Genomic DNA, 54,634 nt, shown 5'->3' with positions numbered 1-54,634 from the left:
TGGACCTGTTCAACGTGTTCCAGAGCCTGCTGGCCCTGCTCGGCATTGCCGGCGGCGAACGCGACTGAGCGAACGAGCCGCAAGAAGGCGCCGCGTGCGCCATATAAAAAAAGGGCCCGGCGGGCCCTTTTTTCATGCCAGGTCGAAGACCGCGATCGACTCGACGTGCGCCGTGTGCGGGAACATGTTGATGACCCCCGCGAAGGTGCAGCGGTAGCCTGCCTGGTGCACCAGCAGCCCCGCGTCCCTTGCCAGGGTGGACGGATTGCAGCTCACATAGACGATGCGCTTCGGCGGCGTCCAGCCATCGGTTCGCAGTTCGGGCTGCAGGTGCAGGTCGGCCATGGCCTTGGCCAGCGCAAAGGCGCCCTCGCGCGGCGGGTCCACCAGCCATTTCTCGGCGCTGCCATCGGCCACGAGCATCGCAGGCGTCATCTCGAAGAGGTTGCGGGCTACGAAGCGCGCCGGTGAAAGCGCCCGCCGTGCGGAGGTGGCGGGCTGGTTCTTCCTGAAGTTGTCGCCCGCACGCGCGACCAGGGTCTCGCTGCCTTCGATGCCCAGCACTTCGCGCGCCCGGCTCGCCAGCGGCAAGGTGAAGTTGCCGAGCCCGCAGAACCAGTCGATCACGCGCTCTTGCGGTTTCACGTCGAGCAGGCGCAGGGCCTTGCCCACCAGCGCACGGTTGATGTGCGGGTTGACCTGCGTGAAGTCGGTCGGCTTGAACGGCATGGTCACGCCGAACTCGGGGAGTTCGTAGGAGAGCGGCGCACCGCCCTCTTCCAGCAGTTTCACGGTTTCGGGGCCCTTGCGCCTGCAGCCACCACTGGACGCCTGCGTTCTGCGCCGCAAAGTCCTTCAGGCGGCCGATGTCCGCGCTGGAGAGGGGCTCCAGGTGCCGCAGCACCAGCGCAATGGTGCCGAGCACGGTGGTGCCGGGCGCATCGCCGCAGGCGAGTTCGATCTGCGGGCAGGTCTCGCGCGCATCCATCGAGCCAATCAGCGCGCGCAGCGGCATCAGCATGTCGCTGACCTGCTTCGGCAGCACCGGGCAGACCTCCATGTCGGCGAGATAGCGGCTCTTGCGCTCGTGAAAACCGATCAGCACCGTGCCCTTCTTGACCACATGGCGCACCGAGAGCCGCGCGCGATAGCGGTAATGCCATGCGGGTCCTTCCAACGGCCGCAACACGTTGTCGGGCCGCACCTTGCCGAGGTGCCACAGGTTGTCTTCCAAGGCGCGCTGCTTCACCGCCACCTGCGCCGCCGCGTCCAGGTGTTGCATCTTGCAGCCGCCGCACGCGCCGGTGTGCAGGCCGAAGTGCGGACAGCCCGGGCGCACCCGTTGCGACGATTCGCGACGGATGGCGGTGACCGTGCCCTGCTCCCAGTTGTTCTTGCGGCGATGAACGTTGAACTGCACCTCTTCGAAGGGCAGAGCACCCTCGATGAACACGACCATGCCTTCGGCGTTGTGGGCAACGCCTTGCGCGTCGAGATCGAGCGACTCGACCGCGAGCCACTCGTCAGGCGCCGTGGCCGGTGTTTTGGTGGGGACTTTCTTTTCTGCGATGGATTCCGTCATCCCCCGATTGTCTCAGCGCCGGGCCGGCCTTCCGTGGCCGCGGCGCCCAAGCTACAGCAGGGCGTCGCGTTCCACGCCCGAACGCACCATTTGCCGCCGCATCTTGGCCAGGGCTTCGTTCTGGATCTGCCGCACACGCTCGCGCGTCAGTCCGAGGCGAACACTCAGCACCTCGAGCGTTTCGGGCTCGCGGTCATGCAGGCCATAGCGGCCTTCGAGCACCTCGCGCTCGCGCGCATCGAGCGCGTGAACCCATTGATCCAGCAGGCGCGCGACCTCGTGGGTCTGCGTGACATCGGTCGGATCGCCCTGCTCGTCGTCGGACGCCACGGTGTCGGCCAGGGTGAAGCCTTCCTCGCCGCGCGCATCGCCGGCATCCAGCGAGCGCGGTGCCTCCGAAAGTGCCAGCAGCTCCGAAACGGCTTGTACTTCATGGCCCAGCAGCGCCGCGATGTCTTCCACGCGCACACCGTCGGGACGGCGCGCCAGGAACTCCGCGTCGCCTTCGAGCGTCCGGCGGGCCCGCAGCACCTGCTGCAGTTCGCGCACCACATGCACGGGCAGGCGGATGGCGCGCGACTGGGTCATGACTGCGCGCTCCACCGCCTGGCGGATCCACCAGGTCGCGTAGGTGGAAAAGCGAAAACCGCGTTCGGGCTCGAACTTGGTGATGGCATGCATCAGGCCGAGGTTGCCTTCCTCGATCAGGTCGGAGAGCGGAACGCCGCGGCCCAGATACGCCTTGGCGATGTTCACGACCAGCCGCAGGTTGTGCTCGATCATCGATTGCCGCGCCTCGAAACTGCCGGCGCGTGCGGCGGATGCGGCCCGGTATTCCTCTTCGGGCGTGAAGAGTTCGGTGCGCCGCACCTGGCGCAGGTAGATCGTCAGGGCATCGGCGCCCTCGCCGCCGATGGTCGGCTCTGCCACCGCATCGGGATCCGGTGCGAAAGCTGGCCTTGCCGGCGCAGCTTCTTCCGGACCGCTCTCTACAGCGCCACCCCGGCCCGCCGGCCGACGCACAGCAAGCGTGCGACGCAGGCGAGAGGCGGCCATGGCATCACCGGCTCGGCAGGTAGCGCGCGGGATCGACCGGCTTGCCCTGGCGGCGGATCTCGAAATGCAGCTTGACGCGGTCGGCGTCGCTGTTGCCCATTTCGGCGATCTTCTGGCCCTTTTGCACTGACTGGTCTTCCTTCACGAGCAGCGTCTGGTTGTGCGCGTACGCCGTGAGGTAGGTGTTGTTGTGCTTGAGGATGATCAGGTTGCCATAGCCACGCAGGCCGGCTCCCGCATACACCACGCGGCCGTCGGCTGCAGCCAGGACGGCGTCGCCGGCCTTGCCGCCGATGTCGAAGCCCTTGTTCTTGGCGTCGTCGAAGCCCGCGATGAGCGTGCCATGCGCCGGCCAGATCCAGCCGAGGTCTTCGTCGCCCGAGTTTGCAGCCGGAGCCGATGGCGACGCAGTGACCGGCGGCTTGCCGGCCGCCGCGCTAGCGGGCGCCGAGGGCACGACCACCGACGGCGGAACCACGGGCTTGGTGACCACCCCTTCCGCGGTAGCGGGCGCGGTTGCCAGCGAAGTGGCGCCGCTCGCCGGCCCCACCGGCGGAACCACGCGCAGCACCTGCCCGACTTCGATCAGGTCGGGATTCTCGAGATTGTTCCAGCGAACGATGTTCTGCCAGCTTTGGCCCGTTTCGATGCCGATGCGGCGAATCGTGTCGCCGGGCCGCACGGCGTAGTAGCCCGGCTTGCCATAGTTCTCGATGCCCGGAAGCGGCTTGCCCGAGGCATCCGTGGTGATGAGCGGGCCCCCGGGTGCCGAATTCGGCGCACGCGTCATGGTGCCGCGGTCTTCGACCGGTGCCGGCCCTCGCGGTGCGGCGCAGCCTGCGATCACGAGCACAACGGCCAACGTGATACCAGCGCACCAACTCCGATTGCCAAAACCCTGCATTTGTTGTTCCTTCAAGCGATGCCCGATTTTAGGGGGACAAAGTGAACCGCCTCAAGAATGCGGCGCTCGAGTCCACGGGCGGTTTTATCGATGACGACGAGGGCCTGTCCGCCCCCCGCCGATTGCGTGGGCGCCACGATGCGTCCGCCCACTGCGAGTTGTTCTGTCCAGGCCTCCGGCACCGCCTCGCCGCCCGCCGCGGCGATGATGCCCGCGTAGGGAGCACCCTTGGCATACCCCACCATGCCATCGCCCAGCATCAGGTGCACCGTCGCCAACCGGAAGTGCCGCAGGTTGGTACGTGCACGCTCGTGCAGGCCGCGCAGCCGCTCGATGCTGTAGACCTCCGTGGCCACGTGGTTCAGCACCGCCGCCTGGTACCCGCATCCGGTGCCGATCTCGAGCACGCGCCCGAGGCGCTCCTGCGGCTTGCCGGCCAGCGCGGGTGCGCCCAGCAGGAGTTCGATCATCCGGGCCACCACGCTGGGCTTGGAGATGGTCTGGCCCAGCCCGATGGGCAGGCTCGTGTCCTCGTAGGCCTGGTTGACCAGTGCGCTGTCGACGAAGCGATGCCGCTCCACCGCGCCCAGCGCGCGCAGCACGCGCGGATCGGTGATGCCCTGGGCAGCAAGCTTCTGCACCATGCGTGCGCGCACGGCATCCGACGCCATGGAAGGCGTGGTCGACACCATCGGCTTGGCGGGCACGGCAGGCAGCCGCCCGCGTGTGGCGGCAGAAGCGGTGGGTGTCAGGCGAACCGGGAATCCAGGCCGTTGCGTGGCCATGTCAATTGCCGAGACGGGCAACCGTCTCGCGCCATTGCCCCAGGTTGGCATGATCTGTGAGGTCGATCTGCAGCGGTGTCAGTGCGATGTGGCCGCCAGCAGTGGCATGGAAGTCGGTGCCTTCGCCGCTGTCCTTGGCGCTGCCGGCGCCGGCGATCCAGTACATGGTCTCGCCGCGCGGGCTTTCCTGCGTGATGACCTTCTCGGCGGCATGGCGGCGGCCGAGCCGGCACACCTTCATGGGCTTGAGCTGGTCGAACGGGCGGTTCGGCACATTGACGTTGAGCAGGAAGGCGCCGCCCTGGAGCATGCGCTCGCGCTCGATCTGCTGCACCAGCCGCCGTGCGACCTGCGCGGCCGCATCGACATGCGCCCAGCCTTTTTCGATCTGCGAGAACGCGATCGCCGGAATGCCGAACAGATAGGCCTCCATGGCGGCGCCGACGGTGCCCGAGTAGATGGTGTCGTCGCCCATGTTGGCGCCGTTGTTGATGCCGGACACCACCAGGTCGGGCCGGTAGTCGAGCAGGCCCTTGAGGGCGATGTGCACGCAGTCGGCCGGCGTGCCGGTCACATAGCGGAAACCGTTATGCGCCTTGTGCACGTAGAGCGGCGCCGCCAGCGTGAGTGCGTTCGACTTGGCGCTGTTGTTGTGCTCGGGCGCAACCACCTCGACATCGGCGATGTCTTTCAGAGCGTCGTGCAATGCGACGATGCCCGGAGCCTGAAAGCCATCGTCATTTGAAATAAGTATCTTCATGGTGCTTTTCGGTGCCCGGATTGTAGGCGGCGGGGGCGTCGCAGCAGGGACAAGGACGCCCTGCCGCGCCCCCTATCATCGCCCTCGCATTCATTGCCCACACACGACTGACTCAAAGGAGACCCGAGCATGCACGCATGGCTTTGCGAAAACCCCACCGGCGTCGACGCGCTGACCTGGAAAGAACTGCCCACACCCGTACCGGGTCCTGGCCAGGTGCTGATCGAGATCAAGGCCGCAAGCCTCAACTTCCCCGACCTGCTGATCGTCCAGAACAAATACCAGATGAAGCCGCCGCTGCCCTTCGTGCCAGGCTCCGAATACGCGGGTGTGGTGCAGGCGGTGGGCGAAGGTGTCACGCACCTGAAAGTCGGGCAGAACGTGGCATGCCTCTCGGGTACCGGCGGATTCGCGACCCATACCCTGGCGCCTGCCGAAATGTGCATGCCGCTGCCGGAAGGCTTCGGCCACGTGGACGCCGCCGCCTTCATCATGATTTATGCGACGTCATGGCACGCATTGATGGACCGCGCGCAATTGAAGGCCGGAGAAACGGTGCTCGTGCTGGGCGCCGCAGGCGGCGTGGGCACCGCAGCCATCCAGATCGCAAAGGCGGCAGGCGCCAAGGTCATTGCAGCAGCTTCGACCGACGAGAAATGCGAGCTCTGCCGCTCCATTGGCGCGGACGCCACCATCAACTACACCACGCACGCGCTTCCAGGCGGCTTTCGCGACGCCATCAAGGCCGCGACCGACGGCAAGGGCCCCGATGTGATTTACGACCCCGTCGGCGGTGATTTTGCGGAGCCGGCTTTTCGTTCGATTGGCTGGCGCGGGCGCTATTTGGTCGTTGGCTTTGCATCGGGGCCGATTCCATCGCTGCCATTGAATCTCACGCTGCTGAAAGGCGCTTCGCTGGTCGGCGTGTTCTGGGGCGATTTCGCCAAGCGCGAACCCAAGGCCAATGCACAAATGATGGCCGAATTGGCCCAGTGGTACGGCCAGGGAAAGATCAAGCCCGTGATCGACAGCACGATGCCGATGGCTCAATTGAAGGCCGCCTATGCCCACATGGGCTCACGCGGCGTCAAAGGAAAACTCGTGATGGTGAACTGAGCCTGCGCACGACCTGGCGACTCACCAATAAAAAAGCCCGCACATGCGGGCTTTTTTATCGGGCCGAGGGCCTGACCGGACGCTTACTTGATCTCGAATTCGGTGAGGGACTTGCCGGCGGCCAATGCTTCGGTCACCCAGCGCGGCTTGCGGCCTCGGCCGCCAGACCAGGTTTCGCCCGTCGGGCCGCGGTATTTGGCGGCTGCCTTTGGGGCGGGGGCGCCAGCGCTGCGCTTGACGGAGACACCGCGAGCGCTCAGTTTCAGGTCGGATGCCGTCAGGCCGTATTCGGCGATCTTTCTCCGCACGTCTTCAATGACGCCCGCACGCTCCTGGTTGCGAAGGTCTTCGGCCTGCTTGCGCAATTGCGCAATCTGCTCGTCGTACTTCTTGATCTGAGAATTGATATCGGCAAGGGTCGAAGCCATTTTTGGACTCCTGAAAATTGGAAACGGGCGGATTTTAATTCAGTTCCAATTTAAAACAAGCAGGCCATGAGGAGAAAAACACCACAGTGAGCAGATTGACGCAGCGCACAACGCAAAGCCCGCCGACGCCGAACGTTTTTAGAGAACAAAAGCAAGGGGGAGACTCCGGACACGGCACAAGCGGTTACCGGAAATGACAACGCCAGGACGGGCCCGGCGTAGTGGTTTTCCATGGACGCTATTGCGCAATAGCAGTCGGGAAGGTATTTTGGGGTGGCTGATGGGACTCGAACCCACGACGACCAGAATCACAATCTGGGACTCTACCAGCTGAGCTACAGCCACCGCAGAGCCAGCAATTGTAGCGGCAAAAACCCGTGTTTTCTCTACCCCGGCCAGCGCATGTGGCTGAAAATCTACTCAGCCTGCCGCAAGCGGCCCGGCAGGTGCGGTCTCCGGGATCTTGATCGACCCGTCCGGCCTTTCGCAGGTCCCGATCAGCAGGCCACTGGCAATCGCATGTTCGCGCAAGGCATTGAAGACTTCGTCGCGCCCTGGCGTGGCGGAAAACAGGGGCGCGCCGCCGAGTGCAAATATCTGGAAGGCATAGCGATGCGGCCCGTGCCCCGGCGGAGGGTCCGGGGGCAGCCAGGCGGCCTGCAATCCGGAGTTTCGTCCGGCATGCAGGCCCGGTGCGCCATCGTTGTCGCGGCTCGGAATGGCTGCCTCGTCGAGCTTGCCGTCGCTCGGCCGCAGCCCCACCACGATCGCGTGCACCAGCGGATTGGGCGTTGGCGAATCCGCGTCCTCCACCACCACGACCACCGAGCTCGCTTCCACCGGCACATCGGCCCACTGCAGCGGCGGCGACAGGCCCTCGCCATCCGCCGTATAGCGCGCCGGCAAGGGGCCGTGGTCGACGAAAGCCACGCTGGTGAGTGCGATCGACGACATCCCCTGGCGCATGCCGAGCGTGTTGAAGACGATCTTGTCCAGTCCCGCGCGCACCCCTTGCAGCGCGTGTCCGATGGCCTCAGGCAGTTTCTCGAGCATGGTTCGGGGTATAGCGCCGCGCGGGGCTTGGCCCTGTAGGACGCTGCAGCATGCGCGGCATGGAATCGGCGCCAAGCGCCCCGAACGAGGGGTTGACGCCGCTCACCGGGCCTCGCGCCGGCGCTGCTCCGCTATCATGAACGCGCCCGCACCGGTGGGCAGGCTTTCCACGCGCTTCCAATTCACCGCCAAAGGATTTTTCATGAGCATCGTCTGGACTATTCTGATCGGGTTCATCGTGGGTCTCGTGGCACGCGCCGTCAAGCCGGGCGACGACTCCGCGGGTTTCATCGTGACGACACTGATCGGTATTGCAGGGTCGTTGATCGTGACCTATGTGGGCCAGGCCCTGGGCTGGTACACGGCGGGACAGGGCGCAGGCTTCATCGCATCCGTGCTCGGCGCGATCGTGCTGCTGCTCCTCTACGGCCTGATCAAGCGCAAGAGCTAGCGTCACGGGCACACCTGCGGGCCGATGCCGCGCAAGCCCAGAGCCAGGCACCATGTCTACGTGGTCGAGCTCGACGACCGCGTATGGAACCACGGGCGCTTCAGGCGCGCCAATCCCGAGTACCAGCTCGGCAAGCCTTTTGTCTACGTTGGAATGACCGGGCTGGACCCGGACATCCGCTTCGACAAGCACAAGGCCGGCATCCAGGCCAACAGCTTCGTGCAGGCGTTCGGCCTGCGGCTGCTGCCCTCCCTCTATGAGCGCTATAACCCGATGAGCTACGAGGATGCGCGATCGATGGAGGTCGAGCTCGGCATCGCGCTGCGCAAGAGCGGCTACGGCGTCTGGCAGGCCTGAGGCCGCGCTCGGTCAGGCGTAGGTCACCCAGTCCGCGCACGCCGGGGCGTCCAGGTGCGGCAGGGTGTTGTAGGTCACCAGCATGTGGCGCTTGGGCGTGAAGGCGAACTCCGTCACTGCCGTGTTGCGGATGCGCAGGTTGAGCTCGATGGTGGTTTCGGCGCTGGTGCCGAGCACATGGCCGACGGCCGTGCTGATCGGGCCGCCGCTCGACACCACCAGCACCTTGGCGCCATGGTGCCGGTCGCGCACATGGTCGAGCGCCGTTGTCACGCCGGCCAGAAAATCCACGTAGCTCGGCATGCCGGCGGGCTGGGTCCTGCCCTGCATCCAGGCGCCCAGTCCGTCGCGCAAGAGGCGGAAGTGGTGCCGGTACATCTCGGGAGAATCGGGCTTCTCGAGCTTGCCTTCGTGAATCGTGGCAATCACTGCTTCGCTGTCGTACTCGTTGAGTCCGGGCCAGGGAAGCACGTCTTCGCGGTCGAGGCCGAGTCCTTGGGCAATGCCCTCCCAAGTCTGGCGATGGCGCTTCAAGGTGCCGGTGATCACGGCATCGAAATGCATGCCGCGCTCGCGCCAATATTCGCCGAGGCGGACCGACTGCTTGTGCCCCAGCTCGCTCAGGTTGTCGTAGTCGGCGGCACCGAAGCTGGCCTGGCCATGGCGCACGAGATAGAGGGTTCCCATGCAGGCGATTCTGGCGACAAGCTCAGGGCGCGCTTGTCCCACGTGCGACGGCGCGCCGGATCAGCGACCCGGACGCGACACCGCGTGCGGCATCAACGGCCTGCGGCGGGCAGCGTGTCGGCCGGCTTCGGCACCAGGATCTCGGCCTTGAAACGCTCCTTGAGCAGGTTGTAATACGCGAGTTCTTCTGCCGCGGTGATCGATTGGCCGATCTGCGCGTTCTCTTGCTGCGCCTGCTCGGGCGCCGAGGGTGTGCGCGCAACGACCTTGGTCACGCGCACCACGGCATAGCCCTGGGTCCCCAAGTCCACACCCACCAGCGCAGGCAGCTTGGCTGCATCGGCACGCAAAGCGGCGTCGATGATCGAAAGCGGCTGGTTCTGCGATTCGCGGCGCGACACGGTGAGCGGCGCGCCGAAGGTCGCGCCATCGGCCTTTGCGGTCCAGGCGGCGAGCTTGGCTTCGCCATCGGCCTTGGCCATGACGGCGGCACGCTCGGTCACCAGCTGCGCCCGGATCTTGTCCTTGACCTCGGCCAGCGGCACCGGATGCGCAGCCGTGTACTGCGTCACGCGGCCGGCCGCGAGCTGGTTGGTACCGATCTCGATCGCCTCGGTGTTCTGCTTGCGCTGCAGCGAGTCGGCCGCGAACAGTGCATTGAGGAAGTTGCGATTGGCCAGCACGCCGGTGACACCCGGTGCCGGTGTGCGCGCAACGTTGTTCGCCGTCTGGATCGTGAGCTTCAGCTTGTCGGCCGCGGGCTTGAGACTGTCCGGCTGCTGGTAGACGGCATCGGTGAAGCTTTCCGCCGCCTTGGCGAATTCCTGCGTCGCCTGCTGCGCGCGAAGCTCGTTCTCGATGGTGGCGCGCACCTGTTCGAACGGAGGCACCACGGCCGGCTTGATGTCGGCCAGGCGGATGATGTGGTAGCCGAACTCGGTTTCGATCACGTCGCTGATGTCGCCCTTCTTGAGCGCGAACATCGCGTCTTCGAACGGCTTGACCATGGCGCCGCGCGTCACGAAGTCGAGATCGCCGCCCTTCTCCGCCGACCCCGGGTCTTGCGAATTCTTGCGCGCGACATCGGCAAAGGTGCCAGGCGCCTTCCTCACTTCGGCCAGCAACTGCTCGGCCTTGGCTTTTGCCTTGGCGCGATCGGCCGCCGGCGCGCTGGCGGGCGCGGTGATCAGGATGTGGCTGGCGCGGCGCTCTTCCTTTGTGCCGAAGCGGGCGGCGTTCTGTTCGTAGTAGGTCTTGAGATCGGCCTCGTTGACCGAAACGTTCTTCTTGGCCGCCTCGAGGTCGAGCACGAGGTATTCGACATTGGCCTGCTCGGGGGCCTGGAACTGCGCGGTGTGGGCCTTGTAGTACGCCTCGATGTCGGCGTCGCTGACCGTGACCTTCGATGCGAAGCTCTCGGGGGTGAAGCGTGCGACCTGGATCTCGCGGCGATCGTAGAAGGCGTTGATCGTTGCCGCGGCCAATGCGGGCGGCGTGAACGCCGTGCCCGAGATTCCGAGCAGCACCTGCTGCGTGGCCAGGTCGGAACGCATCGCGGCCTCGTACTGCTCCGGGGTGCGCCCCGTCACGCGCTGGAACGCCTCGCGGTCGAACTTGCCGTCCGGCGTGCGGAATGCCGCAAGCCCCGCGTCCTGCGCGAAGATTCGCGACAGGCGCTCTTCGGACACCGTGACGTTCGACTTGGCCGCCGCCGCGGCCAGCACGCGATCGCGCACCATGCGCTCCAGCGTGCCGTAGCGAATCACGTCGGATTCGAGCAGCGCCGCATCGACATTCGGCGACTGCTGCCGGATGCGGTCGGTCTCGATGCGATGCTGCGCATCCCACTCGGGCCGGGTGATGTTGTGGCCGTCGACGCGTGCAACCTTCTCGTCGCCGGAGCCCTGGTAGCGCTCCACGCCAAAAAGGACGAACGAGGGAATGATCAGCAAGAACAAGAAAATCAGGACGATCTTGTTGTACTTGCGGAAAAAATCAAACATGCTTGAACACTCTTTTTCGACGGATGTCGGACGGCAATAAAAAAGGCGAACCAGTGTTCGCCTTTGCATCGGGTGGGTGGTGGGTGCTGAGGGGCTCGAACCCCCGACCTACGCCTTGTAAGGGCGCCGCTCTACCAACTGAGCTAAGCACCCCACCGGGAATACTCTCCGAGTCTACGTCTTAGTTCAGCGCGTCTTTCAGCGCCTTGCCCGGACGGAACTTCGGAATCTTGGCTGCCTTGATTTTAATCGCGTCGCCGGTGCGCGGATTGCGGCCCGTGCGGGCAGCGCGTTTGCCGACTGCGAAAGTGCCGAAACCGACAAGCGACACCGAGCCGCCTTTTTTGAGCGTGGTGCGAATGGCGCCGATGGTGGATTCCAGCGCGCGGGTAGCGGCTGCCTTGGAAATATCGGCGTTTTTTGCGATGTGCTCAATCAGTTCGGTCTTGTTCACAAGGGCCCCTTGTCGAAGAAATAAAGTTTGTCGGCTTCGTCAGCTGCGAGCCGGCCGCGAAACGACGCGACGCAAGAAGCCTGGCAGGACTGACGCCTCGGCAGCGCGCTGCCAGCGAGGATTACAACCACTGGTCTGCAGGGTGTCAATACGACACGAGGCCATGCAGAACAGCGGAGCGCGCGATTTTAGGGGCGTTTCTCGCGGCTCAATTTCAAAGGGCTTCGGCGATGGCCTTGCCCAGGTCGCTGGTGCTCGCGCGGCCTCCGATGTCGGGTGTGCGAGGTGCGCCGCTCTGGGGCGCCAGTACCTTTTCGATGGTGGCCAGGATCGCGTCGTGCGCGTTCTTGTGGCCCAGGAACTCGAGCATCATCGCGCCGCACCAGATCTGTCCGATGGGGTTGGCAATGCCCTTGCCCGCGATGTCCGGCGCGGAGCCGTGCACTGGCTCGAACAGCGATGGCGTGGTGCGCTCCGGGTTGAGGTTGGCGCTGGGCGCGATGCCGATGGTGCCCGTGCACGCCGGCCCGAGGTCGGAGAGGATGTCGCCGAACAGGTTGCTCGCCACCACCACGTCGAAGAAGTCGGGCCGCTGCACAAAGTGCGCGGTGAGAATGTCGATGTGGAACTTGTCCTGCGCCACGCCCGGATAGTTCTTCGCCATCTCGGCCACGCGCTCGTCCCAGTACGGCATGGTGATCGAGATGCCGTTCGACTTGGTGGCGCTGGTCAGGTGCTTCTTGGGCCGCGACTGCGCCAGCTCGAATGCGAACTTGAGCACGCGGTCGACGCCTACGCGCGACATCACTGTTTCCTGCACCACGATCTCGCGCGGTGTGCCTTCGTACATGCGCCCGCCGATGCTCGAGTATTCGCCCTCGGTGTTTTCGCGCACGATGTACATGTCGATCTCGCCGGGCGCGCGCGGCGTGCCGTCGCGTCGCACCACCGGAGCCGTGATGCCCGGCATCAGCCGTGCGGGACGCAGGTTGATGTACTGGTCGAACTCGCGGCGGAACAGGAGCAGCGAGCCCCAGAGCGACACGTGGTCGGCGATTTTCTCGGGCCAGCCGACTGCGCCGAAGTAGATCGCGTCGTGCCCGCCGATCTGGTCCTTCCAGTTGTCGGGCAGCATTTTGCCGTGCCTCTCGCAGTAGTCCCAGCTGGAGAAATCGAAGTGGTCGAACTTCAGGTCGATGCCGAACTTGCGCGCCGCGGCATCCATCACGCGCAGGCCTTCGGGCATGGTTTCCTTGCCGATGCCGTCGCCGGCGATGACTGCGATTCTGTGGGTGGTCATGATCGGGTTCCTTCTTGCTGGAGCGGAGTGAAAAACTGGAGTGCCTCGGCGAGCAGCTCGGCCGGGGCTTCCTCGGGAACGTAGTGGCCGCACGGCAGCGCGCGGCCCGAGACCTGAAGCGCGCGCTCGCGCCAGAGCGCCAGCACGTCGAAGCATTTGCCCACCGCGCCGTGCTCGCCCCAGAGCACGCGAAGCGGCTGCGCGAGGCGCTGGCCCGCGGCAATGTCGGCGCGATCGTGCGCGAGGTCGATGGTGGCCGAGGCGCGGTAGTCGGCGCAGATGGATTCGGCCGTGCCCTCGATGGCTGCGCAGCGCTCGTACTCGGCCAGCACTTCGGGCGAGAAAGGCGCAAGGCCTGCATGGCGGCCTCCCATCACGCTGCGCACGAAACGCGCGGGATCGGAAGCAATCAGCGCCTCCGGCAGCGGCGGCGGCTGGACCAGGAAGAACCAGTGCCAATAGGCGCGGGCAAATGCCTCGGTGGTGTTCTCGTACATCGCCAGCGTGGGTGCGATGTCCAGCAGCAACATGCGATCGACGGCCGCCGCGTGGTCCACGGCCAGCCGGTGCGCCACCCGCGCGCCGCGGTCATGGGCCAGCACGCCGAAGCGCTCGAAGCCATGGTGGCGCATGGCGGCGAGCGCATCGAGCGCCATTTCGCGCTTGCTGTAGGCGTTGTGGGCGGCATCGTCCGCGGGACGGCCCGAGTCGCCGTAGCCGCGCAGGTCGAGCGCGACCACCGTGAACCGCTCGGCCAGCGCAGGTGCCACGCGATGCCAGATGAGGTGTGTCTGCGGATGGCCATGGAGGAGAAGCAACGGCGCGCCTCGCCCGCCGATGCGGCCGTGCACGCGCACGCCGTCGCGCTCGATGTCGAATGGGGGAAAGTCGAAGAATGAAGCAGTCACGCGGCGATTGTGCGTTGCGCACATGCGGCCATCAAGCAACAATCAGCCAATTCATACTTTCCGAATTGGCATGAATCAGTTGGCGATGGACCGTGGCGACCTGGAACTTGTGCTGGCCATACGCGAGCAGGGAAGCCTCGCGGGCGCGTCGGCCACGCTCGATGTCGTGCCCTCGGTGGTCACCAAGCGGCTGGGCTCGCTCGAAGCCAGGCTGGGGCAGCGCTTGTTCGAACGCACCACGCGCCGGCTCAGCGTCACGGCCGAGGGTGAGGCTGTCTGCCTTCACGCCAGGACATTGCTCGAAGGCTTTGCGGCGCTGGAAAGCGAACTGGGCGAACGACAGAACGAACTCGTCGGCAACATCCGGCTGGCGGCCACGTTCGGTTTTGGCCGGCGTTGGCTCGGCCCCGCGCTGGCCACGTTCCAGGCGCGCCATCCCGCGCTGCAGATCGAACTGCTGCTGACCGAGCGGCTGCCCGATCTCGGCGCCGAAGGCTACGACGGTGCGCTCTGGCTCTGGGCCGTGCAGCAGCGCCGCGAGGCCGACTGGGTGACCCGCCGCATCGCGCGCAACCAGCGGGTGCTGGCCGCCTCGCCTGCATATATAGAGCGGCGCGGCATGCCGGCCTCGGTGGAGGCGCTCGGCATGCACGACTGTCTGGTGGCGCGCGAGAACGGCGAAGTCAACCAGCGGCAGTTTGCGCTCTGGACCTTGCGCCACGCGCGCGACGGCAGCACCGCGCGCGTGCGCGCGCAGGGGCCGCTGACCAGCAATTCGGGCGAGATGGTGCGCGACTGGTGCCTGGCGGGCCACGGCATCATGCTGCGCAGCCTGTGGGACATTGCGCCGCAACTGGCTTCCGGCGAACTGGTGCGCGTGCTGCCCCACTACGCCATGCCCGATGCGGACATCCACTGGATCGCGCCCTGGCGGCCCAAGACGCCGCGCCGCGTCCGGCTGCTGCTCGACCACCTGGCGGATCAGTTTCGCGGCGAGCCCTGGAAGCCCGGCAAGGCCGCTTCGCCGCGCTGAGCAATAGGTAGGCGCCGGGTCAGCGCTCGCTGCGGACCACCAGGCTGACGCCCGCGGCGGTGAGCCCGATGCCGAGCAGCGTCACCAGGGTGATCGGCTCCGCGAACAGCAGCCAGGCCATGACCGCCGTGCAGGGAGGCACCAGGTAGAGCAGGCTCGTGACCGCGGTGGCCGTGCCGCGCTGGATCAGCATGTAGAGCAGCGAACTGCCGCCGAGCGAGAGCGCCAGCACCGACCACGCCATGGCGCCCATCGAGTAGGCGTTCCATTCGATGGCCTGGGTCTCCATCAGCGCGAAAGGCAAGGACACGGCCAGCGCCGCCGCCATCTGCACGGCGCTTGCGCTGCGAACGTCGCAGGGCGCGACGAAGCGCTTCTGGTACAGCGTGCCCGCGGTGATCGAAAGCAGCGCCATCACGGCGAGCCCCATGGTCAATGCGCTGACCTCGGAACCCTGCCCGAACTTGCGGGATACCACGAGCACCAGGCCCGCAAACCCGAGGACCAGCCCGGCCCATTGGCGCCTGGAGATGCGCCCGCCGTTGAACGAGAGCCAGATGGCGGTCAGCACCGGCTGGATGCCGACCAGCAGCGCCACCAGGCCGGCGCCCATGCCGGCGTGCACCGCAGCCCATACGCCGCCCAGGTAACCCGCCTGCATCAGCACGCCGGTGGCCGCCAGGTGCCCCCACTGCGCGCGCTCCTTGGGCCAGGCGACCCGCGCGAGCGCGACCCAGATGCCGAAGCACACGAGGGAAAGCGCATAGCGCACGGCCAGGAACTTGAGCGGCGGCGCAAAGGGCATGCCATAGCGCGCCACGATGAAACCCGTGCTCCAGATCAGCACGAAGACCGCCGGCATGGCCCGCAGCCAGCCCGAGCCGCCCGGACCGGGTACGGCAACCGCCGCCGTCATTTGCTGTGGGCCCTGATCTCGGGGATGGCCTTTTGCAGGTAATAGACCATCGACCACACGGTAAGCACCGCCGAGATCCAGATCAGCCATTGGCCCCAGAGGCCCGTGTCGATGACCTTGAACAGATGCCCGTCATAGAGCAGGAACGGAATCGCGACCATCTGCACGGTCGTCTTGACCTTGCCGATCATGTGGACCGCCACGCTCTTGCCGGCGCCGATTCGTGCCATCCATTCGCGCAGCGCAGAGATGGCGATCTCGCGCCCGATGATGATCAGCGCCACGAACACATCGGCGCGCTGCAGGTGCACCAGCACCAGCAGCGCGGCGCACACCAGGAACTTGTCGGCCACCGGATCGAGGAAGGCGCCGAAGGACGAGGTCTGGTTCAGCTTGCGCGCGAGGTAGCCGTCGAGCCAGTCGGTGGCGGCAAAGACGATGAACATCACCGTGGCAATCAGGTTGCGCATCGGCTCGGCCATCGGCAGGTAGAACACACCAACGATCAATGGAATCGCGACGATGCGCGTCCAGGTCATGATGGTCGGGAGGGTCCAGAACATGCGGGCGATTGTGTCATGCACACGCGGCGCGCCGAAAGCCCGGGGGCAATCGGGCTAGTGCAGTGCGCGGTAGATTTCCTCGGCCAGGTCGGTGGCAATGCCTTCGACCGAGGCGATGTCCTCGACGCTTGCGGCCGCCACGCCGCGGATTCCGCCAAAACGCTGCAGCAATCGCGCGCGGCGCTTCGGCCCGATGCCAGGAATGTCTTCGAGCTGGCTGCCGCCCACGCGCACCTTCGCGCGCTTGGCGCGCATGCCGGTGATGGCGAAGCGGTGCGCCTCGTCGCGGATCTGGGCAACCAGCATGAGCGCTGCGGAATCCTTGCCCAGGTAGACCTTCTCGCGGCCGTCCGCAAACACCAGTTCCTCGAGCCCGACCTTGCGGCCTTCGCCCTTCTCGACACCCACGATGAGCGACAGCGCCAGCCCCAGTTCGCTGAACACCTCGCGCGCCATCGAGACCTGGCCCTTGCCGCCGTCCACCAGCACCAGGTCGGGCATGCGCGCGGCCTTGGTCCTTGGAGGCGCGTCGCTGCCGACGCCGGCAGCATCGCCCATGGGCGGCGCATCGCTTTCGGCCGCCATGGCCTCGGCCAGCTTGCCGTAGCGGCGGTGCAGCACCTGGCGCATGGCGGCGTAGTCGTCGCCCGGCGTGATGCCCTCGATGTTGTAGCGCCGGTATTCGCGGTTCTGCATCGTGTGGTGCTCGAACACCACGCAGGAGGCCTGGGTGGCCTCGCCCGCGGTGTGCGAGATGTCGAAGCATTCAATGCGGAAGTTGTCGAGGTCGTCGGGCGCGAGCTCCAGCGCATCGGCCAGCGCGCGGGTTCGCGCCTGCTGCGAGCCCTCTTCGGCCAGCAGACGCGCAAGTTGCAGGCCGGCGTTGGTCTCCGCCATTTCGAGCCAGTGCCGCCGCTGCTCGCGCGGCTGGAACACGGCCGTCACCCGCCCGCCGGCCTGCTGCGAGATCGCCTCGATCAGCTCGCGGCCGACGAGATGGCTCAGCACCAGCGTGGCGGGCACCGGCACGTCGATGTAGTGCTGGGCGATGAAGGCTTCGAGCACCTGCACCTCGATCGGGTCCGCCGGCACGGGCAGTGCGCCCTCCTCCGCATCGAGTTCGCCGTGGTGGATCTGCGCGGCGTCTTCCACATGCACGGGAAAGTACGCCCGGTCGCCCAGGTGGCGGCCGCCGCGCACCATCGCCAGGTTGACGCAGGCCTTGCCGCCCTGCACCTTGACGGCGAGGATGTCCACATCCTTGTCCGAAGCGATCTCGATCGACTGCTGGTGCAGCACGCGCGAGATTGCCGACATCTGGTTGCGCAGCTCGGCGGCCTGCTCGAACTCGAGCTTTTCGGCGTGCTCGGTCATGCGCGCCTCGAGCTTGGACAGCACCAGCTGCGTGTCGCCCATCAGGAAGGCCTCGGCGCTCGCCACGTCCTGCGCATAGGCTTCGGGCGTGATGTAGCCGACGCACGGCCCGGTGCAGCGCTTGATCTGGTACAGCAGGCAGGGCCGCGTGCGGTTGGCGTACACCGTGTCTTCGCAGGTGCGCAGCTTGAATACCTTCTGCAGCAGCTGGATCGATTCCTTCACCGCCCAGGCGCTCGGATACGGCCCGAAGTAGCGGTGCTTCTTGTCGACCGCGCCGCGGTAGTACGCCAGGCGCGGAAACGCGTGCGAGGCGATCTTCAGGTACGGGTAGCTCTTGTCGTCGCGAAACAGGATGTTGTAGCGCGGCTTGAGCGTCTTGATGAGATTGTTCTCGAGCAGCAGCGCCTCGGCCTCGGAGCGCACCACCGTGGTCTCCATGCGCGCGATCTTCGAGATCATGTGGCCGATGCGCGTGCCGCCATGGCTCTTCTGGAAGTAGTTGGCAACCCGCTTCTTGAGGTTGCGCGCCTTGCCCACGTAGAGCACCGCGCCGGCGGCATCGAAATAGCGGTAGACGCCCGGCAGCTGCGGCAAGGCAGCGACTTCGCTGAGCAATTGATCGGAATGCACATCTGACATGGCGGCTATTGTGGCGTGTCGCGACCCCGAAGAAAGGCACACTCCCACCCATGCAATGGGACATCTTCTGCAGGGTGATCGACAACCACGGCGACCTGGGCGTGTGCTGGCGGCTGGCCAGCCAGTTGGCGGCCCTCGGCGAGCGCGTGCGCCTGTGGATCGACGATGCCACGGCACTGCGCTGGATGGCGCCCACGGGCTGCGACGGCGTGCGCGTGGTCGATTGGCTCGACCCCGCCGCCGTCGCCCGGGCCGCGGCGGCCCCGCCGCCCGACGTGCTGATCGAAGCCTTCGGCTGCGACCCGGCGCCCGAACTGGTCGCGCGATTCGCCGAGGCTCCGGCCGAAGGCGCGCCGGCCCGGTGCTGGATCAATCTCGAATACCTCTCGGCCGAGCCCTATGTGGAGCGGCTGCACGGCTTGCCCTCCCCCGTCTTCAAGGGGCCGGGCGCGGGGCTGACCAAGCGCTTTTTCTACCCGGGCTTCACGCCCGCCACCGGAGGGCTGCTGCGGGAGCCCGGCCTGCTGGAGCGCCGGGCGCGCTTCGATCGCGCGCAATGGCTCGCTGCGCATGACATCCCCTGGCGGGAGGGCGAGTGCCTCGTCTCCCTCTTCTGCTACGAGCCGCCCGCGCTGGCCCAGCTGCTCGAGCAGCTGGCTGCCGGTACCGAGCCAACGCGGCTCCTGGTGACGTCCGGCCGCGCGGCGCACGCACTGGGCGCCTTCTTCGCGAGCCCGGAATTGCCCGCCGGCCGGTCGCCGCAAGGCTTCGGCGCGCTGTCGATTTCGTACCTGCCCTACCTCACGCAGTTCGATTTCGACCATCTCCTGTGGGCCTGCGACCTGAACTTCGTGCGCGGCGAGGATTCGCTCGTGCGCGCGCTCTGGGCCGGCGCTCCTTTGGTCTGGCAGATCTATCCGCAGGACGACGACGCGCACCACGTGAAGCTGGGGGCGTGGCTGGACTGGATTGGCGCGCCTCCCACGCTGCGCCAGTTCCACCACGCCTGGAATGGCTTCGGGGACGCTCCCCTGCCCCCTGCGGAAACCGAAGGCCCTTGGCGCGAAACCGCGCAGGCGGCGCGCGAAAAGCTGTGCTCCCAGCAAGACCTGGTCACGCAATTGCGGCATCTGGTCGCCGGAAAAAGCTAAAATAGCGGGCTTTGCGGATTTCGGCCCGGATTTACACAGATCCGAGATGCTGTCCGCCAAACCTGCCGCGGGACATGTACCGCGGGGCCAATCACGCTCGGCAAGGGCTTTTGCAACACTGCAAGCGTCGCCGATGGCCCCGTGCACCGAGCGGCCAACATCCAGAGAACCTGACATGAAAATCGCTCAAGAAATCCGCGCCGGCAACGTCATCATGCACGGCAAGGACCCGATGGTCGTCCTGAAGACCGAATACAGCCGCGGCGGCCGCAATTCCGCCACCGTGCGCATGAAGCTCAAGAGCCTGATCGCCAACTTCAACACCGAAGTGGTCTTCAAGGCCGACGACAAGATCGACCAGATCGTGCTCGACAAGAAGGAGTGCACCTACTCCTACTTCGCCGACCCGATGTACGTCTGCATGGACACCGAGTACAACCAGTACGAAGTCGAAGCCGAGAACATGGGCGACGCCCTCAACTACCTCGAAGACGGCATGGCGGTCGAAGTGGTGTTCTACGACGGCAAGGCCATTTCGGTCGAACTGCCCACCAGCGTCGAGCGCGAAATCACCTGGACCGAGCCGGCCGTCAAGGGCGACACCTCGGGCAAGGTCATGAAGCCCGCCAAGATCGCCACCGGCTTCGAAGTGCCGGTGCCGCTCTTCGTTGCGCAAGGCGACAAGATCGAGATCGACACCCGCACCGGCGAATACCGCAAGCGCGTCTGAGCGCTTCCGGCCGGCTGGCCGGCGCATCACGAAAAGGCTCCGCAAGGAGCCTTTTTCCGTTGGCGGGCTTACCCTTCGGCCATGAACACCTCCGCCAGCGTCCGAACCGAGACCGATGGGCCGGTCAGCACCATCGTCATGAGCCGCCAGAGGCAGCGCAACGCCGTCGACCGTCCCATGGCCGATGCGCTGCGCGCCGCCTTCGAACGCTTCGAGGCCGACGACAGTCAGCGTGTCGCCGTGCTGTGGGGCGAACACGGCACTTTCTGCGCGGGCGCCGACCTGGGCGCGGTCGGCGATCCGGCCCGGCGCAATGAACTCGATCCCGAAGGCGGCGGCTCCGCTCCGATGGGCCCCACCCGCATGGCGCTTTCAAAACCGCTGATCGCCGCCATCAGCGGCCATGCGGTGGCCGGCGGGCTGGAACTCGCGCTCTTGGCCGACCTGCGCGTGGCCGAGGAAGACGCCGTGCTCGGGGTGTTCTGCCGGCGCTGGGGCGTGCCGCTGATCGATGGCGGAACGGTTCGGCTGCCGCGCCTCGTCGGCATGGGCCGCGCACTCGACCTCATCCTGACCGGCAGGGCCGTGGACGCCAGGGAGGCGGGCGCGATGGGCCTCGTCGACCGCGTGGTGCCCCGCGGCCAGTCGCGCCAGGCGGCGGAAGCGCTGGCGCACGAGATCGCGTCCTTTCCCCAGCAATGCATGCTGGCGGACCGCCATTCCGCCTATGCACAATGGGACTTGCCGCTGGCCGAGGCACTGCGGCAGGAAGGCCGCCTGGGCGTGCCGATCGTCGCGGCCGAGGGCGCGGCCGGCGCCCGGCGCTTCGTTCAGGGCGCGGGCCGGCACGGCACTTTCTGAACCGGCGGGCATGCCGGTTGCAAGGCTGCACAATCCATGAGTCTTCCTGTCTGATTCCTCCATGAACAACACGCACGATCTCCACGACAAACGCCTCGCGGACGCCTGGGCCACCCTCAAGTCGCACTCCGAAAAAGGCCTTCCGCTCGATCCCGATCCTTCGCGCCTCGCCTTCGCCGATCCGGAATTCCTGCTGCGCCGCGAAACCCGCGGCATCCGCATGCAGCTGGAGCTGATGAAGCCCGACCTGGAGCAGCGCGCCCACGGCATCGAGAACACCGTGGTGGTCTTCGGCAGCGCACGCTTCCGCAGCGAGGAAGAGGCAGCCGCGCTCGTCGCGCAGGCCGACGCCGCGGGCGACGCGGTGGCGGCCGAGCGCTGGCGGCGGCTGGCGCGCAGCTCGCACTACTACGAGAAGGCGCGCGCCTTCGGCAAGCTGGTGGCGCAGTACAGCAGCGACAAGGACCCCGAGGACAAGCTGTTCGTCTGCACCGGCGGCGGCCCCGGCATCATGCAGGCGGCCAACCGCGGCGCGCACGAGGGCGGCGGCATCTCGGTCGGCCTGGCCATCGCGTTGCCCATGGAGGAGGAAGCCAACCCCTACGTCACGCCGGCGCTGAGCTTCAAGTTCCACTACTTCGCCATCCGCAAGATGCATTTCATGATGCGTGCGAAGGCGCTGGTGGCGTTTCCCCGGGCGGCTTCGGCACGCTTGACGAGCTGTTCGAGGTGATCACGCTCGTGCAGACCCGGAAGTCCAAGCCGGTGCCGATCGTGCTGTTCGGCTCGGCCTACTGGAAGAAGCTGATCGACTTCGACTTCCTCATCGAGGAAGGCGTGATCTCGCCGACCGACGTGAAGCTGTTCGAATACGTCGATGCGGCCGACGACGCCTGGGACGCGATCAAGCGCTTCTACAAGCTATAAGGGCGCCTTCAGGCCCCAGGTGGCCCGCGCGCCCAACGCAACGACGCCGCCCACCACCCAGAAGACGCCCGCGATCCCGATCAGCGCGCCGAGCGATCCGAACAGCATCGGCATCGCCACGCTCGACGCGTTGATGGTCATGAGCCTGAGGCCCAGCGCCTCGCCGTGGCGCGTGTGCGGCGTGATCTGGTGCAGCATGCTCATCACCATCGGCTGCACCGCCCCCAGGGCAAAACCCAGGATCACCGAGCACAGGGCCATGGTCCAGGCCGAGTCGAGCAGCGGATACACCGCGAACACCCCGGCCGTGACGAGGGTGGATACCAGGATCACGCTGCGCTCCGAGGCGCGGGACGCGACCAGGGGCAGCACCACCCGGATGACGGCCGCGGCAATGGCGAAGGCGCCGAGGATGGAGCCGATCACCGAGGCGCTGATGCCGCGGTCGTGCCCCAGCACCGGCAGCACGAAGGCATGCACGTCCCAGCTCGACGACTGCAGCCAATTCACGAACAGCAGGCGGCGGAACATCGGCTCGCGCAGCAGGTCCCAGGCCCGCGTGCCTGCCGCGCCAGCTGCGGTTTCCGTGGGCGGCGGCTCGTGCGCGCTGCGGGCAAACAGCCAGCACAGGATGGGAAAGGCCGCCATCACTGCGAAGCAGACCCGGAAGGCCAGCATGTCCGCGGGCACGCGCCCCGCGTGATCGATGAGCATGCCGGCCACAAACGGGCCGACGAAATTGGCGACCGCGGGCGCAATTGCCAGCCAGCTGAACACGCGCTTGAGCTGCGTGGCGTTGGTGGCGGAACGGCCGACGTGGCGCTGCAGCGCAATGACGGTTGCGCCGGTGGCACCGCCGGTCAGCAGCGCCGCAACGCACATGGCCGGAAAAACCGGAAAGACCACCACGAGGCCCGCACCGGCCGAAGCCGCAATGACCGAAAGCCAGAGCGGCCGCTTGAACCCGTGCCGGTCGGCAAAGCGGCCCGCGGGCAGCGCGAGGAACACCTGCGTGAGCGCGAACAGCGAGATCAGCACGCCGACCGCCGCAGCACTGTATCCCTGCTGCAGTGCCAGGAGCGGCGTTGCGAGCCGCATGCCGGCCATGGTGGCGTGCAGGCAGACCTGGGCGCCGATCACGCGCAGCAGTTCGGAGCCTTTCACGGAATGTCGCCGCCTTCGCCACCTTCGCTGTCGGCGGTGGACGGCAGCAGCAGCTGCGACTGCGACTCGGGCAGCGCCTCCACCTTGCGCAGCGCCAGGCGCATCTGCTTGGCGCGCGTGTCGGCCTTGTCGAGCGTGTCGGAAGCCTTGGCCACCTGCTCCTTGATGCGCGAAACCCATTCGCCATAGCGCTCGAACTCGGTCTTGACGGCGCCCAGCACCTTCCAGACCTCGGACGCCTGGTGCTCCAGCGCCAGCGTGCGAAAGCCCATGTGCAGGCTGTTGAGCATGGCCAGCAAGGTGGTCGGCCCGGCCAGCGTCACGCGGTGCTGGCGCTGGATGGCGTCCATCAGGCCGGGCCGTCGCAGCACTTCGGCATAGAGGCTTTCGACAGGCAGGAAGAGGATGGCGAAATCCGTGGTGTGCGGCGCCGCCAGGTAGTTTTCGGCGATCGACCTGGCCTCGCTGCGCACGCGCGCCTCGAGCGCCTTGGCTGCAAGTTCGGCACCGGCCGCGTCGGCACGCTCGTGCGCATCGATCAGGCGCTCGTAGTCGTCGCGCGGAAACTTGGCGTCGATGGGCAGCCATACCGGCGCGCCATCGTCGCCGCGGCCGGGGAAACGGATCGCAAAGTCGACGCGCTGGCCGCTGCGCGGCTTGGTCTCGACCTGCTTGGCGTACTGGTCGGGCGTGAGCACCTGCTCGAGCAGCGCCTCGAGCTGCACTTCGCCGAACACGCCGCGCGTCTTCACGTTGGTCAGCACCCGCTGCAGGTTGCCGACGCCGACCGCCAGGGTCTGCATTTCACCCAGGCCCTTGTGCACCTGCTCGAGCCGGTCGGCCACCTGCTTGAAGCTCTCGCCCAGGCGCGCCTCGAGCGTGCTCTGCAGTTTCTCGTCGACGGTCTTGCGCATTTCGTCGAGCTTGGCGGCGTTGGTCTGCTGCAGCTGCGCGAGCTGCGTTTCCATGGTCGTTCGCACTTCGGCCAGGCGCCGCGCGTTCGATTCGGCGAGGCCCTGCAGCTGGGTGTTGAGCGTGTCGGCCAGCGTCTTCTGCAAGGAGGCGAGCTGCAGCGAAAAGGCGTCGAGCTGGGCATTCTGCGTGCGGGTGGCCTCGGCGCCCTGCTGCACCAGCGCCTGCTGGAACGTGGCAAAGGCCTGCGCCGTTTCCTGCCGAGCGCCGCGCGAGCTCTCGCCGATCTCATGGCGCAGCTCGCGCTCGGTGCGTTCGTTGGCCGCGCCCATGGCGGCCAGCACCGACAGCATTTGGCCGTGGTCGGGCCTGGGCTGCCGCCGCGCGAGCAGCCACACCAGGAGCGCGAGCTGCACGGCCGCGAGCGCAGCCAGCAGGAGAAGGATCAAGTCGGGAAGTGCCAAGGTCGGAGTGCCGCGTCGCTGCTCGCCGTTGATTACCTGGCGGCCGGCGGAACGGGCGTGACGGGCGTGAGCGGGCCCTTGCCGCCGAACCAGGCAATGAGGTTGTCGGCCGCAAGATCGGCCATGGCGCGGCGCGTGGGCACGGTGGCGCTTGCGATGTGCGGCGTGAGCACCACGTTGGGCACGGTCAGCAGGTCGGGGTGGACCTTGGGTTCGCCCTCGAACACATCGAGCCCCGCGGCCGCAATGCGCTTCTCGCGCAGTGCCACGGCCAGCGCCGCGTCATCGACGATGCCGCCACGCGCGATGTTCACCAGCGTGGCGGTCGGCTTCATGAGCGCGAGCTCGGCCGCGCCGATGGTGTGGTGCGACGCCGGCGAATACGGCACGACCAGGACCACGTGGTCGGCGGTCCTGAGCAGCTCTTCCTTGCTTGCATAGCTGGCCTTGCATTCGGCTTCGAGCGCGGCGTCCAGGCGGGAGCGGTTGTGATAGACCACCTTCATGCCGAAGCCGTGCGCGCCGCGCCGGGCAATGCCCTGCCCGATGCGGCCCATGCCGATGATGCCGAGCGTCGAGCCGTGGATGTCGGAGCCGGCGAACATGTCGTAGCTCCACTTCTGCCACTTGCCCGCGCGCAGGAAGTGTTCGCTCTCGGTGATGCGGCGGGCCGTCGCCATCAGCAGCGCAAACCCGAAGTCGGCCGTGGTTTCGGTGAGCACGTCGGGCGCGTTGGTGCCGAGCACGCCGTGCGCGGCCATCGCGTCGACGTCGAAGTTGTTGTAGCCCACGGCCATGTTGGCGCAGATCTTGAGGTCGGGACAGGCGTCGAGCACCGCGGCGTCGATGCGCTCGCTGCCGGTGGTGAAGGCGCCCTGCTTGCCCTGGAGCCTGGCGATCAGCTGCTCCTTGCTCCAGCTCTCGTCAGACTGGTTGGACTCGACCTCGAAGTGCTGAGAGAGGCGCTCGATGGTTTCGGGAAAGACCGCGCGGGCAACAAGGATCTTGGGCTTGCTCATGGTGTTGGCTCTCAACGGAAGAAGATGAAGGTGGAAAGAACGAACAGCGGAATCAGGATGGCGACGGACCAGCCCATGTAGCCGAAGAAGCTCGGCATGCGCACGCCGCGGCTCTCGGCAATGGCCTTGACCATGAGGTTGGGCGCGTTGCCGATGTAGCTGTTGGCACCCATGAACACGGAACCGGCCGAGATGGCGGCCAGCGTGGTGGCGTAGGTGGTCATGAGCGCCACGGGATCACCTCCCGCGGTGTTGAAGAACACCAGGTAGGTCGGCGCGTTGTCCAGGAACGAGCTGAGGATGCCGGAGGCCCAGAAATACATGGCCGGATCGGGCTGGCCGTCGGGCTTGGTCACGGCCGCGATCACGGCGGCGAACGGCCCGTGCGCACCGGCCTTCAGCATGGCGATCACCGGGATGATGGTCAGGAAGATGCCCGCGAACAGCTTGGCCACTTCGGCCATCGGTCCCCATTCGAACTGGTTGTCGGCATGCACCTTGGGCGCCGTGGTCTTGAACGAGACCAGCGTGATGGCGACGAGGCCCACATCGCGCACCAGTCCCGGCAGCCCGACGCGCGTGCCGAACACCTCGAAGCCCACGGGCGATTTCCAGAGGCCCGACAGCAGCACCAGGAAGACCACGCCGCCCAGCAGCCAGAAATTGGCGGCACCGTCGAAGCCGACCCGGCGTGTGTCGGGCGTCGGGTCGAACGGCAACACCCCCTCCTTGCGGTAGTGGTAGCGGTCGATGACATAGAACAGCGCCAGCAGCATGCCGACCAGGAACAGCGTCTCGGGCAGGATGTTGCGCGCCGTCCAGAAAAAGTCGACGCCCTTCAGGAAGCCGAGGAACAGCGGCGGATCCCCCAGCGGTGTGAGCGAGCCGCCGGCGTTCGACACGATGAAGATGAAGAACACCACCACGTGCGCCTTGCTCACGCGGTTGTCGTTGGCGCGCACCAGTGGCCGGATCAGCAGCATCGAGGCGCCGGTCGTGCCCATGAGGCTCGCGAGCACCGCGCCGATCGCAAGAATGGCCGTATTGAGCCCGGGCGCGCCATGCAGGTTGCCGCGGATGTGGATGCCCCCTGCCACCGTGAACAGCGCCGTGAGCAGGATGATGAAGGGGATGTATTCCTCGACCAACGCATGCACCAGCTGGGAGCCGGCCAGCGGCACCCCGTGGATCACGGCAAAGGGAAGCAGGAAAGCCAGCGCCCAGGCCGCCGAGATCTTGCCGTAGTGGTGATGCCAGACCGAAGGGGCGAGCAGCGGCATCAGCGCGATCGACAGCAAAAGGCCTGCGAAGGGGATTCCCCAGGGCGCCGACAGCCTGCTGCCGTCGAGGCTGGCAGCCATGGCAAGCGCGGGAAACATCATCGGCAGCACTGCGGCCGCCGCCAAGCGAACTATTTTTTTCATCGGGCCGTACCGTACCAGACGGACGTCAGGCCGGCGGCTGCTCGATCTCGAAAACCTGACGCAGATACGCGAGGTATTTCTCGTCCTCGCACATGTTCTTGGACGGGGTGTCCGACAGCTTGGCCACCGGCTGCCCGTTGCAGGTGATCATCTTGATGACGATCTGCAGCGGCTCGTAGCCCAGGTCGTTGGTCAGATTGGTGCCGATGCCGAACGCCAGCTGGCAGCGGCCGCGGAACTGCTGGTAGAGCTCGATGGTGCGCGGCACCGTGAGGCTGTCGCTGAAGATCAGCGTCTTGGTGCGCGGATCGACCCGGTTGGCGATGTAGTGGGCCAGCATGCGCTCGCCCCACTGGAAGGGATCGCCGCTGTCGTGGCGCGCGCCGTCGAACAGCTTGCAGAAGTAGAGGTCGAAGTCCCGCAGGAAGGCGCTCATGCCGTAGACGTCGGACAGCGCAATGCCCAGGTCGCCGCGGTATTCGCGGGCCCAACTCTCGAAGCCGAAGATCTGGCTGTCGCGCAGCCGCGGCCCGAGCCCCTGGCAGGCCTGCAGGTATTCGTGCGCCATGGTGCCGAGCGGAATGAGGCCGAGCTTCATGGCATAGAGCACGTTGCTGGTGCCCGCGAGCTGGGGCAGCCGCGCGCCGGGCCGGGATTGCACCGGCGGCGAGGTGACGGCGCCCAGCCTGGCATTGAGGGTGCGAAGAACTTCTTCGTGCCAGTCCTTGGAGAAGCGGCGGCGCGTGCCGTAGTCGGCAATCTTGAGGTCGGCGAGGCCGGCATCCTGCAGCTGGCCGATCTTCGTTTCCAGGCGCCGCCGGCCTTCTTCGAGATCGGGCTTCTTCTGCGTGTTGCGAAAGTAGACCTCGTTCACGATCGCGAGCACCGGGATCTCGAACAGGATGGTGTGCAGCCACGGGCCCTTGATGCGGATCTCGAGCTCGCCCGAGGGCTGGGGCGTGATGCTGATGTATTTCTCGTTGAGCCGGAACAGCCCCAGGAAATCGACGAAGTCGCTCTTGATGAAGCGCATCGAGCGCAGGTAGGTCAATTCGGCGTCGCGAAACTGCACGGAGCAGAGGCTGCGCACCTCTTCGCGGATCTGCCCCGCGAATTGCGCCAGGTCGATGCCCGGGTTGCGGCACTTGAAGCGGTACTCGACCTGGGCTCCCGGGAAGTGATGCAGCACGACCTGCATCATGGTGAACTTGTAGAGGTCAGTGTCGAGCAGGCTGTGAATGATCATGGTGCTTTGGCGGCGCGCGTTGTCCCGGTCTTTTTCGGCGTGCGTCCGATTATCACGGGCAGCGTCGGCTTGTGCCTACGGCCCCAGCACAGGGCGTCCTACCGTCAGGGTGAATGGCTGACGCGACAGTGTCTTCACGGCAGACCGATGAGTCGGCCGAGTCAACACTGAAGGAGATTCGCATGAACAAGGACACCATCGAAGGCAACTGGAAACAGCTCAAGGGCAAGGTGAAGGAGCAATGGGGCAAGCTGACCGACGATGACTTCGACGTGATTGCGGGCAAGCGCGACCAGCTGCTCGGCCGTATCCAGGAACGCCATGGCATCAGCCGCGACGAGGCCGAAAAACAGGTCAAGGAATGGGAAACCCGCGACGGCCGCTCGCCGGACGCTCTCTGGTACGAAAAGTACTGAGCAAGCGGGGCGCCCAGGGGCGTCCCTCGGTTCCCAACCTCCAGATTCATCTCAACCCGAAGGAAAAACCAATGAAAAAACATCTGCTCATGCTCGCGCTCGCCTCCACCTGCTTCATGGCCACGCAGGCCGGCGCGATGACCAAGGACGAGTACAAGGCCGGCAAGGACAAGATCGAAGCCGACTACAAGGCGGCCAAGGCCCAGTGCGACGCGCTGAAGGACAATGCCAAGGACGTCTGCCAGAAGGAAGCCAAGGGCAAGGAAAACGTTGCCAAGGCCGAACTGGAACAGCAGTACAAGCCCAGCGACTCGCATGCCCGCAAGGTGGCTGAAGAGAAGGTCAAGGCCAACTACGAAGTCGCCAAGGAAAAGTGCGATGACCAGGCCGGCGATGCCAAGGCTGCCTGCGTGAAGCAGGCCAAGGCCGACGAATCGCAAGGAAAGGCCGACATCAAGGCCATGAAGAAGTCCATGTAAGAACGAAGCGCCCAGCGGCCTGAAAACGGCCGCGTGGCAAGGACACATCGGCGCCCGCGGGCGCCGATTGCTTTTGGGTCAGGCTTTCAGCGAATCGACCACGCGTTGCAGCGCCTCGGGCAGTGGCACCGGACGCTGCGTGGGCCCGGTCCACGTACACGTGCACGAAATGGCCCTGGGCGGCAGCCGTATCGACGCCTTCGGCAAACAGCGCGATCTCGTAGCGCACGCTGGAACGCCCCGCCTGGGCCACCCGGATGCCGGCTTCCACCGTCTGGGGAAAGACGATGGGGGCGAAATAGTTGCACTGCGTCTCGACCACGAAGCCGATGGTCTGCCCCTGGTGGATGTCGAGTGCGCCGCGCTCGATCAGGAGCGCATTCACCGCCGTGTCGAACCAGCTGTAGTAGACGACGTTGTTGACATGGCCGTACATGTCGTTGTCGGCCCAGCGCGTCGGGATGCTGCGGAACGCGCGGTAGCTGCTTCGGGAATGCGGCGTGGGTTTGTTGGCGGAGCTCATCGCGCGGCATTTTGCCAGCGGCGCCAGTAGTCGAGCGCCACCCTGAAGGTGCCCAGCTGCACCTGCACCGTCTCGGCGATGTCGGTCGCGTAGCCGCCCGCCATGGCAAACGCCAGCGGAATGCGGCGCTGCCAAGCCCAGTCGAACACCCGCCGGTCGCGCGCCTCCAGCCCGTCGAAGCTCAGCTTGAGCCGCCCGAGCCGGTCGCGCTCGAAGGGGTCGGCGCCCGCCAGGTAGATCACCAGGCCGGGCGCGAAGCGCCGGTCGAGCTCGTCGAGCGCATGTTCGAGCGCGGCGAGGTAGTCGGCATCGCCGCAGCCGTCGGCCAGTTCGACGTCCAGGTCGCTCGTCTCCTTTCGGAATGGGAAGTTCTTCTGCCCGTGCATGGAGAGCGTGAAGACGCTCGGGTCGCTCCTGAAGATGCTGGCCGTGCCATTGCCCTGGTGCACGTCCAGGTCGATCACCGCGATGCGCAGCTGCCGGCCGCTGCGGCCGTGCTCCGCCTGCATGAGGCGGGCAGCCACGGCGGCGTCGTTGAAGACGCAGAATCCCCCACCCTTGTCGGCATAGGCATGGTGCGTGCCGCCCGCCATGTTGGCCGCGACCCCGCCGGCAAAGGCCGCACGGCAGGCCGCGATGGTCGCGCCGGTGGAGCGGCGCGAGCGCTCGACCATGGTCTCGCTCCAGGGAAAGCCGATCTCCCGCATGGCCTGCGGGCTCACGCTGCCGTCGCTGATGGCGGCAATCCACTGCGGCGTGTGGGCCAGCGCCAGCTCGCCATCGGTGGCGCGGGGCGCCGGGTCCATGTCGATGGCCGGCAGGTGCTCCAGCAGGCGGTCGCGCAGCATGGCGTAGCGCGACATGGGAAAGCGGTGGCCCGGAGGCAGCGGCAAGACGAACTGGCCGGAATAGAAGGCGCGCATGGCCTGCATTCTGGAGCGCCGGCCGAATTTAGAAAGTGTGTTCTAAATTGCTGCAAAGCAGCAAAACCCCCTTGATCAGAAATCTGTGCTGCCTATACTTGAGGCCATGCTGCACCGCAACATAAGTGACGAGGGGCAGCGCACCGTGACCCGACCACCATCCCTTTTCTGGAGTTTCCACATGGCCCTGACCGCTGACCAAATCCTCGCCGCCCAAAAAGCAAACCTCGAAACCCTGTTCGGCCTGACCACCAAGGCATTCGAAGGCGTGGAGAAGCTCGTCGAGCTGAACGTGACCGCTTCCAAGGCTGCCCTGGCCGAAGCCGCCGGCACCGCCCAAGCCGCCCTGAACGTCAAGGACGCGCAAGAACTGCTGACGCTGCAAGCCAGCCTGTTCCAGCCCCTGGCCGAAAAGACCGCCGCCTACAGCCGTCACCTGTATGACATCGCCCAAGGCACCGGCGCCGAATTCACCAAGGCTTTCGAAGTCAAGGCCGCTGAAGCCCAGCAAACCTTCGTCGGCCTCGTCGACAGCGCTTCCAAGAACGCACCTGCCGGTTCGGAAACCGCCGTTGCCGTGCTGAAGAGCGCCGTGGCTGCCGCCAACAACGCTTTCGAATCGGTCCAGAAGGCTGTCAAGCAGGCTTCCGACGTCGCCGAAGCCAACTTCAACGCCGTGTCGTCGCAAGCCGTCGCCGCTGCCAAGACCGCCACCAGCACGCGCAAGCGCTAAGCTGCCGGCTTTACCAGTTGTCTCCTTGGGTCCTCACGGATCCAATTCAGGCCTCATCTTCGGATGAGGCCTTTTTTTTGGCCGGCGCGCGTCTTCGATAATGCAAGTCTCATTTCAGGAGACTCTCCATGCAGATCGACGGCAAGGTTTTTATCGTGACCGGTGGCGCTTCGGGCCTCGGCGAAGGCACGGCGCGCATGCTGGCGGCAAACGGCGGCAAGGTGGTCGTTGCCGACATGCAGGCTGAAAAAGGCGAGGCCGTCGCGAAAGACATCGGCGGCGTCTTCGTCAAGTGCGACGTGAGCCAGGAGGCCGACGGCCAGGCCGCGGTTGCAGCCGCGCTGAAGCTCGGCAAGCTGGTGGGCCTGGTCAACTGCGCGGGCATTGCGCCGGCCGAGAAAACGGTGGGCAAGAACGGCGCCCACGCGCTGGCGGTGTTCAGCAAGACTGTCACGGTCAACCTGATCGGCAGCTTCAACATGATCCGCCTCGCGGCCGAGGCCATGAGCAAGAACGAGCCCGAAGCCACGGGCGAACGCGGCGTGCTGATCTCGACCGCCTCGGTTGCAGCCTACGACGGCCAGATCGGCCAGGCGGCGTACAGCGCCTCCAAGGGCGGCGTGGTCGGCATGACGCTGCCCATTGCACGCGACCTGGCGCGCAACGGCATCCGCAACATGACCATCGCCCCCGGCATCTTCGGCACGCCCATGCTCTTCGGCATGCCGCAGGAAGTGCAGGACGCACTGGCCGCCAGCGTGCCCTTTCCCTCCCGCCTGGGCACGCCCGAGGACTACGCCAGGCTCGCGAAACACATCATCGAGAACGACATGCTCAACGGGGAGGTGATTCGTCTCGACGGAGCGATTCGACTTCCTCCCCGGTAAAACGCGCATAAACAGGGAGCTTCGCTCCCTTTTTTAGCGTACTGATTTATGGCAGCTAGCGGGTTGGGGCACTGCTGCCGCATCGCCTGGCAGCAGGGCCCGAGGCCGCCGTGATGATGTGTTCGCCGCGTGCCTGCGTAACTATCAAGTCGTCACTTGATCGAGACGTGATTTAGTCGGCACGCCGGAACGAAAACTGGGATCACGTCGGATGCGGGCGCGATAAAGTCCGCCCGTGCGAAGCATCTCTTTACCTTCGTTCGCTGGGAGATTGTGGTTTCTGTCGTGGGCATTGCTGGCGCTGTTGCCACCACAAGCTCACGCGCAGCGCATTACACATGCCTATGACTCACAGTACAAGATTATCCGGGCGATCCTTGAGCAGCCTGAGTCTCAAATGGACTTGGGCGTCATCAAGCTGACCATAGACCAGATGATCGACCCGGCAACCGACAAGGCCGCTTTGCTCAGGCAACTCGATGTGATGGCCTTGGAGATCAAGGCTCTCTTTCCGCTCGGCGCAAGCAACTTGGACAAGTTCAAGACCTTGCGCGACTACCTTTACCGACCGTCTTCGATCAGTGGTCGGCAACCGTTCCTGTACAACCTCGCAGACGATCTCAATCCGAGCGCGAGGCTGCTTTCCGTCTACCTGAATACTCGGAAGGGCAACTGTGTCTCCATGCCCTTGCTGTTCGTCATTCTCGGACAGAAGCTCGGAATTCCAGTCACGATCACCACGGCGCCCCAGCATCTCTATGTGAAGTTTCGCGGCGACAACGGCCTTTGGTTTGGCGTGGAAGCAACCAACGGCGGCAGCTGGGCCGAGGATCCGTGGCAAGAGAAACAGTTTCCAACGCTCACGCCGCGGGCCATCGCAAGCGGCATCTACATGCAGCCACTCACCAGGAAGGAAACCGCAACCGTCATCATCGACTCGCTGCTGGGTGACTACGAGGCCCACAAGAGCAATGAAGCTGACGAAGCGCGCATCAGGCTGGCCCTGCTCGCGCTTGAATACTACCCAAAAGATATCGATGCAATGATCCATGCCTACCTCGGCTACAGAGGTTTAAGGGCAACGACTATTCATCGACAAGTACCCGCAAACATCCGACATACCCATGAGCCTGCGGCCGCGGTTCGAGCAGTTGGACAACGGGTGGCAGTACTGGGGGAACAAGGCCAAAGCGCTGGGCTTCCAAGCACCAACTCCCGCCACGAAGGCCGCGTACCGCGAGAGAATCCAACGTGCCAGGGCTGGCGGCATAACCCAATAAAGCCAAGATCAATTCAGGGGGATAGAACCATGAGCAATTGGGCAAGAAAACTGACCATCGCTGGGTCGATATTTATCGGTCTGCTGAGCGGCGCTCATGCCGTCTATGTCGATGGCAATCCGGCGAACTACGTCGACCCGACGGGTCTTGATCTAGTCGTGGTCACAGGCGGCCGTCGCGAGGCCACCAACCCTTTTGGCCACACCGCGCTGGGTGTCACTGGGGCGGGCATCTATAGCTACGGCAATAACACTCCACTAGGCAGTTCTCCATTGAGCTACCTTGATTCACAAAGTCAGTTCCGCGATCAACAGGTGACGATCATCCCTCGCACGCCTGAGCAAGATAGGGCGGCCCTCGACAACTTGTCGCGCAACAGTTGTAGGAACTGCGTGGGGTTACTCGATAACTGCGCAGTCAGAACGGACACTGCATTGCGAGCCAGTGGCGTGAACACGAACATGTCTCCTTTCCCTGGGGGTGTAGCGCGCGATGCAATGCGCGCACCCGGAGCCACTGACTACTACATTCCCAAAGGCGGCCCGATTCCTCCCGGGGTCGTCGACGCGCTAAGGCCCTTCAATCCGCCAAACGTGCCATGAAAAACAAGCCGCAAAACATTTACAGATGGACGGCCATCGTCTGGCTGGTAGGCGTGGTAGCGCATTTGATCTGGTCGGTGTTACAGCAACGCGAGCAGCCGCCCACGGATGAGGTTTATACGCAGGCACTGCCCTTCCAGATCGCCAGCTTCGCTTTTAGCAGCCTGCCCTATTGGCTTGGCGCCTTGCTTATCATTCTGATCATTGAGTTCGCGACCTTTGGGCGCAAAGCACCTTGATCGGGAGATGGAGTTCAGTCCACTTCGGGATCAGTTTTTGTCCCGATGAGATCCCCGCCCGGGATTCCGGACTTTTTACCGTCATCGAGAACGACATGCTCAACGGGGAGGTGATTCGTCTCGACGGAGCGATTCGACTTCCGCCCCGGTGATCGGCGGCACCGCCGTGCTGCCGGTGCGGTCCAGGCGCTCGTACTGGGCGATGACCTGGGCGCCCAGCAGCACGAGCGTGGCGGCAATCTCCAGGCTCAGCAGCACCACGATGGCGGTGGTGAGCGAGCCGTACACCACGTTGACCTGCGAGAGCGTCGTGAAATACCAGATCAGCACATGCCGCGTGCCCTCCCACAGCAGCGCGGCCGTCACGCCGCCGAGCAGCGCATGGCGCAGCGACATTCGGCCCGCCGGCATCACGAGGTAGAGCGAGGTCAGCATGAAGATCTCGCCGCCCAGCCCGAGCAGGTAGAGCAGCAGCCCCGAGACACCCGACAGCGACCAGTCGCGCCCGAACAGGTCGACGCTTTCCTGCCCGACCAATTGCAGGGCGCCGGACACCAGGGTGACCAGCAGCAGCCCTGCGCACAGGCACAGGATGTAGAGGTACGGCATGACGGCGGAGACCAGGAAATGGCGCTTGTGGTCGGCCTTGCGGTGGTGAAAGATCACCGCCATGGCGCTTTCGAGCACGCTGAAGGCCAGCGAGCTGAAGAAGATCATCGTCACCACGAGCACCGGCCCCATCACATCGCGATGGTCGAGAAAGTTCGACAGTTCCGTCACGATCGCCTTGGACTGCCCCGGCAGCAGCCATTCGAGGTAGCGGCCGATGGTGCGCAGCAGCTCGGCCTGCTCGATCACGTGCGACATCGCGATCACGCTCACGATCAGGAGCGGCACGATGGACAGCAGGGCGTAATAGGCCACCGCGCCCGCGAGCAGCAGGCCCTGGTTGGCACGGAAGGCCTTGAGCGCATCCCAGACAAAATTCAGGGGATGGCGCAGGAGCAGCGGCGGGGCGTGGTGCAATGGTTTGGGCGTCGTCATCCGTGGACTCCGGATCCTGCCGAGTATGGCGTCGGCGCGCAGGCGTCCGGCCGCTTGCGTATGATTTGCCGCTCTTCGCCTACATGACCATCCCCGCCTCTTTCATCCAGGAACTCATCGCGCGCGCCGATGTGGTCGAAATCGTCGGGCGCTATGTGCAGCTCAAGAAGGCCGGCGCCAATTTCATGGGGCTGTGTCCGTTCCATGGCGAGAAATCGCCCTCCTTCTCGGTCAGCCCCACCAAGCAGTTCTATCACTGCTTCGGCTGCGGCGTGCATGGCAATGCCATCGGCTTTCTCATGGAGCACGCGGGCATGGGCTTCGTCGAGGCGGTGCATGACCTGGCCGGCCAGTACGGCCTGCAGGTGCCCGAGGACGACGCCTCCCCGGCCGAGCGGGCCCGCGCCGCCAACCAGCGCCAGAAGCAGGCCACGCTGACCGACGTGCTCGAAAAGGCCGGCGAGGCCTACCGCAAGGCGCTGCGGCAGGCGCCGGGCGCCATCGAATACCTCAAGGGCCGCGGCGTCTCGGGCGAAGTAGCCAAGCAGTTCGGCATCGGCTATGCGCCCGCGGGCTGGCGCACCCTGGCCAGCGTGTTTCCCGACTACGACGACCCGCTGCTCGCCGAAAGCGGGCTGGTGATCGTCAACACCGAAGACGGCGCCGAGGACGCCAAGCGCTACGACCGCTTCCGCGACCGCGTGATGTTCCCGATCCGCAACGTCAAGGGCGAATGCATCGGCTTCGGCGGCCGGGTGCTGGGGGACGAAAAGCCGAAGTACCTCAACTCGCCCGAAACGCCCGTGTTCAGCAAGGGCCGGGAGCTCTACGGCCTGTACGAGGCGCGCGCCGCCTTCCGCGAGCGCGGCTATGCGCTGGTGACCGAGGGCTACATGGACGTGGTCGCGCTCGCGCAGCTCGGGTTCCCGAACGCGGTGGCCACCCTGGGCACAGCCTGCACCACGGAGCATGTGCAGAAGCTCTTCCGCTTCACCGAGTCGGTGGTGTTCAGCTTCGACGGCGATGCGGCCGGGCGCCGGGCCGCGCGCAAGGCGCTCGACGGCGCCCTGCCCTATGCCACCGACGTGCGCAGCATCAAGTTCCTGTTCCTGCCGGCCGAGCACGATCCCGACAGCTTCATCCGCGAATTCGGCGCCGATGCCTTCGCCCGCTTCGTGGCCGAGGCCACGCCGCTCTCGCGCTTCATGATCGAGGCCGCGCGCGACGGCTGCGACCTGACCACCGCCGAAGGCCGCGCCCACATGAGCAGCAATGTCCGGCCGCTCTGGAGCGCCATGCCCGACGGGGCGCTCAAGCGGCAGCTGCTGAGCGAGATCGCGACGCTGGTGCAGCTGGACGCGGCCGCCTTGTCGGAACTCTGGGCCGCTACGCCCGGGCCCCGGAAGGCGGCCCCGGCGCCGGCCGCGCGGCATGGCGGCGAGCCTGGCGACCCCTTCGACTACGCCGACATGCCGCCGCCGTCGGAGTATGAGCCCCCGCGCTACGAAAACGATAGCAAGCCGCGCGGCAAGTTCATCAAGGGCAAACGCTGGGGCGGCAAGTTCGAGGCGCCCATCGAGCCGCTGCGCGGACGAGGCAAGCCGCCGAGCCGTCCCGACGTGGCGGTGCGGCTGCTGCTGTCGAACATGGCGCAGTGGGATGCCCTGTCGCACGAACTGCACGTCATGCTCTGCGACCTGCCCGGCCCGCACGGCGCGCTCTTCACCTGGCTCGACAGCCAGTTGCACGAGCACGGCGTACAGCCCTGGGCGGCACTGCGCGAAGGCATGCGCGGGCTCGATTTCGAGGCGCTGGCGGAGCGGCTCATGAGCGTTGCGGAGAGCGCGCCGCCGGCCGAGGGCGAAGAAGACCAGCACCTGGCCGATGCCGCCAGGGAGCTGTCGAGCGTGCTGGATTTCATGCTCGACGACCTCCTCAAGGCCCAGCAGAGCGAGGCCATTGCCGCCGTGGGCTCGGACCCCAAGGCACTGGAACGCTACAAGGCGCTCGAGGCGCGAAGGCTGGAGCTGCGCGCCCGCCTCAAGCCGTCAGGGTCATAAAACTGCTTGAAATTTGCGCAATAGGCTATAATGTAAGGCTTCGCAACTGGCGAAATTAGGTAAGAGCGACAGCAGCACCTCCGGGCCGACCCCTAGCGCAACGCACTCCAACGGAAAGAATCCGTCGGAAAGGGTCAATAACCGCAAGGACTGCACACCAAATGTTCGCCCGACATCTTGCCTGACGAGGAATTTTCTTCCTCTTTCCCAATTGTCTTGTCCGTGCCTGCGCGCGGGCTTTGAGTATGGCCCGTGCCTGTGCGCGGGCCGTGGTGGCGCTGCCCGCGTGCGGTGCGCCTGTGATTTCGCTTGGTCCATCTTGCTGTAACGAGGTCGTATGCCCAGTTCAAAGAAGCCTGCTCCTTCACTCGCCAAAGGCGCCGCCGCAAAGCCTGTCGCAGAAAAACCGTTGAAAGCTGGCGCTATGCCAGCAACTAAGACGGGTGCCGCCGCGTCCAAATCGGCAGCCGCAACGAAAGTGAAAACCGTGTCCACGAAATCGACCCCCATCGACGATCCGAAAAAAGCTGCCGCCAAGACGGTCGCCACCGCCCCTGCCGCCAAGAAAGTAGGCCGTCCGCCCAAGGCGGCCGGCGCCGCCGCGCCCGCCACCGGTGCCAAGCGCGGCCGCAAGCCCAAGGCCGGCAACGACGCGCCCGAGAGCGACATCGACCTGTCGGACATCGAGGAAGACCTGGCCGGCGACGAACCGGCGGTCGCCTCGACCACCGAGGAAAAGGTCAAGCCGCTGCGCATGAAGATCAGCAAGGCGAAGGAACGCGCCTTGATGAAGGAGTTCGGCCTGGACGAGACCGTGCTCTCCGAGGAAGACCTGGCCAAGCGCCGCTCGCGCCTGAAGACCCTGATCACGCTCGGCAAGACCCGCGGCTACCTCACGCACGGCGAAATCTCCGACCACCTGCCCGACAAGCTGGTCGACGCCGAGACCATGGAAGTCGTGGTCACCATGCTCAACGACATGGGCGTGGCGGTGTACGAGCAGACGCCCGACGCCGAAACCCTGCTGCTGAACAATACCGCGCCCACCGCCACCACGGTCGAAGAGGCCGAGGAAGAAGCCGAAGCCGCGCTCTCCACCGTGGACAGCGAGTTCGGCCGCACCACCGACCCGGTGCGCATGTACATGCGTGAAATGGGCACGGTCGAGCTCCTGACGCGCGAAGGCGAAATCGAAATCGCCAAGCGCATCGAAGGCGGCCTGATGGCCATGATGGAAGCCATCTCGGCCTCCCCCGCCACCATCGCCGAAATCCTGCGCCTGGCCGCCGACATCCGTGAAGGCAAGGTCGTCATCTCCACCGTGGTGGACGGCTTCTCGAACCCCAACGAGGCCGACGACTACGTGGCCGAGGAAGACTTCGACGAGTTCGACGAGGAAGACGACGACGACGGCAAGGGCGGCTCCAAGGCGCTCACCAAGAAGCTCGAGGAACTCAAGCGCGACGCGCTCGAGCGCTTCGACCGCATCGCGTCGATGTTCGAGAAGGTCCACAAGATCTACGACAAGGAAGGCTACGGCACGCCGGCCTACCAGAAGGCCCAGCAGGCCCTGTCGGAAGAGCTCATGACCATCCGCTTCACGGCCAAGACCATCGAGAAGCTGTGCGACCTGGTTCGCACGCAGGTGGACGACGTGCGCAAGAAGGAGCGCGAGCTGCGCCGCATCATCGTGGACAAGTGCGGCTTCCCGCAGGACGAGTTCATCCGCGACTTCTCGGGCTACGACAAGAACGGCAACCGCATCCCGTCGAACCTGCTGAACCTCAAGTGGGTCGAGAAGCAGGCCGCCGCCGGCAAGCCCTGGAGCGCCGTGCTCGCGCGCAACATTCCGCCGGTGCAGGAGCTCCAGCAGAAGCTCACCGACATCCAGTCGCGCGTGGTGGTGCCGCTCACGCAGCTGAAGGAAATCAACAAGCGCATGAACGAGGGCGAATCGTCCTCGCGCGATGCCAAGAAGGAAATGATCGAGGCCAACCTGCGCCTCGTGATCTCCATCGCCAAGAAGTACACCAACCGCGGCCTGCAATTCCTGGACCTGATCCAGGAAGGCAACATCGGCCTCATGAAGGCGGTCGACAAGTTCGAATACCGCCGCGGCTACAAGTTCTCGACCTACGCCACGTGGTGGATCCGCCAGGCGATTACGCGGTCCATCGCGGATCAAGCTCGAACCATCCGCATTCCGGTGCACATGATCGAGACCATCAACAAGATGAACCGCATCTCGCGCCAGCATCTGCAGGAGTTCGGCTTCGAGCCCGACGCCGGCATCCTGGCCGCCAAGATGGAGATCCCGGAAGACAAGATCCGCAAGATCATGAAGATTGCGAAGGAGCCGATCTCGATGGAAACCCCCATCGGCGACGACGACGATTCGCACCTGGGCGACTTCATCGAGGACAGCAGCAACACGGCGCCCATCGAGGCAGCGATGCAGGCGGGCCTGCGCGACGTGGTGAAGGACATCCTCGACAGCCTGACCCCGCGCGAAGCCAAGGTGCTGCGCATGCGCTTCGGCATCGAGATGAGCACGGACCACACGCTGGAAGAAGTCGGCAAGCAGTTCGACGTGACCCGCGAGCGCATCCGCCAGATCGAGGCAAAGGCACTGCGCAAGCTCAAGCACCCGAGCCGCTCCGACAAACTGCGCAGCTTTATTGATACGCTCTGATCCGGTCTCCGGTATTTCTCTCTGACGAGGAGGCGCCCGCAAGGGCGCTTTCTTTTTGGCCCCTACCGATAAGAAAAATGGAGCAATCCTCATGAATCCCGATGCCGCCAAGCTCTGGCAGGCTCCGCGCTGGGCGCTCGCCGTGCTGCTCGCCGTCCTGGGCATGCTCGGTCCCTTTTCCATCGACACCTACATCCCGGCCTTCTCGGGCATTGCGCGCTCCATCGGCGCCACGCCGGCCGAGATGCAGCAGACACTTTCGGCCTACCTGTTCGGCTTTGCCTTCATGAACCTGTTCCACGGCGCGCTGTCGGACAGCTTCGGCCGCCGGCCGGTGGTGCTCTGGGGACTCGCGGTGTTCACCCTCGCCTCGCTGGGCTGCGCGCTGTCGCAGAACATTGCGCAGCTGGTGCTGTTCCGCGGGCTGCAGGGCCTCTCGACCGGTGCCGGCATCGTGGTGTCGCGCGCCGTGATCCGCGACATGTTCCCGCCCGCCGACGCGCAGCGCGTGATGAGCCAGGTGACCATCTACTTCGGCGTGGCGCCGGCCATCGCGCCCATCGTCGGCGGCTTTCTCTTCGTGCATGCCGGGTGGCACGCCATCTTCTGGTTCCTGGTCGCGGTCGGCGTGATCCTGTTCGTGGCCAACTACAAGCTGCTGCCCGAAACGCTGCACCAGAGCCAGCGCCAGCCATTCCAGGTGCGGCACCTGATGCGTGGCTACTGGGATCTTTGCTCGGACCCGCGCTTTCTGCTGCTCGCCTTCGCGAGCGGCGTTCCGTTCAACGGCATGTTCCTCTACGTGCTGGCCGCGCCCGCCTTCCTCGGCGACCACCTGGCGCTCGCACCCACGCAGTTCTTCTGGTTCTTCCTGCTGACCATCGGCGGCATCATGTCGGGCGCATGGGCCAGCGGCCGCATGGCGGGCAAGGTGGCCCCCAAGCGGCAGATCCGCGACGGCTTCCTGATCATGCTGGTGACCTCGCTGGTGAACGTGGTGGCCAACTGGCTCTTCACCGCGCATGCCGTGTGGGCGCTGTGGCCCCTCGCGGTGTTCGCTTTCGGCTGGGCGCTGATGGTGCCCGTCGTGACGCTGCTGGTGCTCGACCTGCACCCCGAGCGGCGCGGCATGGCCTCGTCGCTGCAGGCCGTCATCGGCTCCACCGCCAACGGCGTCGTGGCCGGCGTGGTGGCGCCGCTGGTCATGCACTCCACGCTGGCGCTGGCGCTGACCTCCACGCTGATGCTGGGCATCGGCCTTGTCGCCTGGGTGTGGCTGCACGGGCAGTGGCCCGAGATCGGCCGCCGGGTCGCCGCGGAGGCCTGACGCCATGCCGCAGCTTTCCGCCTTGTTGACGCATGCGCGCGCCTGGCTGCCGGGCCGCAACACCGTCGATGCGCGCGAGCGCATGCGTGCCGTGGCCGGGGCCGCCATCGGCTTGCTCATCACCGCCTTGCTGTGCCGCTGGATGGCCCAGGCGGTGGATGTCAGCATCTGGCTGATCGCGCCGATGGGCGCGAGCGCGGTGCTGGTGTTCGCCGTGCCCGCCAGTCCCCTGGCGCAACCCTGGTCGGTGGTTGTCGGCAATACGCTGTCCACCCTGGTGGGCATCGCCTGCATCCGGTGGATCCCCGACCCGGCCTGGGCGGCGGCCATTGCCGTCGGCGGGGCCATCGGGCTGATGTTCGCCACGCGCAGTCTGCATCCCCCGGGCGGCGCCGCGGCATTGCTCGCGGTGCTGACCCACACCGATCACTTCTCGGCGGCCCTGTTTCCCACGTTCACGAATTCCCTTTTGCTGGTGCTCGCGGGCGTGGCCTACAACTCCTTCACGGGCAGGCGCTATCCGCACGTGGTGCGCCCGCCTCCAGCCGATGCCCGCTTCAGCCAGGCCGACATCGACGCGGTGCTGGCGCGCTACAACCAGGTGCTGGACATCAGCCGCGACGACCTCGAGTCGCTGATCCAGCAGACCGAACTCGAGTCGTACAAGCGGCGGCTCGGCACGCTGCACTGCAGCGACATCATGTCGCGCGAACCCGTGTCAGTGGAATTCGGCACGCCGCTGCAGGAGGCCTGGATGCTGATGAACCAGCGCCGGATCAAGGCGCTGCCGGTGATCGACCGCACCCGGCGCGTGGTCGGCATCGTGACGCAGGCCGACTTCTTCCGCCTGCTCGACCTCGAACACCACGAGGGCATTGCCGGGCGCCTGCGCGACCTGATCCGCGCCACGCGCACCGTGGTGTCGAACAAGCCCGAGGTGGTGGGCCAGATCATGACCCGGCAGGTGCGCGTGGCCAGCGCCGACCGTCCGGTGGTCGACCTGGTGCCGCTGTTCTCCGAGGGCGGCCACCACCATATCCCCATCATCGACCATGAAAAACGCCTCACGGGCATGATCACGCAGTCGGACTTCGTGCGTGCCCTCTACAGTGCCGTGCGGCCGTAGAACCGGACTTCAAGGAGCGCGCATGGCGTGGATCGTTCTGCTGGTGGCGGGCCTGCTCGAAATGGGCTGGGCCATCGGCCTCAAGTACACCGAAGGGTTCACCAGGCTGTGGCCGTCGATCGGCACGGCCGCCTCGATGGTGCTCAGCGTGGTGCTGCTGGGCTGGGCCATGCGCTCGCTGCCCGTGGGCACGGCCTACGCAGTGTGGACCGGCATCGGTGCCGTGGGCACGGTGATCCTGGGCATCGTGCTGTTCCACGAGCCGGCCAATGCGGCCCGGCTGGTCTGCGTGGGCCTGATCATCGCGGGCATCCTCGGGCTCAAGTTCACGAGCGCGGCATGAACGCGGCGTGCAGCCTTGGCACCCCCTACTCGATCACCACGTTGGCCTTCTTCACCAGCGCCGCATAGCGCGCCGCTTCCGCACGGAAGTAGCTCGCGGCCTGCTCGGGCGAGGTGGGCTTGATGACGTTGCCCTGCTTGTCCATGGCTTCGCGCACCTCGGCGCTCGCGAAGGCCGCCGCCACGGCGTCGTGCACGCGCCGGATGTCGGCGGCCTGCATCTTCGGCGGGCCGATCACCGCGAACCAGCCCTCGACCGCGTAGTTGGGCAGGCCCTGCTCCGCGAGGGTCGGCATGTCGGGTGCGGCCGGCGAGCGCACCGGTCCGCACAGCCCGATCGCGCGCAGCGCGCCGCTCTTGAGGTGCGCCTGCACCGCGGGCAATGCCACCACGCCCATCTCGACCTGGCCCGCGATCATGTCCGTGACCATCGGGCCCGTGCCCTTGTAGGGAATGTGCCGCGCCTTCACACCGGCTTCGTCCATGAACATCTCGCCGGCCAGGTGGATGATGGTGCCGTTGCCGGACGACGCGTAGTTGTAGCTCTCGGGCTTGGCGCGCAGCAGCGCGACCAGTTCCTTCACGTTCCTGGCGGGCAGCTTGGGGTTGACCACCAGCACCAGCGGCGTCGCGCCCACCACGCTGATCGGCGTCACGTCGGCAATGGGGTCGAAGGGCATCTTCTTGTACACGGCCGGATTGATCACGTGGTTGTTCGACACCATGCCGAGCGTGAGCCCGTCGGGCGCGGCCTTGACGAGCGCCGAGGTGCCGGTGATGCCGCCCGCACCGGGCAGGTTCTCGACCACCACCGGCTGGCCGAACGCCTTGCCGAGCGCCACCGAGGCCGCGCGCACGATGGCGTCCACGCCCGAGCCGGCGCTGATGGGGAGGATGAAGCGGACCGGCTTGTCTGAGCCCTGTGCCAGCGCGGGCCATGCGGCGACGGCGGCAGCGCAGGTGCCAAGGCCCAGGACGGCGCGGCGGGTCAGGGAGGGAAGAATCTTCTGCATGGCTTTGTCTCTCTTTATGGTTCCGAGGAAATCAGGCGACGGCCGACTCGGCCCGCATGGCCGCCATCTGCGACTCCGCGTAGCCGAGTTCGGCCAGCAGTTCGCGTGTGTGCTCGCCGAGCGTCGGCGGGTCCAGGCGCACGCCCAGGCGCTCGCCGCCCAAGGTGATCGGAAACAGCGCGGTCTGCGCCGTCTGTCCCGCGCGTTCGCCGTCGGGCAGGCGGATGTCGGCCAGGCCACCGGTGGCTTTCAGGTGCGGATCCTCGTAGAGATCCTCGGGCCGCACGATGGGCGCGAAAGGCAGCCCGCGCGCCTCGAAGATCGCCGACAGCTCGGCCGCCGGCCGGTCGGCCAGGCGCTTGCGCAGGTCCGCCAACAGCGCGGGCCGCACGCGGACCCTGTCGTTGTTGGTGCGCAAGGCGGGGTCTGCCTTCAGGTCGTCGAAGCCCATGGCATCGCAGAACACCGTCCATTGCGCGTCGCTCACGGCGGCCAGGAAGATCTGCTCGCCGTCCTTCACGGTGAACACGTCGTACAGCGCCCAGGCCGAGATGCGCTCGGGCATCGGCGCCGCGGCCTGCCCCGTGATGGCGTACTGCAGCATGTGCTGGCCGACCAGGAACACGTTGTTCTCGAACAGCGAGGACTGCACTTCCTGGCCCTTGCCTGTCTGCGCGCGCTGCATCAGCGCGGCCATGGCGCCGATGGCACCGAACATGCCGCCCATGATGTCGTTCACGCTGGTGCCCGCGCGCAGTGGATCGCCGGGCCGGCCGGTCATGTAGGCCAGGCCGCCCATCATCTGCACCACCTCGTCGAGCGCGGTGCGGTGCTCGTAGGGGCCGGGCAGGAAGCCGGTGTGGTTCACGTACACCAGCCGCGGGTTCAGCTTGCTGAGCGCAGCATGGCCGAGCCCGTATTTGTCCATGGTGCCAGGCCTGAAATTCTGCGCCACCACGTCCGCCGTGGCACACAGGCGCAGCGCCGCCTCCAGCCCCTGCGGATGCCGAAGGTCGAGCGCGATGCTTTTCTTGTTGCGGTTGAACATCGGGAAGAAACCGGCGCCCGCGCCCAGCAGCTGCCGCGTGCGGTCGCCATCGATGGGCTCGACCTTGATCACCTCCGCGCCCAGGTCGGCCAGCACCATGCCGCAGGTCGGACCCATGACCATGTGGGTGAACTCGACCACGCGGATGCCGGTGAGCGGCAGGCGTTTTTCTTCGGGGGTCGCGTTCATGCCATGGCTCCCGCCGCTGCACCCGCTGTCGTGGCGAAGGTCTTCGGGAAGCCCGCGCGCCACACGGTGCCCTGCAGTGTCTCGCCCTCGAGCCACCCGGCCACGCGCCGGCGCAGGTCGAGCAGCTTCGGCAGGTCGACACCGGTGCCGACGCCCATGCTCTCGAGCATGAAGACGAGGTCTTCGGTGTCGACATTGCCGCTGGCGCCGGGCGCATGCGGGCAACCGCCGATGCCGGCCAGGCAGGCATCGAATCGCGCAATGTCGACTTCGAGCGCCGCATACACGTTGGCAAGCCCCAGGCCGCGCGTGTCGTGGAAATGGCCGCACCACAGCCGGTCGCCCGCGATGCGCCTTGCGCGCTCGAACAGGCTGCGGACCATGGCGGGATCCGCGTAGCCCACGGTGTCGGCCAGGCTCACGCGGTCGGCGCCGGCGTCGAGCAGCGCCTGCATCAGCCTCAGCACCTCGCCGGTCTCCACATGGCCCTGGAGGGTGCAGCCGAACGCAGTGCCCACGCCGCCTTCGATCAGAGTCTTCGAACCGGAAGCATCACGCGCGGCGCGGATGCGGGCGACCTCGGCCACCACCTCGTCGGGCGTCTTGCGCAGGTTGGCAAGGCTGTGGGCATGGCTGGCCGACAGCGGCACCATCATGAGATCGGCCTCGCCCGCAATGGCGAGTTCCGCGCCCCGCAGGTTGGGCACCAGCACCGAGGCAAAAAGCCCCGGCAGCGTCTTTGCATAGGCCAGCAGCTCGGCCGTGTCGGCCAGTTGCGGCAGCAGGCGCGCCGGCACGAAGGAACCGACTTCGATCTCGCGCTGCCCGGCGGCATGCGCGTCGCGGATCCATTCGAGCTTCTGTGCCGTGGGCAAGGTTCTCGCGATGCTCTGCAGGCCATCGCGCAGGCCCACTTCGCGGACCACCGCGCAAGGCGGCAGGAAGGCGTGCGCCAAGGGCGCCATCGAGGTGTCGGTCAAGGTGTCTCCTTTGAAGGCTGGGCCTGATATTAGAAGTTCCGTCTTGATTCAGAAAATAGATCTTGGAAGCCAATTCGTTCCAAAATGGAATACCACACCCGATCGACCGGAACACCATGCGCGACCTCGACCTGACCACCCTCCGCCTCTTTGTCTCCGTGTGCGAAACGCGCAGCATCGCGCGCGCGGGCGAGCAGGCCAGCATCGTCGGCTCGGCCATCAGCAAGCGCCTGGCGCAGCTCGAAGACGCGGTCGGCACGCCCCTCCTGCTGCGCAAGCGGCGCGGCGTGGTGCCGACCGCCGCCGGCGAAACGCTGCTGGAACATGCGCGCGCCATGCTCGGCAGCGCCCAGCGCATCGAGCGGGACATGGCGGCCTATGCCGGCGGCGCCCGGGGGCATGTGCGCATCCTCGCCTCGGCCTCGGTGCTGGCCGAATCGCTGGCCGAGGACGTCGCCAACTTTCTGCAGAACCCGGCGCACCGCGGCATCCGCGTCGACATGGAAGAGCGCGTGAGCCCGGAGATCGTGCGCGGCATCCGCGAAGGCAGCGCGTCGATCGGCCTGTGCTGGGACGCCGCCGACCTCGACGGCCTGCAGCGGCGCAGCTACCGCAGCGACCACCTGGCGATCGTGGCCCACCCCTCGCATCCCGCGGCGCGCCGCGGCAAGGTGCGGTTCGAGGACGTGCTGGACCACGAGTTCGTCGGCATGCCCGCGCTGAGCGCCGTGCAGCTGATGCTCGCGCGCGAGGCGGCGGTGGCCGGCAAGCCGCTGGTGTACCGCGTCCTGGTGACCAACTTCGACGCCGCCCTGCGGGTGGTGCGCGCCGGGCTCGCGATCAGCGTGGTGCCTGCGGAAGTGGCGCAGCCCTTTGCCGACACCTACCGCCTGCGGCTGATGCCGCTCACCGACGTCTGGGCGCGCCGCCGCTTCGCGATCTGCTTTCGCGACGAGGCGGCCCTGTCGCTCTCGGCGCAATTGCTGGTCGCGCACCTGGAACGGTGCGCCACGGATCGGCCGGCCACATCCTGACTCGAACGGAATCAGAAACTGTCCGTTGGCAAAAGCGGGGTTTTTGTTCCTGTTGCCGGAACCTAACATCCGGGCAAAGGAAACGAATGCCATGAACGACAACACCCCTCCCGCGTCCGGCGCCACGCTGCACTACATCTTCGATCCGATGTGCGGCTGGTGCTATGCGGCCGCACCGCTGGTCGACGCGGCGCGCAACGTGCCGGGCCTTGCTGTCGCGTTCCACGGCGGCGGCATGATGACCGGTGCCAACCGGCGCGCCATCACGCCGCAGTGGCGCGAGTACGTGATGCCGCACGACCGCCGCATCGCCGAGCTCACGGGACAGCCCTTCGGCGAAGCCTACTTCGAAGGCCTGCTGCGCGACATCGGCGCGGTGATGGACTCGGAACCGCCGACCACCGCCATCCTCGCGGCCGAGGCGCTGCGCGCCGGTGGCGGGCTGGACATGATCCATCGGCTGCAGCGCGCGCACTACGTCGAAGGCCGGCGCATCGCCGACGCGCAGGTGCTCGCTGCGACGGCCCAGGAGCTCGGCTTCGATCCGGAGGCCTTTGCCTCCGCCTTCGCGCGACTGTCGGGCGAAGCAACCTCCAAGCACATGGCCGAAAGCCGCCAGTGGCTGCAGCGTGCGGGCGGCCAGGGCTTTCCGACCTTCGTGCTGGCGCAGGCCGACGGCACCGCGAGCCGCATCGAGATCGGCCCCTGGCTCGGCCGCACCGAGGAATGGAAGGCGCAACTGCCCAAGCTCGTTCCGCCCCTGCCCGCGCCGGAAGCGGCCACTGCCGGCGCCGCATCGTGCGGTCCCGGCAGCTGCGCGATGTGAGCCGTTCAGGCCGCTTTCGCTACCTGCTGCACTGGAAGCTCGCGGCCTGCGACACATCGCCGCCCGTGAAGCGCGGCCAAAGCGGCCACTCGCACAGGGGGCGGGCACGCACGGTCCTGAAGGGCGGCTGCACCCCCTGCTCGGCCAGCTGCAGGCCGGCCGGTGCGCGGCCGCGCTCGACCCAATCGGCCAAGGCACCGAGCATGTCGACGTTGGCCGGTGCGCCGCTGCCCACGTGGTCGACACCGGGCGCGGTGTACAGGCGCATGAAGCGGTCCGTGCTGTCGCGCCCCATGCGCGCCACCACCGATTCGTAATAAAGGATGCCCGCGAACGGGCTCTGCGCGTAGTCGGCCATGTGCTCCAGCACCAGCAGCTTGCCGCCGCGCGCTGCAAAGGCGGCAAGGTCGGGGTTGGTCGAATCCATCAGCTGCGACACGGTGGCGATGCGCGCGGCAAAGTCTTCCGCGCGGTAGTTGCGCACATCGAGGCTCGGATTGCGCGCGTAGAAATACTGCAGCGCCCCGCTGCCGTAGAACCATGCGATGCCGTTGCTCTGCTGCGGCGGCACGGTCGGCGCCGAGGTGCCGGTCCACCACGCGTTCCAGCCGCCCATCGACGCAAAGGCCGGCGTGCCTTCGCCGCCGATGCCCCAGCCCGGATACGCGGTCACGCCGTTGGCCAGCGGCACCGGTGAGCGCCACGGCGAGCGCAGCGTGCGCACCGCCTGCACCTGCGCATCGTTGAGGCAGTTGTCGCCGCTGGTGCCGGCGGCGCAGCGCAGGGTCGCGGGATCGAAGTGCTGCAGGCAGGCCACCGGGTTCGACACGATGCGGTCGGCGGCGCCGTCCGCGGCATCGCAAGCTGCGAGCACGGCGTTATGCACCAGCTGCACCTGCGCCGGCCGCAGCCATCCTTCGCCAAAGGTGGCGATGCCGTTGCGCGTGCCGGCGTGCTGCAGCCCGGTCCAGTTGATGACTGGCACGCGGCTGAAGATGCCGTCGAAATCCTGCGGGTAGCGCTGCGCCATGGTGAGCGCCTCGCGCCCGCCTTCGGAACTGCCGACGAAGTACAGCTTCTGCGGCGCTTGTCCGTAGGCGCGCTGCATCAGCGCCACCGCCACGTCGCGCACCTTCTTGTACGAAGCGTGCGCAAAGTTCACCAGCGCCTCGTCGTTGAGCGCAAAGGCCTGCGGCGGCTGGCCGGCCACGTTCTGGTGGCCGGAGTCGGTGCCGTAGGTCACGTAGCCCTGCGCGAGCGGCGTGGGCTGGTCGAAGCGGCCGGCCGGCACCAGCGAGAGGCCGGTGATCAGCACGCCGTTGAACCCGCCGCCGCCGTACTGCACGCTGCGGCCGTTCCATGCGAGCGGCAGGTTGACCTGGAACAGGATCGGCGGCGCGTTGGCATCGAGCGGCGCGATGCGGCCCAACACTTTGCAATGCGCAGGCGTCGGCGGCGTGATGCGCGATGCGGGGCTGGGGCCACGCTCCGCAACCGCGAGCGCGGAGGCCGGCACCAGCGTGGCCGAGTCGATGGTCGCCGCGCCGCTCGGCAGGCCGATGGCCGCGGGTGCGACCGGCGCCACGAGCGCCGCGCAGGCGGCCGCCGGGTTCGCACCGAGCGCAAGGCTCTGCGGACCGGTGGTGGTGCACGCCGCCAGCAGCACTGCCGAGGCCGCCATGGCGCCCCCGCGAATCAGTGTCTTCGGGATCGCCATGTGTCTGTCTCCTTCTTCTTCGTTGGAATCGCTATCGGGCCACGCCCAGCAACCGTTCGAGCACCTGCGGCTGGCTGCGCAATGCCGCGGCGCTGTCGGTGTGGACGATGGTGCCGTGATCGAGCACCACCGCGTGATCGGAAATCGCGAGGATGGCCTGCGGATGCTGCTCCACGATGACCGCGGCCAGCCCTTCGTCCTGCGTGATGCGGCGGATGGCACGCAGCAGCTCCTCGACGATGATCGGCGCCAGGCCTTCAAGCGGCTCGTCGAGCAGCAGCAGCCTGGGGTTGAGCACCAGCGCGCGGCCCACGGCCAGCATCTGCTGCTCGCCGCCCGAGAGCTGCGTGCCCAGGTTGGTCTTGCGCTCCGCCAGGCGCGGGAACATCTCGTAGACGCGCTGCGCATGCCACTTGCCCGGCCGCTCCACCGCGGTGAGGTTCTCGTGCACCGTGAGCGACTTGAAGATGTTGCGCTCCTGCGGCACCCAGCCGATGCCGGCCGCCGCGCGCTGGTGCGGCGCCAGCTTGTGCAGCGCCTGCCCGCCGAGCGTGATGGTTCCGCCGTGCTGCCGCGTGGCCCCCGCCAGCGTGTTGATCAGCGTGGTCTTGCCCGTGCCGTTGCGGCCCAGGAGCGCCAGCGTCTGGCCCTCGCCGAGCGCAAACGCCACGTCGTGCAGCACCACGGCTTCGCCGTAGCCCGCGCTCAGATTCTCAATGCGCAATAGCTCAGACATGAGCATGCTCTCCATGGCCCAGATAAACCTCTTTGACCTTCGGATCGGCGGCAATGGTTTCGGGATCGCCCTCGGTCAGCAACGTGCCGTTGACCAGCACTGTCATGCGATCGGCAAAGCTGAACACCAGGTCCATGTCGTGCTCGATCAGCAGCACGGACACGTCCGCCGGCAAGGCCGCCACGGTCTCCAGCAGCTCCTCGCGCTCGCCGGCGGGCACACCGGCCACGGGCTCGTCCAGCAGCAGCACGCGCGGCTCGCAGGCCAGCGCGATGGCAATCTCCAGCAAGCGGCGCTTGCCGTAGGCCATGAATTTCGTCTGCTGCTGCGCCACGTCGCCCAGATGGAACTGCTCGAGCAGTTCCGCCGCACGTTCCGTCACGGCCTGCGTGGCCCCGAGCGGCCGCCACCATTGCGACGCGATGCCCTGGTGCTGGGACACCACGAGCGCCAGCGTCTCCAGCGGAGTCATCGAGTCGAACAGCTGGTTGATCTGGAAGGTGCGCACCAGCCCGCGCGCCACGCGCTTGTGCGGCGCCAGCGTGGTGATGTCCTCACCCAGCAGCGAGATGCGGCCCGAGGTCGGCGTGAGCACGCCGGTCAGCAGGTTGATGAGCGTGGTCTTGCCGGCGCCGTTGGGTCCGATCAGCGCATGGCGCGCGCCGCGCTTGAGTTCCATCGTCACGTCGTTGGTCGCCGTGATGCCGCCGAAGCGCATCACCAGCCCTTGCGTCGAGAGCACGGTCTCGGTCATGCGCGACTCCCCTTCCTCTTGCCCAGCCACGTCCACGGCTTGAGCACGCGGTCGCGCCCCACCAGCACCAGCAGCACCAGCAAGAGGCCGATCCAGAACATCCAGTATTGCGGCGTCACGGCCGAAAGCCAGTTCTGCAGCAGCTTGAAGACAATGGCGCCCGCCACGCCGCCATAGAGCCAGCCCACGCCGCCGATCACCAGCATCAGCAGCACGTCGGCCGAACGATCGAAGGCCAGCACGTCGAGCGAGGCGAAGCCCGTGGTCTGCGCCAGCAGCGCGCCCGCGGCGCCGGCAATGCCCGCCGCCACGGTGTAGATGACCACGAGCCGCGACACCACGGGGATGCCGATCGCCATGGCACGCAGCCGGTTGTCGCGGATCGCCTTCAGCGTGGCGCCGAACGGCGAGTGAACCAGCCGGCGCATCACGAGGAACAGCACGAGCATGACGCTGAGCGAATACCAGGCGGCCGTGCGGCCGAACAGGTCGAACTCGAACAGCCCGAGCACCGGCCCCATCACCACGCCCTGCAGGCCGTCGGCGCCGCCCGTGAGCCAGTCGAGCTTGTTGGCGAGTTCGAGCAACAGCAGCGCGGTGCCGAGCGTGACCATCAGCCGCGTGAGGTCGCTGCCGCGCAGGATCGTCACGCTGGCCAGGAGCCCGAGCAAGGCCGACAGCACGGTGGCGACCACCAGTCCGACCGTGGGGTCCGGCATCACGAGCTTGGCGAACAGCGCGGCGGTGTAGGCCCCGAAGCCGAAGAAGGCCGCATGGCCGAGCGAGACGATGCCGGTGTAGCCGAGGATCAGGTCGAGCGACATCGCGAACAGCGCGACGATGGCGATCTCGTTGACCAGCAGCGAATGCGAAGGCATGACGAACGGCAGTGCGAAGGCCGCGGCCCACACCACGAACTCGAGCGGGCGCCAGCGGGCCTTGCGCAGCAATGCAGATTCGTACGAAGACGGTGCGCTCATTCAGCGGCCTCCCTTGCGCGTGAACAGGCCCTGGGGGCGCCACATCAGGATCAGGATCATGAGCAGGTAGACGGTGAACGCACCCATCTTCGGAATGAAATACTTGCCGGCCACGTCGGCAATGCCGAGCAGCAGCGCAGCCGCGAGCGGCCCGGTGATGGACGAGGTGCCGCCGACGGACACCACGATCAGGAAATAGATCATGTACTTGAGCGGAAAGGTCGGATCGAGCCCGAGGATCTCTGCGCCCAATGCACCGCCCAGCCCCGCAAGCCCGGAGCCCACCGCAAAAGTCAGCAGGAAGACGACGTTGACGTTGATGCCCAGCCCCGCCGCCACGCGCGGGTCATCGACCGCGGCGCGCAGCCGGCTGCCGAAGCGTGTCTTCGAGAGAATGAGCTGAAGCACCACGGTGAGCACGGCGCACACGGCGATGATGAAGAGGCGGTAGTGCCCCATGCCGAGCAGCAATGTGCCATCGCCCACCTCGGTGCGCCCGCGCAGCCATTCGGGCAGCTGGATGTTCTGCTGCGACGAACCGACGAAGTAGTCGACAGCCGCCACGGCCATGAACGCCAGGCCGATGGAGAACAGCACCTGGTCGAGGTGCGGCTTGCCGTACATCGGCCGGTAGAGCGTGCGCTCGAGCAGCGCTCCTGCCAGGGCCACCACGATGAACGCGAGCGGCAGGCAGGCCAGGAACGGCACGCCGAGCTTCTGCATCGCAAACACCGTGAGATACCCGCCCGCCATGGCAAAGGCCCCGTGCGCGAGGTTGATGAAATTCATCAGCCCGAGCGTCACGGCCAGCCCGACTGCGAGCACGAAGAGCAGCATGCCGTAGGCGATGCCGTCGAAGAGAATGGTGAGCATGCGGCTTGTCCTGGATGCAGTCGCGAATACGGGAACCGAACGCAGAAGGAAGACAAAACTACGCAGAAGCCGCAGAAGAAACCACGTTCATTCTGGGTCTCCTTCTGCGACTTCCTGCGAAACCTTCGCGAGCTCTGCGTTCGGCTGTCCGATCCCGTATCTACTTCGCTTTCCCCGGATCCTTCACGCCCTTGATCACGTCGAACTCGACGTTGTAGAGCTGTCCGTCCTTCTTCTCGACCTTGCGCAGGTACACGTCCTGCACGATGTCGCGCGTCTGCGCATCGATGTACACCGGACCGCGCGGGCTCTCGAAGATCTGGCCCTTCATGGCCGCGAGCAGCGCGTCGCCGCCGCCCTGGCCCTTCGTCGCCTTCAGCGCTTCGTAGATCACGCGCATGCCGTCATAGCCGCCCACGGCCATGAAGTTGGGGCGCATCTTCGGGTTCGCCTTCTGGAAAGCGTCGACGAACTTCTTGTTGGCGGGCGACGGGTGCGCCGCCGAGTAGTGGTGCGAGGTGACCACGCCCAGCGCGCCGTCGCCCATGTCGTTGAGCTGGTCGTCATCGGTCACGTCGCCGGTGGCGATCATGCGGATGCCGGCCTTGTCCATGCCGCGCTCGAGAAACTGCTTCATCACCGCCGCGCCCGCGCCCGAGGGCACGAAGACGAACAGCGCATCGGGCTTGGCATCGCGCACCTTCTGCAGGAACGGCGCGAAGTCGGGGTTGCGCAGCGGCACGCGCAGCTTCTCGACCACCTTGCCGCCGTTGAGCTGGAAGCGCTCGCTGAAGAACTTCTCGGCGTCGTTGCCGGGGCCGTAGTCGGCCACCAGCGTGACCACCGACTTCACCCCGTTCTTCGGTGCCCAGTCGCCCATGGCCACCGACACCTGCGGCAGCGTGAAGCTGGTGCGCACGATGTAGGGCGAAGCCTCGGTGATGCTCGACGTGGCGGCGGCCATCACCACCTGCGGCGTCTTCGACTGCGTGGCCAGCGGCGCGGCGGCCAGCGCGGCCGGCGTGACGCCGAAGCCCGCGATCACGTTCACCTTGTCGTTGACGATGAGCTCCTGCGCCAGGCGCTTGGTCACGTCGGGCGTGGCCACGTCGTCCTTGATGATGAGCTCGATCTTCTTGCCCGCCACCGTGTCGCCGTTCTGCGCCATGTACAGCCGCGCCGCCGCTTCGATCTGCCGGCCGGTGGACGCCTGCTGCCCCGTCATGGGCAGGATCAGGCCGATCTTGAACTTGTTGGTGTCCTGCGCACTGGCGAGCGACATGGAAAGCGCAAGCGCCGTGAGGCCTGCGGTCTGGATGAGTTGGCGTCTTTGCATGAAGTTTTCCTTGAAGGCGAAAGCGGACCGGTCTATTTTTCAACACTTTGCAACATGCGGCGGAGCAGGCAATCACCTACTTCGCTCCGGGCGGCTGGCTTTGTTGCGCGATCAACAAATGAACTGCGCGATCATCGCGCAGCGTGTTTTCAGCTGTCGGGACGGTACGCGGAGTCGAGCGTGAGGGTGCCCACCGCGCGCGATA

51 protein-coding genes, 2 tRNA genes and 4 pseudogenes (2 of these 57 running past the window's edge) are annotated in these 54,634 nt (G+C 66.3%); 22 read left to right on the top strand and 35 right to left on the bottom strand.

The window, feature by feature from the left end:
• Positions 1–68, top strand: the 3' portion of a protein-coding gene (locus tag ABID97_RS10740; RefSeq protein ID WP_354398476.1) for a Bax inhibitor-1/YccA family protein. 634 nt of this gene lie to the left of the window's left edge; only the last 68 of its 702 coding nucleotides appear in the window; its start codon lies off the left edge, out of view; it ends in the stop codon at positions 66–68.
• Positions 69–132: 64 nt separating this feature from the next.
• Here ABID97_RS10740 and rlmD read toward each other — a convergent pair.
• From rlmD to surE, 5 genes and pseudogenes are all read right to left on the bottom strand, one after another.
• Positions 133–1,582, bottom strand: a pseudogene (gene rlmD, locus ABID97_RS10735) (23S rRNA (uracil(1939)-C(5))-methyltransferase RlmD).
• Between the two features lie 51 nt (positions 1,583–1,633).
• Positions 1,634–2,638, bottom strand: a complete 1,005-nt coding sequence (locus ABID97_RS10730; RefSeq protein WP_354398475.1) for a sigma-70 family RNA polymerase sigma factor — start codon at positions 2,636–2,638, stop codon at positions 1,634–1,636.
• 4 nt (positions 2,639–2,642) lie between these two features.
• Positions 2,643–3,542, bottom strand: a complete 900-nt coding sequence (locus ABID97_RS10725; RefSeq protein WP_354398474.1) for a peptidoglycan DD-metalloendopeptidase family protein — start codon at positions 3,540–3,542, stop codon at positions 2,643–2,645.
• 11 nt (positions 3,543–3,553) lie between these two features.
• Positions 3,554–4,327: a protein-L-isoaspartate(D-aspartate) O-methyltransferase gene (locus tag ABID97_RS10720; protein WP_354398473.1), complete on the bottom strand. Its 774-nt coding sequence runs from the start codon at positions 4,325–4,327 to the stop codon at positions 3,554–3,556.
• A 1-nt stretch (position 4,328) separates the two neighbouring features.
• Positions 4,329–5,087, bottom strand: coding sequence for a 5'/3'-nucleotidase SurE (surE, locus tag ABID97_RS10715; protein WP_354398472.1), 759 nt, complete (start codon positions 5,085–5,087; stop codon positions 4,329–4,331).
• Between the two features lie 129 nt (positions 5,088–5,216).
• On the opposite strand from surE, the gene ABID97_RS10710 reads away from it, so the two are divergent.
• On the top strand, positions 5,217–6,203 hold the full coding sequence (locus ABID97_RS10710) for an NADPH:quinone oxidoreductase family protein (RefSeq protein ID WP_354398471.1): 987 nt from the start codon (positions 5,217–5,219) through the stop codon (positions 6,201–6,203).
• Positions 6,204–6,286: 83 nt separating this feature from the next.
• Here ABID97_RS10710 and ABID97_RS10705 read toward each other — a convergent pair whose 3' ends face one another.
• The 3 genes from ABID97_RS10705 to ABID97_RS10695 all read right to left on the bottom strand — a co-directional run bounded on the left by ABID97_RS10705 (position 6,287) and on the right by ABID97_RS10695 (position 7,684).
• Positions 6,287–6,631 carry an H-NS histone family protein gene (locus ABID97_RS10705; protein WP_354398470.1) on the bottom strand — a complete coding sequence of 115 codons (345 nt, stop codon included), beginning with the start codon at positions 6,629–6,631 and terminating at the stop codon, positions 6,287–6,289.
• Between the two features lie 269 nt (positions 6,632–6,900).
• Positions 6,901–6,976, bottom strand: a tRNA-His gene (locus ABID97_RS10700).
• A gap of 75 nt (positions 6,977–7,051) precedes the next feature.
• The gene (locus ABID97_RS10695) at positions 7,052–7,684 is read right to left on the bottom strand and encodes a YbhB/YbcL family Raf kinase inhibitor-like protein (RefSeq protein ID WP_354398469.1); all 633 of its coding nucleotides are present in this window, start codon (positions 7,682–7,684) and stop codon (positions 7,052–7,054) included.
• A gap of 202 nt (positions 7,685–7,886) precedes the next feature.
• On the opposite strand from ABID97_RS10695, the gene ABID97_RS10690 reads away from it, so the two are divergent.
• Positions 7,887–8,135 carry a GlsB/YeaQ/YmgE family stress response membrane protein gene (locus ABID97_RS10690; protein ID WP_354398468.1) on the top strand — a complete coding sequence of 83 codons (249 nt, stop codon included), beginning with the start codon at positions 7,887–7,889 and terminating at the stop codon, positions 8,133–8,135.
• A 24-nt stretch (positions 8,136–8,159) separates the two neighbouring features.
• Positions 8,160–8,492 carry a hypothetical protein gene (locus ABID97_RS10685; RefSeq protein WP_354398467.1) on the top strand — a complete coding sequence of 111 codons (333 nt, stop codon included), beginning with the start codon at positions 8,160–8,162 and terminating at the stop codon, positions 8,490–8,492.
• Positions 8,493–8,504: 12 nt separating this feature from the next.
• On the opposite strand, the gene ABID97_RS10680 is transcribed toward ABID97_RS10685, so the two are convergent.
• From ABID97_RS10680 to ABID97_RS10655, 6 genes are all read right to left on the bottom strand, one after another.
• A complete protein-coding gene (locus ABID97_RS10680) occupies positions 8,505–9,179 on the bottom strand; it encodes a histidine phosphatase family protein (protein WP_354398466.1) in 675 nt (224 codons plus the stop codon).
• A gap of 92 nt (positions 9,180–9,271) precedes the next feature.
• Entirely contained in the window at positions 9,272–11,182 is a 1,911-nt protein-coding gene (locus ABID97_RS10675) for a SurA N-terminal domain-containing protein (RefSeq protein ID WP_354398465.1), read from the bottom strand.
• Between the two features lie 77 nt (positions 11,183–11,259).
• A tRNA-Val gene (locus tag ABID97_RS10670) sits at positions 11,260–11,335 on the bottom strand.
• Positions 11,336–11,363: 28 nt separating this feature from the next.
• Positions 11,364–11,636 (bottom strand): HU family DNA-binding protein, encoded by a 273-nt coding sequence (locus ABID97_RS10665; RefSeq protein ID WP_007830705.1) that lies wholly within the window; start codon positions 11,634–11,636, stop codon positions 11,364–11,366.
• Between the two features lie 214 nt (positions 11,637–11,850).
• Positions 11,851–12,936: a tartrate dehydrogenase gene (locus tag ABID97_RS10660; protein ID WP_354398464.1), complete on the bottom strand. Its 1,086-nt coding sequence runs from the start codon at positions 12,934–12,936 to the stop codon at positions 11,851–11,853.
• Positions 12,933–13,844 (bottom strand): alpha/beta fold hydrolase, encoded by a 912-nt coding sequence (locus ABID97_RS10655; RefSeq protein ID WP_354398463.1) that lies wholly within the window; start codon positions 13,842–13,844, stop codon positions 12,933–12,935. The genes ABID97_RS10660 and ABID97_RS10655 overlap by 4 nt, the downstream gene beginning before the upstream one ends.
• Positions 13,845–13,929: 85 nt before the next feature.
• Between ABID97_RS10655 and ABID97_RS10650 the strand changes: the two genes are divergently transcribed.
• Complete coding sequence (locus ABID97_RS10650; RefSeq protein WP_503012812.1) at positions 13,930–14,877, top strand: LysR substrate-binding domain-containing protein; 948 nt, start codon at positions 13,930–13,932, stop codon at positions 14,875–14,877.
• Between the two features lie 19 nt (positions 14,878–14,896).
• Here ABID97_RS10650 and ABID97_RS10645 read toward each other — a convergent pair whose 3' ends face one another.
• Genes ABID97_RS10645 through uvrC form a run of 3 tightly spaced genes read right to left on the bottom strand, consistent with a single transcriptional unit; the run spans position 14,897 to position 18,372 of the window.
• Positions 14,897–15,793: a DMT family transporter gene (locus ABID97_RS10645; protein ID WP_354398461.1), complete on the bottom strand. Its 897-nt coding sequence runs from the start codon at positions 15,791–15,793 to the stop codon at positions 14,897–14,899.
• Entirely contained in the window at positions 15,790–16,356 is a 567-nt protein-coding gene (gene pgsA, locus ABID97_RS10640; RefSeq protein ID WP_013540407.1) for a CDP-diacylglycerol--glycerol-3-phosphate 3-phosphatidyltransferase, read from the bottom strand. The genes ABID97_RS10645 and pgsA overlap by 4 nt, the downstream gene beginning before the upstream one ends.
• 54 nt (positions 16,357–16,410) lie before the next feature.
• On the bottom strand, positions 16,411–18,372 hold the full coding sequence (uvrC, locus tag ABID97_RS10635; RefSeq protein ID WP_354398460.1) for an excinuclease ABC subunit UvrC: 1,962 nt from the start codon (positions 18,370–18,372) through the stop codon (positions 16,411–16,413).
• A gap of 50 nt (positions 18,373–18,422) precedes the next feature.
• Between uvrC and earP the strand changes: the two genes are divergently transcribed.
• From earP to ABID97_RS10615, 4 genes and pseudogenes are all read left to right on the top strand, one after another.
• Positions 18,423–19,523, top strand: a complete 1,101-nt coding sequence (earP, locus tag ABID97_RS10630) for an elongation factor P maturation arginine rhamnosyltransferase EarP (protein WP_354398459.1) — start codon at positions 18,423–18,425, stop codon at positions 19,521–19,523.
• 175 nt (positions 19,524–19,698) lie between these two features.
• On the top strand, positions 19,699–20,253 hold the full coding sequence (gene efp, locus ABID97_RS10625; protein WP_028258883.1) for an elongation factor P: 555 nt from the start codon (positions 19,699–19,701) through the stop codon (positions 20,251–20,253).
• Between the two features lie 81 nt (positions 20,254–20,334).
• Positions 20,335–21,114: a crotonase/enoyl-CoA hydratase family protein gene (locus tag ABID97_RS10620; RefSeq protein ID WP_354398458.1), complete on the top strand. Its 780-nt coding sequence runs from the start codon at positions 20,335–20,337 to the stop codon at positions 21,112–21,114.
• Positions 21,115–21,175: 61 nt separating this feature from the next.
• Positions 21,176–22,041 (top strand): annotated as a pseudogene (locus tag ABID97_RS10615) (LOG family protein).
• On the opposite strand, the gene ABID97_RS10610 reads toward ABID97_RS10615, so the two are convergent.
• Genes ABID97_RS10610 through pncB form a run of 5 tightly spaced genes read right to left on the bottom strand, consistent with a single transcriptional unit; the run spans position 22,036 to position 28,270 of the window.
• Positions 22,036–23,205 (bottom strand): MFS transporter, encoded by a 1,170-nt coding sequence (locus tag ABID97_RS10610; RefSeq protein WP_354398457.1) that lies wholly within the window; start codon positions 23,203–23,205, stop codon positions 22,036–22,038. The pseudogene ABID97_RS10615 and the gene ABID97_RS10610 overlap by 6 nt on opposite strands.
• The gene (locus tag ABID97_RS10605) at positions 23,202–24,581 is read right to left on the bottom strand and encodes a DNA recombination protein RmuC (RefSeq protein ID WP_354398456.1); all 1,380 of its coding nucleotides are present in this window, start codon (positions 24,579–24,581) and stop codon (positions 23,202–23,204) included. The genes ABID97_RS10610 and ABID97_RS10605 overlap by 4 nt, the downstream gene beginning before the upstream one ends.
• 32 nt (positions 24,582–24,613) lie before the next feature.
• The gene (locus ABID97_RS10600; RefSeq protein WP_354398455.1) at positions 24,614–25,600 is read right to left on the bottom strand and encodes a 2-hydroxyacid dehydrogenase; all 987 of its coding nucleotides are present in this window, start codon (positions 25,598–25,600) and stop codon (positions 24,614–24,616) included.
• Between the two features lie 11 nt (positions 25,601–25,611).
• A complete protein-coding gene (locus ABID97_RS10595) occupies positions 25,612–27,024 on the bottom strand; it encodes a sodium:proton antiporter (protein ID WP_354398454.1) in 1,413 nt (470 codons plus the stop codon).
• Between the two features lie 25 nt (positions 27,025–27,049).
• Complete coding sequence (gene pncB / locus ABID97_RS10590; RefSeq protein ID WP_354398453.1) at positions 27,050–28,270, bottom strand: nicotinate phosphoribosyltransferase; 1,221 nt, start codon at positions 28,268–28,270, stop codon at positions 27,050–27,052.
• Between the two features lie 182 nt (positions 28,271–28,452).
• Between pncB and ABID97_RS10585 the strand changes: the two genes are divergently transcribed.
• Together ABID97_RS10585 and ABID97_RS10580 are read left to right on the top strand one after the other, a co-directional pair.
• The gene (locus tag ABID97_RS10585; RefSeq protein WP_354398452.1) at positions 28,453–28,686 is read left to right on the top strand and encodes a CsbD family protein; all 234 of its coding nucleotides are present in this window, start codon (positions 28,453–28,455) and stop codon (positions 28,684–28,686) included.
• Positions 28,687–28,757: 71 nt separating this feature from the next.
• Positions 28,758–29,165: a hypothetical protein gene (locus tag ABID97_RS10580; RefSeq protein WP_354398451.1), complete on the top strand. Its 408-nt coding sequence runs from the start codon at positions 28,758–28,760 to the stop codon at positions 29,163–29,165.
• 78 nt (positions 29,166–29,243) lie between these two features.
• Here ABID97_RS10580 and ABID97_RS10575 read toward each other — a convergent pair.
• Together ABID97_RS10575 and ABID97_RS10570 are read right to left on the bottom strand one after the other, a co-directional pair.
• A pseudogene (locus ABID97_RS10575) lies at positions 29,244–29,688 on the bottom strand (acyl-CoA thioesterase).
• Complete coding sequence (locus ABID97_RS10570; RefSeq protein WP_354398450.1) at positions 29,685–30,611, bottom strand: histone deacetylase family protein; 927 nt, start codon at positions 30,609–30,611, stop codon at positions 29,685–29,687. The pseudogene ABID97_RS10575 and the gene ABID97_RS10570 overlap by 4 nt, the downstream one beginning before the upstream one ends.
• 181 nt (positions 30,612–30,792) lie before the next feature.
• Between ABID97_RS10570 and ABID97_RS10565 the strand changes: the two genes are divergently transcribed.
• The 4 genes from ABID97_RS10565 to ABID97_RS10550 all read left to right on the top strand — a co-directional run bounded on the left by ABID97_RS10565 (position 30,793) and on the right by ABID97_RS10550 (position 34,352).
• Positions 30,793–31,344, top strand: coding sequence for a phasin family protein (locus ABID97_RS10565; protein WP_354401730.1), 552 nt, complete (start codon positions 30,793–30,795; stop codon positions 31,342–31,344).
• Positions 31,345–31,472: 128 nt separating this feature from the next.
• Complete coding sequence (locus ABID97_RS10560; protein ID WP_354398449.1) at positions 31,473–32,231, top strand: 3-hydroxyacyl-CoA dehydrogenase; 759 nt, start codon at positions 31,473–31,475, stop codon at positions 32,229–32,231.
• A 235-nt stretch (positions 32,232–32,466) separates the two neighbouring features.
• Positions 32,467–34,113, top strand: a complete 1,647-nt coding sequence (locus tag ABID97_RS10555) for a transglutaminase family protein (RefSeq protein ID WP_354398448.1) — start codon at positions 32,467–32,469, stop codon at positions 34,111–34,113.
• Complete coding sequence (locus ABID97_RS10550; protein WP_354398447.1) at positions 34,110–34,352, top strand: hypothetical protein; 243 nt, start codon at positions 34,110–34,112, stop codon at positions 34,350–34,352. Before ABID97_RS10555 ends, ABID97_RS10550 begins: the two co-directional genes overlap by 4 nt.
• A gap of 198 nt (positions 34,353–34,550) precedes the next feature.
• Here the strand turns inward: ABID97_RS10550 and ABID97_RS10545 are convergent.
• Positions 34,551–35,396: pseudogene (locus ABID97_RS10545) on the bottom strand (YihY/virulence factor BrkB family protein); the annotation flags it as partial.
• A gap of 83 nt (positions 35,397–35,479) precedes the next feature.
• On the opposite strand from ABID97_RS10545, the gene dnaG reads away from it, so the two are divergent.
• The 5 genes from dnaG (at position 35,480) to sugE (ending at position 42,944) form a co-directional block, all read left to right on the top strand.
• On the top strand, positions 35,480–37,456 hold the full coding sequence (gene dnaG, locus ABID97_RS10540) for a DNA primase (RefSeq protein WP_354398445.1): 1,977 nt from the start codon (positions 35,480–35,482) through the stop codon (positions 37,454–37,456).
• Positions 37,457–37,793: 337 nt separating this feature from the next.
• On the top strand, positions 37,794–40,148 hold the full coding sequence (gene rpoD, locus ABID97_RS10535) for an RNA polymerase sigma factor RpoD (RefSeq protein ID WP_354398444.1): 2,355 nt from the start codon (positions 37,794–37,796) through the stop codon (positions 40,146–40,148).
• 91 nt (positions 40,149–40,239) lie between these two features.
• On the top strand, positions 40,240–41,475 hold the full coding sequence (locus ABID97_RS10530; protein WP_354398443.1) for a multidrug effflux MFS transporter: 1,236 nt from the start codon (positions 40,240–40,242) through the stop codon (positions 41,473–41,475).
• Positions 41,476–41,479: 4 nt separating this feature from the next.
• A complete protein-coding gene (locus ABID97_RS10525) occupies positions 41,480–42,601 on the top strand; it encodes an HPP family protein (protein WP_354398442.1) in 1,122 nt (373 codons plus the stop codon).
• A gap of 22 nt (positions 42,602–42,623) precedes the next feature.
• Positions 42,624–42,944, top strand: coding sequence for a quaternary ammonium compound efflux SMR transporter SugE (gene sugE / locus ABID97_RS10520; protein WP_354398441.1), 321 nt, complete (start codon positions 42,624–42,626; stop codon positions 42,942–42,944).
• Positions 42,945–42,969: 25 nt separating this feature from the next.
• On the opposite strand, the gene ABID97_RS10515 is transcribed toward sugE, so the two are convergent.
• Genes ABID97_RS10515 through ABID97_RS10505 form a run of 3 tightly spaced genes read right to left on the bottom strand, consistent with a single transcriptional unit; the run spans position 42,970 to position 46,149 of the window.
• Positions 42,970–43,956 (bottom strand): tripartite tricarboxylate transporter substrate binding protein, encoded by a 987-nt coding sequence (locus ABID97_RS10515; protein ID WP_354398440.1) that lies wholly within the window; start codon positions 43,954–43,956, stop codon positions 42,970–42,972.
• 31 nt (positions 43,957–43,987) lie between these two features.
• The gene (locus ABID97_RS10510) at positions 43,988–45,193 is read right to left on the bottom strand and encodes a CaiB/BaiF CoA transferase family protein (protein WP_354398439.1); all 1,206 of its coding nucleotides are present in this window, start codon (positions 45,191–45,193) and stop codon (positions 43,988–43,990) included.
• The gene (locus ABID97_RS10505) at positions 45,190–46,149 is read right to left on the bottom strand and encodes a hydroxymethylglutaryl-CoA lyase (RefSeq protein WP_354401729.1); all 960 of its coding nucleotides are present in this window, start codon (positions 46,147–46,149) and stop codon (positions 45,190–45,192) included. Before ABID97_RS10505 ends, ABID97_RS10510 begins: the two co-directional genes overlap by 4 nt.
• A 140-nt stretch (positions 46,150–46,289) precedes the next feature.
• Here ABID97_RS10505 and ABID97_RS10500 point away from each other — a divergent pair, with 140 nt between their 5' ends.
• The gene (locus ABID97_RS10500; protein ID WP_354398438.1) at positions 46,290–47,207 is read left to right on the top strand and encodes a LysR family transcriptional regulator; all 918 of its coding nucleotides are present in this window, start codon (positions 46,290–46,292) and stop codon (positions 47,205–47,207) included.
• A gap of 91 nt (positions 47,208–47,298) precedes the next feature.
• Positions 47,299–48,033, top strand: a complete 735-nt coding sequence (locus ABID97_RS10495) for a DsbA family protein (RefSeq protein ID WP_354398437.1) — start codon at positions 47,299–47,301, stop codon at positions 48,031–48,033.
• A 19-nt stretch (positions 48,034–48,052) separates the two neighbouring features.
• On the opposite strand, the gene ABID97_RS10490 is transcribed toward ABID97_RS10495, so the two are convergent.
• From ABID97_RS10490 to ABID97_RS10460, 7 genes are all read right to left on the bottom strand, one after another.
• Positions 48,053–49,750 (bottom strand): tannase/feruloyl esterase family alpha/beta hydrolase, encoded by a 1,698-nt coding sequence (locus tag ABID97_RS10490; RefSeq protein WP_354398436.1) that lies wholly within the window; start codon positions 49,748–49,750, stop codon positions 48,053–48,055.
• 31 nt (positions 49,751–49,781) lie between these two features.
• Positions 49,782–50,486, bottom strand: coding sequence for an ABC transporter ATP-binding protein (locus ABID97_RS10485; RefSeq protein WP_354398435.1), 705 nt, complete (start codon positions 50,484–50,486; stop codon positions 49,782–49,784).
• Positions 50,479–51,240 (bottom strand): ABC transporter ATP-binding protein, encoded by a 762-nt coding sequence (locus ABID97_RS10480; RefSeq protein ID WP_354398434.1) that lies wholly within the window; start codon positions 51,238–51,240, stop codon positions 50,479–50,481. Before ABID97_RS10480 ends, ABID97_RS10485 begins: the two co-directional genes overlap by 8 nt.
• Complete coding sequence (locus ABID97_RS10475) at positions 51,237–52,220, bottom strand: branched-chain amino acid ABC transporter permease (RefSeq protein WP_354398433.1); 984 nt, start codon at positions 52,218–52,220, stop codon at positions 51,237–51,239. The genes ABID97_RS10480 and ABID97_RS10475 overlap by 4 nt, the downstream gene beginning before the upstream one ends.
• On the bottom strand, positions 52,221–53,093 hold the full coding sequence (locus ABID97_RS10470) for a branched-chain amino acid ABC transporter permease (protein ID WP_354398432.1): 873 nt from the start codon (positions 53,091–53,093) through the stop codon (positions 52,221–52,223).
• Positions 53,094–53,253: 160 nt separating this feature from the next.
• Positions 53,254–54,429: an ABC transporter substrate-binding protein gene (locus ABID97_RS10465; RefSeq protein WP_354398431.1), complete on the bottom strand. Its 1,176-nt coding sequence runs from the start codon at positions 54,427–54,429 to the stop codon at positions 53,254–53,256.
• A 149-nt stretch (positions 54,430–54,578) separates the two neighbouring features.
• On the bottom strand, positions 54,579–54,634 hold the final stretch of the coding sequence (locus tag ABID97_RS10460; protein ID WP_354398430.1) for a PDR/VanB family oxidoreductase. The gene runs 931 nt beyond the window's last position; only the last 56 of its 987 coding nucleotides appear in the window; its start codon lies off the right edge, out of view; it ends in the stop codon at positions 54,579–54,581.

This window comes from Variovorax sp. OAS795, assembly GCF_040546685.1.
In the GTDB taxonomy this organism is placed as follows: domain Bacteria; phylum Pseudomonadota; class Gammaproteobacteria; order Burkholderiales; family Burkholderiaceae_C; genus Variovorax.
Note: the sequence above shows the minus strand (reverse complement) of the source record. Positions and strands in the feature narration are given on the sequence as shown.

Excerpts from the sequence above, each read along its gene's own strand:
- ABID97_RS10730 (WP_354398475.1), bottom strand. The coding sequence starts at position 2,638 with ATGGCCGCCTCTCGCCTGCGTCGCACGCTTGCTGTGCGTCGGCCGGCG.
- ABID97_RS10725 (WP_354398474.1), bottom strand. The coding sequence starts at position 3,542 with ATGCAGGGTTTTGGCAATCGGAGTTGGTGCGCTGGTATCACGTTGGCC.
- ABID97_RS10720 (WP_354398473.1), bottom strand. The coding sequence starts at position 4,327 with ATGGCCACGCAACGGCCTGGATTCCCGGTTCGCCTGACACCCACCGCT.
- surE (WP_354398472.1), bottom strand. The coding sequence starts at position 5,087 with ATGAAGATACTTATTTCAAATGACGATGGCTTTCAGGCTCCGGGCATC.
- ABID97_RS10710 (WP_354398471.1), top strand. The coding sequence starts at position 5,217 with ATGCACGCATGGCTTTGCGAAAACCCCACCGGCGTCGACGCGCTGACC.
- ABID97_RS10705 (WP_354398470.1), bottom strand. The coding sequence starts at position 6,631 with ATGGCTTCGACCCTTGCCGATATCAATTCTCAGATCAAGAAGTACGAC.
- ABID97_RS10695 (WP_354398469.1), bottom strand. The coding sequence starts at position 7,684 with ATGCTCGAGAAACTGCCTGAGGCCATCGGACACGCGCTGCAAGGGGTG.
- ABID97_RS10690 (WP_354398468.1), top strand. The coding sequence starts at position 7,887 with ATGAGCATCGTCTGGACTATTCTGATCGGGTTCATCGTGGGTCTCGTG.
- ABID97_RS10685 (WP_354398467.1), top strand. The coding sequence starts at position 8,160 with ATGCCGCGCAAGCCCAGAGCCAGGCACCATGTCTACGTGGTCGAGCTC.
- ABID97_RS10680 (WP_354398466.1), bottom strand. The coding sequence starts at position 9,179 with ATGGGAACCCTCTATCTCGTGCGCCATGGCCAGGCCAGCTTCGGTGCC.
- ABID97_RS10675 (WP_354398465.1), bottom strand. The coding sequence starts at position 11,182 with ATGTTTGATTTTTTCCGCAAGTACAACAAGATCGTCCTGATTTTCTTG.
- ABID97_RS10660 (WP_354398464.1), bottom strand. The coding sequence starts at position 12,936 with ATGACCACCCACAGAATCGCAGTCATCGCCGGCGACGGCATCGGCAAG.
- ABID97_RS10650 (WP_503012812.1), top strand. The coding sequence starts at position 13,930 with ATGGACCGTGGCGACCTGGAACTTGTGCTGGCCATACGCGAGCAGGGA.
- ABID97_RS10645 (WP_354398461.1), bottom strand. The coding sequence starts at position 15,793 with ATGACGGCGGCGGTTGCCGTACCCGGTCCGGGCGGCTCGGGCTGGCTG.
- pgsA (WP_013540407.1), bottom strand. The coding sequence starts at position 16,356 with ATGTTCTGGACCCTCCCGACCATCATGACCTGGACGCGCATCGTCGCG.
- uvrC (WP_354398460.1), bottom strand. The coding sequence starts at position 18,372 with ATGTCAGATGTGCATTCCGATCAATTGCTCAGCGAAGTCGCTGCCTTG.
- earP (WP_354398459.1), top strand. The coding sequence starts at position 18,423 with ATGCAATGGGACATCTTCTGCAGGGTGATCGACAACCACGGCGACCTG.
- efp (WP_028258883.1), top strand. The coding sequence starts at position 19,699 with ATGAAAATCGCTCAAGAAATCCGCGCCGGCAACGTCATCATGCACGGC.
- ABID97_RS10620 (WP_354398458.1), top strand. The coding sequence starts at position 20,335 with ATGAACACCTCCGCCAGCGTCCGAACCGAGACCGATGGGCCGGTCAGC.
- ABID97_RS10600 (WP_354398455.1), bottom strand. The coding sequence starts at position 25,600 with ATGAGCAAGCCCAAGATCCTTGTTGCCCGCGCGGTCTTTCCCGAAACC.
- ABID97_RS10595 (WP_354398454.1), bottom strand. The coding sequence starts at position 27,024 with ATGAAAAAAATAGTTCGCTTGGCGGCGGCCGCAGTGCTGCCGATGATG.
- pncB (WP_354398453.1), bottom strand. The coding sequence starts at position 28,270 with ATGATCATTCACAGCCTGCTCGACACTGACCTCTACAAGTTCACCATG.
- ABID97_RS10585 (WP_354398452.1), top strand. The coding sequence starts at position 28,453 with ATGAACAAGGACACCATCGAAGGCAACTGGAAACAGCTCAAGGGCAAG.
- ABID97_RS10580 (WP_354398451.1), top strand. The coding sequence starts at position 28,758 with ATGAAAAAACATCTGCTCATGCTCGCGCTCGCCTCCACCTGCTTCATG.
- ABID97_RS10570 (WP_354398450.1), bottom strand. The coding sequence starts at position 30,611 with ATGCGCGCCTTCTATTCCGGCCAGTTCGTCTTGCCGCTGCCTCCGGGC.
- ABID97_RS10565 (WP_354401730.1), top strand. The coding sequence starts at position 30,793 with ATGGCCCTGACCGCTGACCAAATCCTCGCCGCCCAAAAAGCAAACCTC.
- ABID97_RS10560 (WP_354398449.1), top strand. The coding sequence starts at position 31,473 with ATGCAGATCGACGGCAAGGTTTTTATCGTGACCGGTGGCGCTTCGGGC.
- ABID97_RS10550 (WP_354398447.1), top strand. The coding sequence starts at position 34,110 with ATGAAAAACAAGCCGCAAAACATTTACAGATGGACGGCCATCGTCTGG.
- dnaG (WP_354398445.1), top strand. The coding sequence starts at position 35,480 with ATGACCATCCCCGCCTCTTTCATCCAGGAACTCATCGCGCGCGCCGAT.
- rpoD (WP_354398444.1), top strand. The coding sequence starts at position 37,794 with ATGCCCAGTTCAAAGAAGCCTGCTCCTTCACTCGCCAAAGGCGCCGCC.
- ABID97_RS10530 (WP_354398443.1), top strand. The coding sequence starts at position 40,240 with ATGAATCCCGATGCCGCCAAGCTCTGGCAGGCTCCGCGCTGGGCGCTC.
- ABID97_RS10525 (WP_354398442.1), top strand. The coding sequence starts at position 41,480 with ATGCCGCAGCTTTCCGCCTTGTTGACGCATGCGCGCGCCTGGCTGCCG.
- sugE (WP_354398441.1), top strand. The coding sequence starts at position 42,624 with ATGGCGTGGATCGTTCTGCTGGTGGCGGGCCTGCTCGAAATGGGCTGG.
- ABID97_RS10515 (WP_354398440.1), bottom strand. The coding sequence starts at position 43,956 with ATGCAGAAGATTCTTCCCTCCCTGACCCGCCGCGCCGTCCTGGGCCTT.
- ABID97_RS10510 (WP_354398439.1), bottom strand. The coding sequence starts at position 45,193 with ATGAACGCGACCCCCGAAGAAAAACGCCTGCCGCTCACCGGCATCCGC.
- ABID97_RS10500 (WP_354398438.1), top strand. The coding sequence starts at position 46,290 with ATGCGCGACCTCGACCTGACCACCCTCCGCCTCTTTGTCTCCGTGTGC.
- ABID97_RS10495 (WP_354398437.1), top strand. The coding sequence starts at position 47,299 with ATGAACGACAACACCCCTCCCGCGTCCGGCGCCACGCTGCACTACATC.
- ABID97_RS10490 (WP_354398436.1), bottom strand. The coding sequence starts at position 49,750 with ATGGCGATCCCGAAGACACTGATTCGCGGGGGCGCCATGGCGGCCTCG.
- ABID97_RS10485 (WP_354398435.1), bottom strand. The coding sequence starts at position 50,486 with ATGTCTGAGCTATTGCGCATTGAGAATCTGAGCGCGGGCTACGGCGAA.
- ABID97_RS10480 (WP_354398434.1), bottom strand. The coding sequence starts at position 51,240 with ATGACCGAGACCGTGCTCTCGACGCAAGGGCTGGTGATGCGCTTCGGC.
- ABID97_RS10475 (WP_354398433.1), bottom strand. The coding sequence starts at position 52,220 with ATGAGCGCACCGTCTTCGTACGAATCTGCATTGCTGCGCAAGGCCCGC.
- ABID97_RS10470 (WP_354398432.1), bottom strand. The coding sequence starts at position 53,093 with ATGCTCACCATTCTCTTCGACGGCATCGCCTACGGCATGCTGCTCTTC.
- ABID97_RS10465 (WP_354398431.1), bottom strand. The coding sequence starts at position 54,429 with ATGCAAAGACGCCAACTCATCCAGACCGCAGGCCTCACGGCGCTTGCG.